This window comes from Bradyrhizobium sp. B124 (assembly GCF_038967635.1).
Taxonomy (GTDB): domain Bacteria; phylum Pseudomonadota; class Alphaproteobacteria; order Rhizobiales; family Xanthobacteraceae; genus Bradyrhizobium.
Genome location: NZ_CP152413.1, coordinates 6,573,078 through 6,626,860 on the forward strand (window position 1 = coordinate 6,573,078; position 53,783 = coordinate 6,626,860).

Here is a 53,783-nt window from a genome sequence, read left to right on the forward strand (position 1 = left end):
GCAAAATCGCCTTGACAGCGCCCGAAAGCAGTCCCAAGTCCTTATCCTAACTGGCCGTTCCCCGCCCGCCGGCGAGGGGTGATTCGGTCCCGAGATTGCCCCGAGACAGCCTGATGTCAGCGAAAAAACCCGATCTTAGAATCGTGCTTTGTTCCCCCCGCGGCTTTTGCGCCGGGGTGGTCCGCGCCATCGATACGGTCGAACGCGCGCTCACTATTTATGGTGCCCCGGTCTATGTCCGGCACGAAATCGTCCATAACAAGTATGTGGTCGACAGCCTGAAGACCAAAGGTGCCATTTTCGTCGAGGAATTGGCCGAAATCCCCGACGATACCAATGCGCCGGTGGTGTTTTCGGCCCATGGCGTTCCCAAGTCGGTTCCGGCCGAGGCCAAATCCCGCAATTTCTTCTCGCTGGACGCGACCTGCCCGCTGGTGACCAAGGTCCACCGCGAAGCGGCGATCCATTTCAAGCGCGGCCGCGAGATCCTCCTGATCGGGCACTCCCATCACCCCGAGGTGGTCGGCACCCTGGGCCAGCTCCCGGTCGGCGCCGTGACCCTGATCGAGACCGCCGAGGATGCAAAGACCTTCGTGCCGAAGGACCCCAACAACCTCGCTTTCGTGACCCAGACCACGCTGTCGATCGACGACACCGCGGAGATCGTGGCGTTGCTCAAGCAGCGCTTCCCGAACGTCAACGGTCCGCACAAGGAAGACATCTGCTACGCCACCACCAACCGCCAGCTGGCGGTCAAGAAGGTGGCGCCGGTTGTCGATGCCCTGATCGTGGTCGGCGCGCCGAACTCGTCGAACTCGCAGCGCCTGCGCGAGGTCGCCGAGCGCGAGGGCTGCCCCATTGCCGTGCTTGCACAACGTGCCAGCGACATCGACTGGAGCAGGTTCGAAGGCATCACGAGCCTCGGCATCACCGCGGGCGCCTCGGCGCCGGAAGTGATCGTCGAGGAGATCATGGGCGCCTTCGCCGAGCGCTTCGAGCTTCACGTGGAGACGGTCTCGGCCGCGGAAGAGAACGAGTTCTTCCCGCTGCCGCGTTCGCTGCGGCCCGACGCTGCCGCCGCGGAATAGACCATATGGCGGTCTACACCGACGTTGCCGCCGAAGACCTCGCGGAATTCCTCAAGAGCTACGACATCGGCGAATTGCTCTCCTACAAGGGCATCGCCGAGGGCGTCGAGAATTCGAACTTCCTGCTGCACACCAGCCAGGGCGCCTACATCCTCACGCTCTATGAGAAGCGCGTGGCGGAGGACGACCTGCCGTATTTCCTGTCGCTGATGGCGCATCTCGCTGCGCGCGGGGTGTCGTGCCCGCAGCCGGCGCGCAACCGCAAGGGCGAGGTCTATAGCCGGCTCGCCGGCCGGCCGGCAGCGGTCATCAACTTCCTCGAAGGCGTGTGGCCGCGGCGGCCGAACGTGGCTCATTGCTCCGGCGTCGGCGCGGCGCTGGCCAAGATGCATCTGGCCGGCCGCGACTTTCCGCTGGTCCGCAACAATCCGCTGTCGGTCTCCGGCTGGCGGCCGCTGTTCGATCTTGCCGCGGCGCGGGCCGACAGCGTGCAGCCGGGTCTGCACGACTTCATCGCGCGCGAGCTCGATCATCTCGAGGCTTCGTGGCCGGCGGGCCTTCCGGTCGGCGTGATCCATGCCGACCTGTTTCCCGACAACGTCTTCTTCCTCGGCGACAAGCTTTCGGGCCTGATCGACTTTCCGTTCGCCTGCAACGACATCCTGGCCTACGACGTCGCGATCTGCCTCAACGCCTGGTGCTTCGAGCCGGATCATTCCTTCAACGTCACCAAGGCGCGCGCGCTGCTCAATGCCTATAACCGCGAGCGGCAATTGTCGGCGGCGGAGGAGGCCGCGCTGCCGCTGCTCGCGCGTGGCGCCGCGCTCCGTTTCCTGCTGACGCGCCTGGTCGATTTCCTCAACGTGCCCGCGGGTGCGCTGGTGCAGCCGAAGGACCCGCTGGAATACGTCCGCAAGCTGCGCTTCCACCAGAACGTCGCTGCGATCAACGACTACGGCATCACGCCGGCGGGATGCGTGGCGTGAGCGACAAGCCGCATGTAATTGTCTTTACCGATGGTGCCTGCTCCGGAAACCCCGGACCGGGCGGCTGGGGCGCGATCCTCAGATTCGGCGACGTCGAGAAGGAATTGAAGGGCGGCGAGGCGCACACCACCAACAACCGCATGGAGCTGATGGCGGCGATCTCGGCACTGGAAGCCCTGAAGAAGCCCTGCGTGGTCGACCTCACCACCGACAGCCAGTACGTCCGCCAGGGCATCACCGGATGGATTCACGGCTGGAAGCGCAATGGCTGGCGCACGGCCGACAAGAAGCCGGTGAAGAATGTCGAGCTGTGGCAGCGCCTCGACGCCGCGCTGAAGCCGCACGAGGTGCGCTGGCACTGGATCAAGGGCCATGCCGGCCACGCCGAGAACGAACGCGCCGACGAGCTGGCGCGCGAAGGCGTGGCGATGGCAAGGTTGAAGGGGTAGGCGCACGGTCGCGCCGCGTATCGGCTGCGTAGGGTGGGTAACTGTAGGATGGGTAGAGCGCAGCGAAACCCATCATCTCGATACACGGCACGAAGGCGATGGGTTTCGCTGCGCTCTACCCATCCTACGGACCAGCGATCCCGTCTACCCCCATTCCCACAACTGTCATCGCCAGCGAAAGCGGGCGATCCAGTATTCCAGAGACATCGGTAATTGAAACGAGAGGCCGCGGCGTACTGGATCGCCCGGTCGAGCCGGGCGATGACAGCCAGTAGCTGCGTAGGATGGGTAGAGCGAAGCGAAACCCATCACTCGCCCCGCGCCGCACGAAGCCGATGGGTTTCGCTGCGCTCTACCCATCCTACGGACCAGCGATCCCGGCTACCCCCATTCCCACAACTGTCATCGCCCGCGAAAGCGGGTGATCCAGTATTCCAGAGACATCGGCAATTGAAACGTGAGGCCGCGGCGTACTGGATCGCCCGGTCGAGCCGGGCGATGATAGCCAGTTGCGGCGAAAGCGTCAGCTCAGAGCTGCCCGAGCAGCGTGTCGCCGCCGGAGACCTCGACCTTGCCCGGAGCCGGCTCCTTGTTGAGCTTCTTCACCACGCCGTCCTCGACCAGCATCGAGTAGCGGTGGGAGCGGATGCCGAGGCCGTTGCCGGAGGCGTCGAGCTCCATGCCGATCGCCTTGGCGAAGTCGGCATTGCCGTCGGCCAGGAAGACGGCTTCGTCGCGCTGGTCGGTGTCGCGCTTCCAGGCGTTCATCACGAAGGCGTCGTTGACCGAGACGATCGCGATGGTGTCGACGCCCTTGTTCTTCATGGCATAGGCGTTGAGGAAGATGCTCGGCAGATGCATCTTGTGGCAGGTGCCGGTGTAGGCGCCGGGCACCGCGAACAGGGCGACCTTCTTGCCCTTGAAAATGTCGTCGGTGGTTTTGACCTGCGGACCCTCGGCGGTCATTACGCGAAACTTGGCTTCCGGCAGCTTATCGCCAACATTGATCGTCATCGTTGTTCTCCCTCGGTGAAGCGGAATTGTCTTAAACCCGGCGGTTGGACCGCACAATACGGCCTGCTGCAGGAACGGCAATGCCGAAGCGCAGTCACCGTTCCGTCATCAGCCGGAAAACCCGCCGGCGTCGAGAAAGGCCTGCTCTTCCGCGGTGGTTTCCCGACCCAGCACCCGGTTACGGTGCGGGAAGCGGCCGAACCGGCGGATGATGTCGGCGTGATCCTCGGCATATTTCAGGTTGTCGGGATGGCAATCATATTGCCGGAACAGCGTCACGCAGCGCTGCTGGTCGTCGAGGTCCTCCGAATGCTCGAAAGGCAGGTAGAGGAATTCGCGCAGCACCGGGTCGGTCCGCGCATCGACGCCGCGGTCGATGGCGCGCCTTGCCACGTCGCGCGCCAGCGCGTCACTTGAAAAGGTGCTGGCGTCGCCTCGAAACAGGTTTCGCGGAAACTGGTCGAGCACGATGGTCAGCGCCAGCGCGCCCTCGTCGCTCGCCTCCCATGACGACAACTCGCCGGCAGCCGCCTTCTGCCAGGTGGCAAGGAAGCGGCTGCGGATTTCGGCATCGAAGGTGTCGTCGTGCGTGTACCAGTGGTCACGGCCGGCTTCTCGCCAGAACGCGATGACGTCGGCGGGCGTCGCGATGCGAGCGTCAGTCATGTCCGTCCAACGCCCGCTTGCTCGTCCTTACGCCGCGGCCTTCTTCTCGTCGCGCAGCTCGCGGCGCAGGATCTTGCCGACATTGGTCTTCGGCAGGTCGGCCCTGAACTCGATCTGCTTCGGCACTTTGTAGGCGGTGAGCTGGGTGGCGGCGAACTTGATGATGTCCTCGGCGGTGACGCTCGGGTCCTTCTTGACCACGAAGGCCTTCACCGCCTCGCCGGACTTCGCGTCGGGGACGCCGATCACGGCGCATTCGAGCACGCCCGGATGGCTCGCCAGCACTTCCTCGATCTCGTTCGGATAGACGTTGAAGCCCGACACCAGGATCATGTCCTTCTTGCGGTCGACGATCTTGGTATAGCCCTTCTCGTCCATCACGCCGATGTCGCCGGTGCGGAAATAGCCATCCGCCGTCATCACCTTGGCGGTCTCGTCAGGCCTGTTCCAGTACCCCGACATCACCTGCGGGCCCTTGGCGCAGATTTCGCCGGCTTCGCCGAGCGGCAGTTCATTGCCGTCGTCGTCGCGGATCGAGAGCCAGGTCGAGGGGACCGGAAGGCCGATCGTCCCGGAGAACTCTGTGATCGTCGCGGGATTGCATGTCAGGGTCGGCGAGGTTTCCGACAGCCCATAGCCTTCCGACAACGAGATTCCCGTGACTTTCAGCCATTTCTCCGCGACCGGCTTTTGCGTCGCCATGCCGCCGCCATTGGCGATCTTTAGCTTGGAGAAATCCAGTTTGTCGAAGCCTGGCGTGTTCAACAGGCCATTATAGAGCGTGTTGACTGCCGGAAAAAAGCTGACCTGATATTTCGCCAGCTCCTTGATGAAGCCGGCCATGTCGCGCGGATTGGGGATCAACAGATTGGTGCCGCCGGAGCGCACGCCCAGCAGGTAGCACGCGGTCAGGGCGAAGATGTGATAGAGCGGCAGCGCGCAGACGATCACCATCTGGTCGACGATCGGTGGCTTCTTCAGCGCCGGCTGCAGCCAGGCGTCATTCTGCAGCACGTTGGCGAGCACGTTCTGGTGGATCAGCGTGGCGCCCTTGGAAACGCCCGTGGTGCCGCCGGTGTATTGCAGGAAGGCGACGTCCTGGCGCGTCAGCACCGGCTTGTTGAGCTTCATGCCGCGGCCGGCCGACAGCGCCTCGTTGAAGCTGACCGCACCCGGGATCGACCAGGCCGGCACCATCTTCTTCACCCGGCGCACCACCAGGTTGACGATGACGCCCTTGAAGCCGAGCAGGTCGCCCATGCTGCCGACGATCACCTGCTTCACCGCGGTGTTAGGCAGCACCTTCTGCACGGTGGTGGCGAAGTTCTCCAGCACGATGATCGCTTCCGCGCCGGAATCCTTGAGCTGATGCTCGAGCTCGCGCGGGGTGTAGAGCGGATTGACGTTGACCACGGCATAGCCGGCACGCAGCACGGCGGCGGTCGCTATGGGATATTGCAGCACGTTCGGCATCATCAGCGCGACGCGTGCGCCCTTCTGCAGGCCCTTGCTCTGCAGGTAGGCGCCGAGGGCCGTCGACATCTCGTCGAGCTCGCGATAGGTGATCGCCTTGTCCATGCAAATGAACGCCTTGCGATCGGCGAACTTCTTGAAGCTCTCTTCCAGCAATTCGACCAGCGACGAATATTGCGTGACGTCGATATCGGCGGGCACGCCGGCCGGATAATGCTTGAGCCAGATGCGCTCCATAATGGCTATTCCCTCTCATATAAATTTGGCTGATGTCCCGGATTGCTTCCGGGTTTTCCGACCCTTGACCGTGTCTTGGCCGCGTTATTTCAGGCAGTATTGAGCGATGCCGCGGCCAATGGCAAGCCGCTGCGCGCTATCGACGCATTGGGAGATCGGAGGGGGTGGCGCTCTGCTAGCCTGCCGGCTTGGCGTCGGCCTTCGGCTTCTCGGCCTTGGGCTTCGCAGCAGGCTTTGCCGCCGCCGCCGGCTTGCCGGCAGGCTTTGCAGCGGCAGGCTTGTCCGCGGCGGGCTTCGCAGCTGCGGCATCCGGCTTGGCGTTGGCGTGACGCACCGGCTTGGCCGCCGGCCTGTTGTCCGACCTGGAGGCGCTCTTGCTGTCACCCTTGGCGTCATCAGCCGCATCGGACTTCTTGCCGGCGACACGGGTGTGCTTGCCCTTGGCGCGCTTGGCCGGCTGCAGCTTCTCGGTGTCGGCGTCGACCGCGGCGATCAATGCAGCGCCGGTCTTGGTCGGTCCCGTATAAACCACGACCGGTTCGGACGCCGCCGCCGGCTGCGCCAGCAGGTCGGCCGGTTTTGTCGGCATCGCGGCCTGCAGGCCCGAGGCGAAGAAGCTCACGCCGCTGTCGCCGTTGGTGCTCGCGCCGGCGCTGGCCACGGTGTCTTCTCCGTCCTCGTCGCTGGCGGGTCGCTTGTGCTTGGCGCCGCACATCTCCTCGCGCAGGTTCGGCGGGGTGGAATCGATCGGCACCAGATTGTCGACGGTGCCGAGCGAGGGCCGCAGCCACGCCAGCCCGTTATTGGCAAAGCCGCGATCCAAAAGCTGCGCGGCGCGGATCGCGCGCATGCGGCCCGAGGAGGCGCCGAGCACCACGGCGATCAGCCGCTTGCCGTCGCGCGTCGCCGACGCCACGAGATTGTAGCCGGAGGCGCAGATGAAGCCGGTCTTGAAGCCGTCGGCGCCGGGATAGCGGCCGATCAGCTTGTTGAAGTTCTGGGTGATGCGGCGGCCGAAGCGGATCGACGGGATGTGGACGAAATACTCGTATTCCGGCAGGTCGCGGATGATGGCGCGGGCGAGGATGGCCATGTCGCGCGCCGAGGTGATCTGGCCGTCGGCGGGCAGGCCGTTCGGGTTGACGTAGCTCGTTTGCGTCATGCCGAGCTTCTGCGCGGTCTGGTTCATTTCGCCGGCAAAGCCGTCGATCGAGCCGCCGATGCCCTCGGCCAACACCACGGCCATGTCGTTGGCCGACTTCACCAGCATCATCTTGAGCGCGTTGTCGACGGTGACCTGGGTGCCGGGCCGAAGCCCCATCTTCGAGGGCGACTGCGATGACGCGGTCGGCGACACCGTGAGCAGCGTGTCGAGCGACAACCGGCCATCCTTGACCGCCTTCAGCGCCACATAGGCGGTCATCAGCTTGCTGAGCGAGGCCGGATACCACGGCATCGTGGCGTTGTCGGCCTGCAGCACCTTCCCGGTATCGGCCTCGACGACCAGCAGCGCCTCGGCCTGCGCGATCTGCGGCGTTGCGATGGCGAGCATCGCGACGGCCAAAATCCATTTCAACGACGGGCGCAGCGGGCGAGGAAAATACACGACGGTTCCGGTCCTTTGAGACCCGCCTTCGAGAAGGAGGTCTTGCGATGTGACGTACGGGTTTCAAGCGTGTCCGGCGCCGCATTGCGGCGATGCAAACCTATACCGGCTTGCCAGCTGAGAACAGAGGCCGGCCAATTATATCGTGGACGAAATCGGCTGAATTTCGGCAGCCGCCTCAGTTGGAAAGGGGAGAATTATGGTGCCTCGATGCCGGCGCGCGCCTGGTCCTGGACCATGAACTGGGCCCGCGCGAGTTCGGCAAAACGCCCGCCTTTCGCCACCAGTTCATCGAAAGTTCCGCTTTCGATCACCCGTCCCTGGTCGAACAACAGGATGCGGGTGGCGTAGCGGATGGTCGAGAGACGATGCGCGATCACGAAGGTGGTGCGGCCCTTCATCACTTCGTCGAGAGCAGCATTCACCTTGGCTTCGGTGACGGCGTCGAGCGCGCTGGTTGCCTCGTCGAGGATCAGGATCGGCGGATCCTTGAGCAGCGCACGCGCAATCGATAGCCGCTGCCGCTCGCCGCCGGACAGCATGCGGCCACGCTCGCCGGCATGGGTGTCGAACTTCTTCTCGCTGCGCTCGATGAAATCCAGCGCCTGTGCGCGCGCCGCGGCGATGCGCAGCTCCTCATCGGTCGCATCGGGCTTGCCGACGCGCAGATTGTCGGCGAGCGAGCGGTTGAACAGCAGCGCCTCCTGGAACACCACGCCGATGTTCCGCCGCAGCGCGGTCAGCTTCAGAGCACGTATGTCCATACCGTCGATCTCGATGATGCCGGATTGCGGATCGAACGCCCGATGCAGCAGCGCGATCGCGGTGGATTTGCCGGCGCCGGTCGAGCCGACCAGCGCGATGGTCTGGCCGGGCAATGCGGTGAAGGTGAGGTCCTCGATCGCCGGCCGCTTGCCGTCATAGGAGAACGAGACGTCGTTGAACTCGACCAGCCCGGACAGCCGGCCGGGATCGACCGCGCCCGGACGGTCGCGCACCGCCGGCACCGCATCGAGCACGTCGAAGAATTCCTGCAGGCGCGGCGCTTCCATGAACACATTGTTGATGAAGCTGACCACCTGCTCGAGCTTCTGGATCAGCATGGTGGCGAACGAGACGAACATCACGATCTCGCCGACCGTGGTGAGGCCCTCGTTGTGGAGCGCGATGCCGACCGTGAAGATCGCAAGCACCGTGATGGTGGTCGAGGCGCGCGTGATCACGGTGACCAGCGCCCACCATGACAGCACCGGCATCTGCACTGCGAGCAGCTTGTCGGCGACGTAGCGCAGGCCCTGCACCTCGGAATCGATCCGCACGAAGCTCTGCACCAGCGCGACATTGCCGAGCGCGTCGGAGGCGCGCGCCGAAAGGTCGCTGTAATAGGCCTCGACCTCGCTCTGCATGCCGTAGGTCTTGCGCACCACCAGCGTGGTCAGCACGGTGAACACGACACAGAGCGCGAACAGCAGGATCGCCAGCCGCCAGTTGATGTAGAGCGCGAGCGGCAGCAGCACGATCAGCGATATGATGGCGGCGAAATGCTCGCGGAAGAAGCCGAGCCAGAGCCGCCACAGCGCATCGGTGCCGTTCAGCATCACCTTCATCAGCCGTCCGGAATGGGTGCCGGAGTGGAAGGTCAGCGGCAGCTGCAGGATGTGCTCGAAATAATCCGTCAGCACGGCCTGGCGCTGGCGGTGTGCGAGCCGGTCGGCCTGCAACGCGACGATCGCGCTGCAGCCGATCGTGAACAGGCCGAACGCCGCCCAGGCCGCGAGCAGCGGCCAAGCCGAGGAGGTCGCAAACAGCCCGGTGACCGGCCGGCCCGACAGCACGTCGACGATCTTGCCGAACAGCACCGGCTCGGCGAATTGCGCAGCGGCGAGCAGCATGTTGGCGGCGGCCAGGATCCAGCCGAGCCGCGCCTCCTTGCCGAGCAGTTCGAGGACGCGGGTATAGAGGCGGAGCATGGACATGCCGGCGGGACTCGTCAGCGGTGGGCGCCCGGTCAGGCGGGACGCAATTTAATCAGGGTTCGGGATGCAGGGCTAGCGGGCGATGACGCATCGCGCTCCGCGCTTTGCCGGGCATGACGACTGCGCAGAGGGCGACTTTCAATTCACCAGCCGGCCATCGATCGGCGGCAGGAATTGGTCGTCGAAGATGTCGGCAGCGTGCGGCCGCTTCTGGAATTTGAAGTCCTCCGCGAGCTGGTCGAGCGATCGCTCGAAGCGCTCCGCCTCGATGCCGCCGAGGCCGTCGCGCTTCACCTCCCCGGTCAGGATGTTGTCGCGGATGATGGCGCCCAGCCGCTCGAGCTCCAGGTCGCGCGAACCGCCATCCATCCGGCTCACCACCTCGCTCGCCGCGCGGGCCGGGTCCTTGACCGCGAGGTTGGTGCCGCCGATCACCGCGCGCACGAACCCTTTCACCGCGTCCGGCTTCGCCGCCGCAAGGCGCGGGCTGACGATCACGGCAAAGCCATAGGCTTCGCAGCCATAGTCGGCGAAGCGCAGCACCGCGAGATCGTCGGCGGGCACGCCGCGATCGCGCAGATTGATTGCCGAGAGATAGGAGAAGCCGGTTACGGCATCGATTTGGCCTGCGGAAAGCATCGGCTCGCGCACCGCCGCGCTGATCGTGCTCTGCTTCACGCTCGCGAGCTTGATGCCGTTCTGCTTGGCGACCGCGGGCCACAGCCGGATCGAAAGATCGCCCTCGGCGACGCCGAGGTTCTTGCCCTGGATGTCGGTCAGTGCCTTGATGCCCCGGCTCTTGCGGGCAATGATCGCATAAGGCGCCTGGTTGAACAGCACGAACACCGCCTTGACCGGGGCAGCACCTGGCTTGTCGCGAAAGCGGATCAGCGAGTTGATGTCGACGAGGGCGAAATCGCTTGAGCCGTCGGCGACGCGCGCGATGGCGTCCGCCGAGCTGGTGGCGACGTTGGTGCCGACCGCAAGGCCCTCGGCGCTGAACAGGCCGCCGGCCGACGCCATCACGAATGGGGCCGCGGCAGCATCAAGCGGACGGTCGAGCGTGAACTGGATGGTGAGCGGCTGCGGCGCATCGCCGGCTCGCAGCGGTGTGACGGCCGGCCACACGCCGCCCAAAAGGCCGATCATGCCGGCCAGTATCCAGCGGAGAACGGTGGTCCGACTTACCTGCATCATGACATCCGGGAGGCGAGACAAAGTGCCGCGCCGGCTGCGCCTGCTTCATGACATCGAATGCGCCAGGGCAGGGTGCAATTCAAGCATCAATTTCAAGCGTTATTTGCCGGCATCCTGCCCCAGGCAAGGTGAACGGCCGATGACTGCCTCGATTTCACCTCAGGTTGTTCAGCTTGCATTCGGTTTGGGGAACCTAATCTAGAGGCAGTGGTTAGCTCACCAGGGCCCGTCGGGCCGGCTTCCATAAAGGATGACTACAATGTTTGCGCGAAAGGGTGTTTTTTCGTCCATTGGCCGCGCAGCCACATTGGCAACGGTTGCCGCGGTGGCGTTGACGGTCGTTGAGCCGACGATGGCGTTCGCAGGCTCTGCTCCGGCGGGTAAGGCGGCCGCCGTGACCACATCGCACGGCACGACCAGCGCGACCGATATCAGCGCGCGCCGTCGCTACTATCGTGGCGGAGGCGGTGGTGCGGCCGCTGCGGCCGTGTTCGCCGGGATCGTCGGCACGGGTCTGGCGATCGCCGCAACCCAGAACCGTCGCGACTATTACGACTCCTATGGCTACGACAGCGGCCCGGGCTACTACGGTGGTCCCGCCTATTATGGTGGTGGCCCGGCCTATTACGGCGGCGGACCGTATTATGGTTATCACGGCTATTACGGGCACCGCTCGGCACTGCCCTATACGCCGTACTGACACCGTCGTCGGTTCTCAGAACTGTCACAAAGGATCGGATCCACCGGCTGCGAGGCCGGTGGATTTTTCGTCGTCGGCTCGCCCGTTAACACGCTGGCGACGCGTTTCGACTAGGCTCGTAGGATGAGTGATTCGATCGAGCGGCTTTACCAGGCGGTGATCGTGGCCAAGGATCTTGATCCGGCTACGTCGCGCACGGCACGGCTGTTCCAGCGCGGGCCGGCCAAGATGGCCAAGAAGCTCGCCGAGGAAGCGGTCGAGGTCGTGATCGACGCCGTCAGCGGCAAGCCGGACGCCGTCGTCCGCGAGAGCGCGGACCTGCTCTACAATCTCACCGTTCTGTGGGCATCGGCCGGCGTGAAGCCGGGGGATGTGTGGCGCGAGATGGAGCGGCGCGAGCGGCTGCTCGGGATCGCCGAGAAGCTGCCGAAGTCGCCAGTTAAGCTGCCCAAGACCGCGCCCGTTCCGGTGGTTCGGCGTCGAATTGTCGCGCTGGAGAACCGGCTGCGCAAACGGCAGTCGTAAATCAACCAAATTCGATCCATTCCCGGCATGGACAAATCCGCTCCATGATGGTTCATCGCGCCCATGTTGAAACGGATTTACGACTGGTGCGTCGCGGCGGCCGACAAGCCCTACGCACTCTGGATTCTCGCGGCCGTCGCCTTCGCCGAGAGCTCCTTCTTCCCGATCCCTCCTGACATCATGCTGTTGCCGATGTCGTTGGCGCGGCCGAAGCGGGCCTGGTGGTTCGCGGCCGTCTGCACCGTCGCGTCGGTCGCCGGCGGCGTGCTCGGCTACGCGATCGGCGCGCTGCTCTACGACTCGCTCGGACAATGGCTGATCCATCTCTATGGCCTCTCCGACAAGGTCGACGCGTTCCGCGCCTCCTATGCCGAATGGGGTGCCGTGATCATCCTCGTGAAGGGGCTGACGCCGATCCCCTACAAGCTCGTGACGATCACGTCGGGCTTTGCCGGCTACAACATCTGGCTGTTCATCCTGTGCTCGATCGTCGCACGCGGCGGCCGCTTCTTCTTTGTCGCGGTGCTGCTCAACCGCTATGGCGATGTCATCCGCGCCGAGCTCGAGAAGCGGCTCGGCCTGTGGGTCGCGATCGGCGCGATCGTGCTGGTGCTGGGCTTTGTTGTCGCATTCAAGCTGATCTGACCAAAGTTCTAGCTGTTCGCGTCTTTGCTCGCGGACAGCTTCGGACTACGGTCGCTGCGTTGGCTGATGGAATCGACGACCGGTGAACCTCGCGAGACTCAATCCCGCCAAGGCATGCGTTGCGATGGCGGGCCTTGCGCTGTCGATGGCGCTGGCTGCGACCGACAGCGCACGGGCGCAGACTGCGCCGCCCGCACTCGGCGTGCAATCGCCGGCGCAGCAGCCTGCTGAGTCTCCGCAGCAACAACAGATCGAGCTGCCGCCGGCGCCGGTCGAGCGCGAGAATCCCGGGCTGATCAACGAAATCGGAAAGCTGTTCGAGAAGTCGAAGTCGGCGCTGCCGTCGTTGAAGAGCCCCGGCGAGACCATCAACGATCTGTCGAACATCGCGCGCCCCTCGACGATGGTGACCGGGCGCGCGGCCTGCGTGGTGGCCTCGAACGGCGCGCCGGACTGCAAGATCGGCGCCGACCGGCTGTGCCAGAGCAAGGGGTTCAAGGAAGGCAAGAGCATCGATACCGACGCCTCCGAGAAATGCTCGCCGCTGGTCTATCTGCCGGGCCACAAGCGCGGGCCGAACGACTGCAAGACGGAGAATTTCGTGACACGGGCGGTCTGCCAATAAAGGTGGTCGAAACCGCATCTGGGATGCCAGATGTGCCCGAGAACACGGCGTCTGGATGAGGTTTTGTCATCCTTTTTGCAGCGCCGTAACGCAATACTTGACACTGGAAAGATTGCCTTGTTGGTATGACGGTCAGCATCGAGACCAACCAACTTGAGGATCCGCCGCCAATGTCCATGCCTGCTCTGTTCAAGGGCCGCCTGTCTCTTCCCGTGATCGGGGCACCGCTGTTCATCATCTCGGTTCCCGACCTCGTCATCGCCCAGTGCAAGGCTGGCGTGGTCGGCTCGTTTCCGTCGCTGAACGCGCGGCCGCCGGAACTGCTCGACGAATGGCTGTACCGGATCAAGGAAGAGCTTGCCGCCTACGACAAGGCGCATCCGGAACGGCCCTCAGCGCCGTTCGCGGTGAACCAGATCGTGCACAAGTCGAACAATCGGCTCGATCACGACATGGCGCTTTGCGAGAAGCACAAGGTGCCGATGATCATCTCCTCGCTCGGCGCGCGCGAGGAGCTGAACCAGGCCGTCCACGGCTGGGGCGGCATCGTGTTCCACGACGTGATCAACCAGAAGTTCGCGCACAAGGCGATCGAGAAGGGCGCCGACGGTCTGATCCTGGTTGCGGCCGGCGCCGGCGGTCATGCCGGCACGCTGTCGCCGTTCCCGTTCGTGTCGGAGACGCGGCAGTGGTTCGACGGGCCGATCGCGCTGTCGGGCACCATCGCCAATGGCCGCGCCATTCGCGCAGCGCGCATCATCGGCGCCGACTTCGCCTATATCGGCTCCGCCTTCATCGCGACCAAAGAGGCGAATGCGGTCGAGGGCTACAAGAGCATGATCACCAATTCGTCCGCCGAGGACATCGTCTACTCCAATCTGTTCACCGGCGTGCACGGCAATTACCTGAAGCCGTCGATCGTCGCCGCCGGCATGGATCCGGAAAACCTGCCGACCTCCGATCCCTCGAAGATGAGCTTCGGCACTGACTCGTCGGGCGAGCGCGCCAAGCCGAAGGCCTGGAAGGAGATCTGGGGCTCCGGCCAAGGCGTCGGCAGCATCTCCAAGGTGGTGCCCGCGGCCGAGCTGATCGCCCGCTTCAAGAAAGAGTATGACGAAGCGGTCGATCCGGCGCTTGCTTGATGGAGCCGATCTTTCGCGTTGACGGCGACCGCGTCGTCACCAGTCCGGATGCCGCGGGTCCATGGGACCCGCGGATGCAGCACGGTTCCGCGCCGGCGGCGCTGGTGGTGTGGGCCGCAGAAGCCATCCCCACGCCGGCGCCGATGCGGATCGCGCGGGTCACGATCGACCTGATGCGTCCGGTGCCGGTGGCGCCGCTGACGGTCTCGAGCGAGATCCTGCGCGACGGCCGCAAGATCCAGCTCTGCGGCGTCAGACTGCTCGCCGACGGCGTTCTCGTCGTCTCGGCCACCGTGCTCAAGATCAAGCAGCAGGCGGCCGAGCTGCCGCCGGATGTCGCGGCCCTTCCGGTCGATCTGTCGGGCCCCGACGAAAGCATCGTCGAGCCGGGTAACCTCGCGAATAGTCCGTTCGTGAAAAACATCTCGATGCGCGCCGCGCGTGGCCGCTTCGGCGTGCTGGGCCCGGGCGCGATCTGGTTCCGCGTCAACCAGCCGCTGATCGCAGGCGTCGCCGTTTCGCAGGCGATGCGTGCAGTAGTCGCCTCGGATTTCTCCAACGGCGTTTCGCCGGCACTCGATTTCAGCCAGTGGACCTTCATCAACGCCGATCTCACCGTGAGTCTGGCGCGCGAGCCGGTCGGCGACTGGGTCCTGCTCGACAGCGAGTCCTGGATCGGGCCTGACGGCGCAGGGCTTGCGATGTCGCGGCTCGCCGACCAGCGCGGCTATTTCGGCCGTACCGTCCAGAGCCTCGTGATCGAGCGGCGCTAGCGCCGGGCCGGTTTCAGCCGCCACAATGGAGAGAAGGGCAGCCCGCAGCGGCCGCCCCTGTGCAAAAATACCCCTGCGCGTCCGGAACGGTTGGCGGCACCAACGAGTTTTGGTCTCGTTAGGGGGTGTCATGACGCGCATCGATCTCGCCGCCGGTTTCCTGGCCAAGGCCGTCCGGCGGCCCCGTGCGTTGCGGGTGGCCGGTATCGGCGCTCCGGAGCGGCCCGGAGCCACGCGGTGAAGCCCGGCCCGTCCTCGGAACGCGCGGTCATCCTCGCCGCGAGCGAGCGGGACGCCGTCAAGACTGCCCACCTGATCAAGGAAGCCGGCTACTACGCCAACATCTGCGGCGACCTCGCCGAGTTCGAGCACCAGGTCGCAAGCGGGGCGGGCCTTGCCATTATTGCCGATGAGGCGATCAGGACCGCCGACCTTGTCGGCCTGACGCGCTGGCTGAACGAGCAGCCGTCATGGTCGGATTTTCCCATCGTGCTGATGAGCGAGAAGGGCGGGCCCGAGCGCAATCCCGAAGCGGCGCGGCTCGGCCGCGCGCTCGGCAATGTCACCTTCATCGAGCGGCCGTTCCATCCAACCACGCTGGTGAGCCTGGTCGCCGCGGCGGTGCGCGGCCGCCGCCGCCAGTACCAGACCCGCCAGATACTGGAAGACCTGACTGAGAGCGAAGACCTGTTGCAGACCGCGCTCGATGCCGGCCATCTCGGCGCGCTCGAACTTCATCTGCCGGATTTCGAGCTCGAGGCGTCGCCGACCTGCAAGACATTCTTCGGGCGCAAGCCTCGCGGCCCCTTCACCTATCAGGATCTGCTCGAAGCGGTGCATCCCGATGACCGCGCCCGCCGCAGCGAAATTGTCGAGCAAACGCTGCGCACCGGCGCGGATTACCGGATCGAGTATCGCAACATCTGGCCCGACGGCACCCAGCACTGGGTCGATGTCCGCGCCCGCGCGGTGCGCCGGCCCGACGGCAGCATCCGATCGCTGGTCGGGGTCTGCTCCGACATCACCGCGCGCAAGACCGCGGAGATCGAGCGCGAAGCGCTGCTGACACAGCTCGCCGCGGAGCGCACCGCGCTTGCCGAGCTCACCGCGACGCTGGAGCAGCGGGTCGAACAGCGCACCGCCGACCTGATGAAGGAGGTCGCCGCGCGCGAGAGGGCGCAGGAACAGCTCCGCCATGCGCAGAAGATGGAGGCGATCGGCCAGCTTACCGGCGGCGTCGCGCACGACTTCAACAATCTGCTGATGGCCGTGATGGGCAATCTCGATCTGCTGCGCAAGCGGATGCCGGAGGACCCGCGCCTGCGCCGGCTGGTCGATGGCGCGTTGCAGGGTGCCGAGCGCGGTGCCTCGCTGACGCAGCGGCTATTGGCATTCGCACGGCAGCAGGATCTGCGCGCGGTGCCGGTCGATCTCGGCGCGCTGGTGCGCGACATGAGTGAGTTACTCGAGCGCTCGCTCGGGCCGCGCATCACGCTGCGGCTCGACATCCCGGACGGACTGCCGGCGGCCTGCGTCGATACCAACCAGCTCGAGCTTGCGGTGCTCAACCTTGCGATCAATGCGCGCGATGCGATGCCGGATGGTGGCGTGATCGAAATCCGTCTCGCGGCCTGGCAGGCCAAAAACGATCCCGCGCTGCAGCCGGGCAGCTACCTGAAACTGTCGGTGGTCGACAGCGGCACCGGTATGTCGCCGGACGTGCTGAAGCGGGCGATCGAGCCGTTCTTCTCGTCAAAGCCGGTGGGCAAGGGGACCGGTCTCGGCCTGTCGATGGTGCACGGGCTCGCGGTGCAGCTCGGCGGCACGCTGCAGCTGTCGAGCGCGGTCGGCAAGGGCACCACGGCGGTGCTGGTGCTGCCGGTCGCGACAACAGCGCCGGCGGTCGAGAGCCCGGCGCCGGCGGCGCAGAAAATCAAGCGATCGGCGGTGATCCTGCTGGTCGACGACGATCCACTGATCGCGATGTCGACCATGGAGATGCTGGAGGACCTCGGCCATCGCGTGATCGGCGCCAGTTCCGGACCGCACGCGCTCGATATCCTCAGGAGCGACCAGGAGATCGACCTGATGATGACCGATCACGTGATGCCCGGCATGACCGGCCTCGAACTGGCCGCAGCCTCGCGCGAGGTGCGCCCGCATCTCGTCGTGCTGCTCGCCACCGGCTATGCCGAACTGCCCGACGGCACACAGGTCGACCTGCCGCGGCTGGCCAAGCCCTACCACCAGGATCAGCTGCGCGAGCGGCTCGATCAGCTGCTGGGGCAGGGGGCTGGGCAGCTCCCTCCCGTCGCAAGTCCCAGCGCTCTCTCCCCGTCACCCTGAGGAGCCGCGAAGCGGCGTCTCGAAGGGCGGCGGCCCGGTTGTTGCCGCGGTAGGCTGGACGCGCGCTGAAATATCGGGGCCGTGCATCCTTCGAGGCGCGCAATCGCGCGCATCTCAGGATGACGGGGAAGGATTGGTGTTCGCAGCTCTTTGTCTACGTCATTGCGAGCGAAGCGGAGCTATCCATGTCTCGTCTCGGGGAAGTTGGATTGCTTCGTCGCTGTCGTTCCTCGCAATGACGAATGCGGCGTGAACGTCACCCCACCATGCGGTCGCGGCCGGACCAGAAGCGCGCCTTCAGCACCTTCTTGTCGACCTTGCCGACGCCGGTCATCGGCAGCTCCTTGACGAACTGGATCTGCTTCGGTGCGTGCGCCGAGCCCTTCTTTGCCTTCACGAGGCTGATCAGCTCGTCGGCGTCGGGCACAGCGCCCTCGCGTGCCACCACGACGGCGGTGACGGCCTCGCCCCATTTGTCGTCGGGCACGCCGACCACCGCGACCATCGCGACGTCGGCGTGCTGCGACAAGACATCCTCGACTTCGCGTGGAAAGATGTTGAAGCCGCCGGAGACGATCATGTCCTTCTTGCGGTCGAGGATGAACATGTAGCCGCGCTCGTCCTTGCGGGCGATGTCGCCGGTGTGCAGCCAGCCGCTCTTCAGGGTCTCCGCCGTGATGTCGGGCCGCTTCCAGTATTCGGCCATCACATGCGTGGCGCGCACGCAGATCTCGCCGGCCTCGCCGGTCGCGACCTCCTGGTCGTCCTGATCGAGGATATTCACCTGGCAGGCGGTGATCGGGAAGCCGCAGGACAGGAACAGCTCCGGCGTCTTCGGGTCATGGTCCGCCTTGCGCAGCACCGAGACCGGGTAGCATTCGGTCTGGCCATAAAGCTGCGAGAACACCGGGCCGATCCGCTCGATGCCCTCGACCAGCCGGCTCGGAGACATCGCGGAGGCGCCGTAGAGCAACAGCTCGAGCGAGGAGAGGTCGGTTTTGGGCAGCGCTGGATGATCCAGCATCACATAGATCATGGTCGGCACGAACAGCGTGAAGTTGATCTTCTCGCGCTCGATGGTCTTGAACACGGCTTCCGGATCGAACCCCTTCAGCATGTGCACGGTGCCGCCGCGCATCAGCGTCGGCAGCACCTTGGTGCCGGCGACATGGCTGATCGGCGCCACCGTCAGGTAGCGCGGCGTCTCCGGAATCTCGAAGTCGGCGAGGATGGCGGCGGCGAAGCCGCCATATTCGCGGTGATAGCGCAGCGCGCCCTTGGATTTGCCGGTCGTGCCGCCGGTGTAGTTCAGGGTCGAGATGTCGTCCTCGCGGGCGAAGTTTTTCGCGGTCGCGCTGCCGGCATCCTCGACTACCTGCAACAGGTCGGCGCCGTAATCCGCCGGGCCGAGCGTGAACACGGTCTTCAGGCCGGCGGCCTTGGCGGCGAGCTCGCCGCCACGATCGCGAAACGTGATGCCGTCGACGATCAGCATCTCGGCCTCGGAGTCCTCGATCTGGAACAGCTGGTCGTCGAGCGAGCCGAGCGGGTGCAGCCAGGTGATCGCGAGCCGCGACAATTGCGCGGCGACGCCGGCGCACCAGCTGTCGGCGCGGTTGGCGGTGAGCAGCGCGACGCGGGTGCCCGGCGCAAAGCCGAGCCGCATGAACACGCTCTGCATCCGTCCGATCAAATCGGTCGCGCCCTGATAGCTGAGCGAGCCGCCCGGCCAGGCGAAGGCCGTGCGCGACGGGTAGCGCGCCAGCGCCCGCAAGGTCTGCTCGCACACTGCCGGAAATGCATAGAGCGGATTGCTCATCTCGTTGTCCCTCCTGCCTTTGTCTTTGGCTTCTCTCGTGCCAATGTTGGCGATAACGCTAACACAATGATGCAGGGAAGAAACAACTTGTCCGCTGATCCTCTCGCGCGTTTTCGCAATCGCCTTCGGTTGCCGCTGATCGCAGCGCCGATGTTTCTGGTGTCGGGCGTCGAGCTGGTGGTAGCTGCCTGCCGCAATGGCGTGATCGGCTCGTTTCCGACGGTGAATTGCCGTGAGACGGAACAGCTCGATGCGTGGCTCGGCGACATCGCGCGCCGCCTGCAGGCGCATGCCGACGCGAGCGGCACGGCGGCTGCGCCGATCTGCCCGAACCTGATCGTGCACCGCTCCAACACGCGGCTGGCGCAGGATCTCGCGGTGCTGCTGCGGCACAAGCCCGAGCTTGTGATCACCTCGGTCGGCTCGCCGGCGCCGGTGCTCGCACCTCTGCACGATGCCGGCGCAGCGGTGTTCGCCGACGTCGCCTCGATCCGTCATGCCGAGCGCGCGGTCGCGGCCGGCGCCGACGGGCTCGTGCTGCTCACGGCGGGCGCCGGCGGGCAGACCGGCTGGCTCAATCCGTTCGTGTTCGTCCGTGCGGTGCGTGCATTCTTCGACGGCCCGATCGTGCTGGCCGGCGGCATCAGCGACGGCCACGCGCTGCGCGCCGCGGAGGCGCTTGGCTGCGATCTCGCCTACATGGGTACCAAGTTCATCGCGACGCGCGAGAGCATGGCGGACGCGAGGTACAAGCAGATGCTGGTCGACTCTAGCGCTGATGACATCTTGCTCACGACGGCCTTCACGGGCCTGCAGACCAACATGCTGCGGCCCTCGATCGAGGCCGCCGGCCTCGATCCCGACGACCTGCCGGCGCGCGGCGCGATCGACATCGGCAAGGATATCGACATCGGCGCCCGCGAAAGCCGGCCGAAGCGCTGGCGCGACATCTGGAGCGGCGGTCATTCCACCTCAGGGGTGACCGGGGTGCTCGCGGTCGATGATCTCTTGGCCCAGACGCTCGCGGAGTACGAGGTGGCGAGCGCGCGGGTGCGGCTCGTCTGACCGATCAAGTCCCGCCTGTCCGCTTAACGCGGCATTAACCATGCCAGTCCCAACTATGCACCAGGGATGGTCCGCCAGCCGCGGCTGGCCGCCCGGCAGTTGTGGGAATGCGACATGGCTTTTGAGGCGCTCTTCGCCAGGGATTCGGCCAAGACCCCGGCATCGCTCGACGATCTCCGGACCCGCGTGTTCTACGCCCTGCAGCGGCATCCGCTGTGCCGTCAGGTCGAATTCGACATCGTCAGCACGCCGCGCACCCGCCGCACCAACTGGACGGTCAGCCTGCACTCGGTCCAGCCCGGTGCCCTCTGGACGGCACATGAGATCGTGGCCGACATCCAGGAAGCCTATGAGCTTGACGCCGCGGCCTGATTTTCGGGCCGTTTCGGGACGATTTCACCTATTTGGCGCTGTCACGGCACGGTAACGCCGCATTTCTCGCGCAGTTTGCGGCAACACCGGCCGGGAATGGAGTAGTTTTTGACCAGAGCCATCACCCTCGCCGCGCTGACCTGCTTCCTCCTCGCCGGCGCCGCGATAACAGCCATTTTGGGCCGTGACAGCCTGCCCGCGGCGCAGGCCGACATTGGTCCGGTCGCCAATCGCGCCAGCAAGCAGGACAAGCTTGCGGTCACGACGCTCGCGACGGCCGCCTTCGAGGCGCCACGGCCGGCCGAGCCTCCCGCCAGTCCGTCACCGCTCCTGCTGCGGGCGCAAGCCGCGATCCCGGGCGCGACCGATATTGTGCGCCAGGCCTATGCCTCCGCCGAGCCTGCCGATATCGGCCTGCCGAAGATCAATGACCCCGTCGATGCGGCCCAGCCGCAGATCGCCGAGCCCGCCGCACCGGCGCCGGCCGCCCCCGCCGCGCTGCCGAAGCCCAAGGCGGCCGCCAAGCCGGCGCCGCAGAAGACCTACGCCCTGCTCAGCGATGCGCAGATCGCCGGCATCAAGGATCGGCTCAAGCTGTCGTCATCGCAGGAGTATTACTGGCCGGCGGTCGAGACTGCGCTGCGCGCCGTCGCGCGCAAGATCCACGCCAAGCGCCAGGGCGATCCCGCATCGGGAACCATGCCGATCGATCCCGACTCCGAGGAAGTCCAGCAGCTGAAGTCGGCGGCGATGCCGCTGCTGTTCCAGCTCCGCGAGGATCAGAAGAACGAGGTCCGCTCGCTGGCGCGCCTGATCGGCCTCGAACGCGTCGCTTCGATGATCTGAGCGCAAGGGTCGGCCGCGCCGACCTGCTGTCGGCGTGTTCTAGTGGGCCTCCAGCGGACGCAGCTTGTCCACCTTGCCCTGGGTTTCGACCAGCAGTTGCTTCATGAAGTCCTTGTTGCGCTTGAGCCATGGCTCCAGCGTCTGCCGTACATCGCCCGGCGACTTCTTCTCGATGGCCTGCGCAAGCCGGGTCTGAAACGTCCCCCAATCCTTGAACATCTCCTTCAAGAGAGAATCGTCGGAGATGTTGATCGTCGACTTGATATCGCCGACGGTCTCGAGCTCGCGCATGTTGCCCTGTCGCAGGATCGAATCGAGGTTTTCCAGGCATTCGTGGTAGCGCTGCAGCAGATCGTCCCATCGCTTGGCGCTGAAATCATCGTCCAGGTTCTCGACCGCGTTGTACAGCGGCTCGAGAAACGACCATCGGAAGCGCCGCGCCAGTCGCAGCAGGATTGAGAGGAAGACGATGTCCTTCGGCATGTTCTGCGCGACCATCAGTCTTGGATCCTCGCTGAATGGCGGCATCGGCACGAAGATGATGACGACCGAGAACGGCGTGTTGTCGAGATATTCGAGCCGGGCGATGACCGGTTGATACAGCTTCAAATCGCGGAAGATCGGACTGAGGACCTGCTCGCGGTTTCGCCGGCTGGCAATGTCCACGTCGGAGAACGAGTTCGCGACGTAGCTCGTCAACTCGTCGAGCCAGGCGCCACTGTCATACCGGTTTTGTGCGCTGAGCAGGTCGTCCCAGTCGAGATCAGCCGCGTCGGGGCCGGACAGCAGCGTGGTGGTGGCGGGATCCGCCTCCAGCCTGGCATCCGTCAGGAATCCGCGCGCACGGTCTGACGGCGGCAATGCCTTCAGCGCATCGGCCTTCTGCCGGAACGACAATTCGTCGCTGAACACGATGCGAAGCCGCAGACGAAACAGCTCTTCCGGGCGGGTGATCTGCATGAACTGCGCGTGCAGGTCCTTCACCGCCTCGTTGAAGTCGCGGGCGTGATTGGCGTTCAGTTTCGGCCGCAGCGGCACGGCACCGAAGGTCGGCCGCACGAACAGATCTTCGAGAAACCGCCGGACCTCGTCCTCGCCGATCCCGTAAAACTCGTTCTCTGCCAGCATCGGAAACGAGGGTGTGCTATCGACCGAGAACCACAGCACCTTTGACATGAGCTTCAGCGCGCGTTTGTAGCCATCGAACTGGGCGATCTCGGACGCGCACCACGTCCAGTTGTGCTCGGCATTGGTGTGAATGAAGATCAGGCAGTCGGCCTTCGCCGTGTTGTCGATCATCCATTGCCGCCATTCCGTGCCTCCGGGAATTTCCTCGCACACGAAGCATTCCACCGAACGCTGACCGTCCAGGCTGCTGAGATATTCGAGCCGCGCCTTCAACAGGCGCGCGAGAAATCTGTCTTCGGCGCGATGGCTGATAAAGACCGAGAAATCATTTGGCATGGCAAAATCCGATCTGCATGAACTTGATGCGACGGCTGGCCGTGTCTCATCGGCCGAATGCCGCGGCTGCACGTCCTGCCGCGGACAGAATGATAGCTCGTCTCTGAAATCTGCGATCGCCGGGCGCGAAAAAGAAAAACCGCCAGCCAGTGATGTATCTCACTATACCTTAGGGTGTGCCATGTGCAAGATACCCAGGGAACCGGCTCGCGATGCTTGTCGTGCTCCGATGCGGACTGGCTAAAATTTTTCGAAACTCAGCTGATGTGTCGATTTGAATGCATCGCTTCATTTCATGGCCTGGCGCCGTTCGCGCCTGGACGCACGACCAATTGAGCCTTCGGCCGTGATCGGTCGGCCGTATCGAGATCAGCAAAAGTCATAGTCGGGGGGCAATTATGCCGAAGACCAAGCAGCAGCATCTTGATCGTGAAGCCGGACCGAAGCGGATACTGGCGCTCGACGGTGGCGGCATTCGCGGCGTTCTGACGCTCGAATATCTGGCCGTGATTGAGACGCAGTTGCGCGAGCGGTACAAGAACAACGACCTGCTGCTGTGCGACTATTTCGATCTGATCGGCGGTACCTCGACGGGATCGATCATCGCGGCCGGGCTCGCCTGCGGCATGACGGTGGACGCCCTGAAGAAGCTCTATCGCTCGATCGGCACGGACATCTTTCAGGAATCGTTCTGGCGGCGGGGGCTGCTGGCGCCGAAATTCAATTCCGACGCCTTGCAGCTCGCGCTCGATGCGCAGCTCGGCGCCGACACCGTGATCGGCGGCGATCGCATCCGCACCGGCTTGATGATCATGACCAAGCGGCTCGATACCGGCAGTCCCTGGCCGCTGCATAACAATCCGGACGCGGTCTTTGCCAAGCAGGACGGCGCGTTGCGGCTGACCCAAGCGGTGCGCGCCAGCACCGCGGCGCCAACCTATTTCAAACCGGAGGAGATCACGATCTCGGCGCGCGACGGTCACACGGTCAACGGCGCCTTCGTCGACGGCGGCGTCAGTCCGTTCAACGATCCGGCTCTGCAACTCCTGATGCTCGCGGCACTCCATGGCCACGGCTTTCGCTGGCATACCGGCAAGGACAAGCTGCTGCTGATCTCGGCGGGTACCGGCGTATTCAGGTCGACCTACCCGACGGAGCAGATCCTTCACATGCCGGCGGCGGAGCAGGGCGTGCGCTCGCTGCAATCGCTCATGGACGATTGCAGCCGGCACAATCACGGCATGCTGCAATGGCTGACCAATTGCCTGACGCCGTGGCCGATCGATCGCGCGGTGACGGATATGATAGCGGACAGCCAGAACGGGCCGCAACTCGCGACCTATGCGCGCTACAACGTGCTGCTGGAAGCGGCTTGGCTGAAGGAGAAGCTCCGCATCGATCGGACGCCGGACGCGCTTGCGAAGGTCGCCGCAATGGACGACCCGAAGAACATGGATGAACTCGCCGGGATCGGACAGCTCGCTGCGAAGGAGCAGGTCAGGCCGGAACATTTCCCACAGGCCTTCGATCTCACGTGATGCCGCGCGCAACGCGCGTCACGACACGCGGATCCCGGCTTCGACAAGGAATTTGGCTTCAGTTAAGTTCGTCACCTGGACACAATGATCCAATCATGAGTCGAGGTGCCGCGATGGCCACGGAACAAGACGCCAAGTCACCGAACACGGTGGTTCTCTTCAGCGGTCACATGATCGATGCGCCAGATCGAAAAACGCCACGCTTTCCACCGGACAAGGAGCCCGCGGCCGCCGCTGCGATTGCCGACGCACTTGCGAAGATCGGTGTCACCAAAGGTGATCTCGCCATTTGCGGCGGCGCCTGCGGCGGCGACCTGTTGTTTGCGGAAGCCGCCCTCGCGCAGGGCATGCGGCTTGAAATCTATATTCCATTCGACGAACCGACGTTCCTTGCCGGCTCGGTCGATTTCGCCGGCGGCAACTGGCGCGCGCGCTATTTCGCGGCGAAATCGAAGGCTACGCTACACGTCATGCCCGACGAACTGGGGCCGCTGCCGGCCGGCGAGAACGCCTACGAGCGCGACAATCAATGGATGCTGGAGCGGGCCGCCCGGTTTGGCGACAAGAAGCTCGCCTTTGTCTGCCTGTGGAACGGCGAAGGCGGCGATGGACCCGGCGGCGCCAAGCACCTGATGGATGAGGCGGGGCGCAAGACGACGTGGGTTTACTGGCTGGATACGAGAAAATTATGGGACTAGGAGATTTCGAAAATGCCGTCGTGTTTCATGATCATGCCTTACGGTCGCAAACCGACCCAGGCCGACCCCAAGTTTGGTCCGGCCGAGATCGATTTCAACGCGCTGTGGGATCGCGCCTACGTACCCGCCATCAAGGCACTCGGTTATCAGCCGGTGCGTGCCGACCAGGACACCAGCGCATTGATCGTCAGTGAAATGCTGGAACGGATCTACTTCGCCGATCTCGTCCTGGCCGACATGACAATTCCGAACGGCAATGTCTATTATGAGGTCGGTATCCGCCACGCGTCACAGAAGACAGGATGCGTGCTGCTTGCGGCCGACTGGTCCAAGCAATTGTTCGATGTGGTGCAAATGCGAACCGTCCGTTATCCGCTGCCCGAAGGCGAGATCACCGAAGCGACCGCCGCCGCCATGCAGGCCGCGATTAAGGAGCCCATCAAGGCGCTTGCTGACGGGATTTCGCCGATGCACCAGTCGATTCCGGGCTATCCGGACAAGGTTGATCCGCGCAAGGCGATGACGATGCGGAGCCAGCTCGCCGAGCAAGCCGCGTTTCAGACCAAGATACGCGCGGTGCGCGCGGCGCCCACGGATCAGCGCATGGCACGGGCCCAAGCGCTGATCGCGACCGAGGGAAATTCGCCCGCCACTTATGCAAAGGCGCTCGCTTTGTTGCTGATGCTGCGCGACTGCGTCAATGATGCCGCCGACTGGAACATCGTGCTGGATTTCATCGGCAAGCTTCCCGACCGCTTCTCCAACGAGCCTGAAGTGCAGGAGAATCGCGCATTTGCCGCGGCCCAGGCCGGCGACGACATCCAGGCCATTGCCGAGATCCAGACATTGATTGATTTCGCGGGACCGACGCCGGAGCGGCTCGGTTTGATGGGTGGCCGCCACAAACGCCTCGCCAGAGCCGCACCAGCCGGCTCTCCCGAACGCAAGCAGGAGCTAGAGAAAGCGATCGACTGCTATCAGCAGGGTATGGAGCTCGACCTTAACGCCTACTATTGCTCCAGCAATCTACCTCGACTCTATCGCACGCGGGGAAGCGCAGGCGATGAGGAGCGCGCGCAATCGGCACTGCGGCTGGTGATCGCCGCGTGCGAGCGGGCGAGGCGGATGCAGATCGCCGACGAATGGCTGCGCCCGACGCTGCTCGCCGCGGCCTTCGATCTCGGCGAGCCCGACAAGGCAGATGAACTTGCAGACGCCGTCATTGCCGAGGGCCCTGCCAGTTGGAAGGTGAATGCCGTGCTGGGAGATCTCGAAGACACCGTGGCGCATGTTGACGACGCCGCAAAGCGCGCACGGTTGTCCGCCATCATCGACAAGATCAAGACGGCTTAACCGCGCGCTTCTTGCATTCGGCGTCAGCCCAGCCGCATCGACAGCTCGACGTCTTCGCCGAACGGCACCGACAAATAGCCGCTCGCCGGCGAGCGCACCCGTGCCAGATAGTCGGGGCTGTGGTCGGCATTGTCGGCGACGACGAAGGCGCCCGGCTTCAGGCGGCCCTCCACGAGATCGAGGATGTCGGGGTAGAGCGCCTTGGCGCCGTCGAGCAGCACGAGGTCGATCGTATCGGGCAGATCGGCGCGCAATGTCTTGAGCGCATCGCCCTCGCGGATCTCGACCAGGTCGTCGAGGCCGCCGGCGGCGAGATTGTCCCGGGCGCGCGCCACCTTGGACGGCTCGAATTCGGATGTGATCAGCCGGCCGCCGCCATTGTCGCGCAGTGCGGCGGCGAGGTGCAGCGTCGAGATGCCGAACGAGGTACCGAACTCGACGATGTTCCGCGCCCGTGCGCCGCGCGCCAGCATGTAGAGCAGCGCACCGGTCTCGCGCGAGACCGCGAGCGGCACGTTGTTGAAGCGGCTGTAGAGCGTGCGGTAGTCGGTCCTGCTGCGCATCAGGCCCGCCTGCTCCTCGTCGGAAAGGTCGGCCACCGCGCGCCGGGTTTCTTCCCTCGCGGCGGAGGCTTGCGCGAACAGGCGGTCGAGCAGGCCCGCGAGCTCAGGTGAAATGAGGATGGTCATGTCGGTCTCCGGTCAAAAGCGGCGCATCCTTGCGCCCCGGCAGAAATACGAATAATTAGTCGCATTCGCTAATCGCATTCCCCAGGGCGTTCATGACCGGACGACGAAGCTCTTCAATTTCCTCGCGAAAGCAGCCGCAACAGGCCCGCTCGGCCGAGCTCGTCGCGGCGATCCTCGATGCTGCTGTTCAGGTTTTGACGAAGGAGGGCGCGCAGCGTTTCACCACAGCACGGGTGGCCGAGCGGGCCGGTGTCAGCGTCGGCTCGCTGTACCAGTATTTTCCGAACAAGGCGTCGATCCTGTTCCGGCTGCAGAGCGATGAGTGGCGACAGAACTCCAGCCTGCTGCGCAGCATTCTCGCCGATCGCACGCGGCCGCCATTGCAGCGGTTGCGTTCGCTGCTGCACGCCTTCATCCGCTCCGAATGCGAGGAAGCGGCGGTGCGCGTCGCGCTGAACGATGCCGCGCCGCTTTATCGTGATGCGCCCGAAGCCCGCGAGGCGCGCGCATCGGGCGAGCGCATCGTCGAGGTCTTCATGCGCGAGGCATTGCCGAAGGCATCCGACGCGGTCCGCGCGACGGCCGGCGATCTGATCACGACCACGATGAGCACAGTGGGCAAGGATTTTTCAGAAAGCCCGCGAAGCCAGGCCGAAATCGAGAGCTACGCCGATGCTATGGCCGATATGTTCTGCGCGTATCTGAAGAGTCTCGGAAAGCGCTGAACCGGGATGCTCATAAGTAACGCTTGGCAGCCAGCAGGAATCCGAGAACGCCGCCGGTCACAGCGAAAACCGTCACGGCATTGCAGATGCTGACATAAGCGGCCGACCAGCAGGAAACGGCCGTGGAAGCAGCTGCGACTTTCTTCGGTTTCTGAGGCAAGCCAATGCATTCCTGAAAAAAGGCGCCGCCACCAGGTCAACGCAGGTGACGGCGCCCGTCTGAGGGCTTCAGGGCGAAACCCCGCCTCAGCGTAAATCGCGATGATGAACGGTTCGTATATCGCGTCGAGGTTCCCTAAAACGAAGCGTAAGCGTTTCGGAACGCGATGGCGCCTGCCAATGAGCGCGGCCGCGTGCGCACGGCATGTCCATCGTTACCGCTCTGGACGATCCACTGGCCGTTCTCGTGGCCCACGATCTTGCCGACGTGGTGACGCCAGACGACGATCGCGCCGACCGAAGGGCCGCCTGCATTGCTGCCGTATCGCGCCCAGGAGCGCGCGAGATTGTATTGCGGGCCCGGGTCGCTGCCGACTTGGGTGCGCATGAACCACCCGCACCACGCAGCGGGGCGACCGGAATGGGCATGGTGTCGATGATGGTGATGACGGCCGCGAGCTTCAGCAGCAGATGAAGCGAAGGCCAAAAGCACGGCGACAGCCGCGAGAGTTTTACGCATTACAAAGTCCTCTTGTTGTTGGCAGACCATCCTGATTGTGAGAGGGGCGCAGCGATGATCTGCGATTTGGTTGCGAAGCGACCGCATCGGTCAGGCGACGCAAAACAGAGGCGGGGACATGGCCCGCACGGGCCTTTAAGAAACGGGCTATGGCCAAAATATGGCAGCCAAATCCCGTCTGGCGGCACAGACATGGCCGGCATGTTCTGCGCGTATCTGAAGAGCCTCACGAAGCGCTGATACGGGCAGAATTGCTCCGAGAGCATGTTCGTAGGTACCGCGTCGCGCGGAACCGGGTTAACAGAAGCGCCCGGCGGCAGACGGAGCTCCGCTTCGCTCAGAAGCCGCCGTCCGGACAGGAGGGCCAGTTCGCTGGCATGCAATCGTGAATCTTGAGCAGCGGCTGAACGAACTCAACATCGAGCTGCCGATGTCGGCGGCGGCCGGCGGCGCCTATGCGCCGGTCGTGATCCATGGCGACACGATCTATGTCAGCGGTCAGCTTCCGCGCGACGGCGACAAGGTGCATGTCGTCGGCCAGGTTGGCCGCGATGTCACACTGGAGGAAGCCAAGCGGGGTGCACGGCTGGCGCTGATCCGCGGATTGGCCGCGATCAAGGCGCATATGGGGTCGCTCGACAATGTCACGCAGATCCTGAAGCTCACCGTGTTCGTGCACAGCGCCGCGGATTTTAGCGGTCAGACGGCAGTCGCTGACGGCGCGTCGGAGCTGATCATGGAGCTGTTCGGTCCGGAACGGGGACTGCACACCAGGACGAGCGTTGGCGTCGCGCAGCTTCCGCGCAACGCATCGATCGAAGTCGAGTTGATCGCAGCGCTGGCGCGCTAGAGCATGATCCGGAAAAGTGCGAAGCGGTTTTCCGAAAAGATCATGCTCAAACGACAAGCTAAAGCGCGATGACGATTCAACTCAATCTCATCGCGCTTTAGGCCGAAGCGCGTCTTCATCTTCCCATGCCAATTTCGCGGAGCACCTCAGCCAAAAGCTGCACGCTTACGCGTCTGTGTGTTGACGGCTGCCGAGCTTCGGGACGACATTGATGCCAACAAGCAACGAGCTCGTAGGCATCTGGTCTAAGTTCCCGGAGAGGACACCATGTCGAAACGCAGCGAAAAGCGCCGCGCAGGCGCGCTCGACCCCGGCCGCCGAAATTTCCTGAAGGGTGCAACCGTCGCCGGTGCGGCGGCGCTGGCTGCCCCCGCCGCCGCCAATACCGCAATGTCAGGCATTGCCGAACAGCGTCCCAAGGAAGCGCTCAAGGCGGCGCTCCCCGGCCCGAGGCTCGCGGCTGCGGACGCGCTGCCGCCGCCGGCCGATCCGGTCAATCAGACCTCGAGCGGCGGCGACTTCATGGTCGACGTGCTCAAGACGCTCGACATCGATTACCTCGCGATGAACTGCGCCTCGAGCTTCCGCGGACTGCATGAGGCCATCATCAATCATGGCGGCAACAAGAAGCCCGAGATCATCACCTGTCCGCATGAAGAGATCGCGGTGCATATGGGCCAGGGCTACGCCAAGATCGAGGGCAAGCCGCTCGCCATGATCTGCCACGGCGTGGTCGGCCTGCAGCATGCATCGATGGCGATGTACAACGCGTGGTGCGACCGCGTCCCCGTCATCGTGATGGGCGGCAACATCATGGAAGCCGACAAGCGCGCACCGGGCGCCGAATGGCCGCATTCGGCAATCGACCCCGCGGCGCTGACCCGCGACTTCGTCAAGTGGGACGACCAGCCGGCCTCGCTGCAGCATTTCGCGGAATCGGCGTTGCGCGCCTACAAGATATCAACCACGCCGCCGATGGCGCCGGTGATGCTGTCGCTCGACCAGGAGCTGCAGGAAAACCCGATCGAGAATCGCGACCGCCTACGCATCCCGAAATTCACCCCGGCGCTGGCGCCGCAGGGCGACGATGCGGCGCTGGCCGAGCTCGCCAAAATGCTGGTCGCGGCGGACAATCCGGTGATCCTGTGCGACCGCATGGCGCGCACGCCCGCCGGCATGCCGCGCCTGGTGGAGCTTGCGGAAACCCTGCAATGCGCCGTGATCGATAATTTCGGGCGGATGAATTTTCCTTCGCGCCACCCGCTGAACCAGTCGTTCCGCCGCTCCATCCTGTCGCAGGCCGATCTGATCCTGGCGCTGGAGGTCAACGACATCTGGGGCTCGCTCAGCGATTTCCACGATCGCATCGTGCGTACCTCTGAGCCGCGCTACAAGAAGTCGGCCAAGATCGTCACGCTCGGCACCCGCGGCCTGTACATGAAGGCCAACTACCAGGACCTCGGCCGCTATCAGGAGGTCGATCTCGACATATCAGGTGATGCAGAAGCGAGCTTGCCGGCCCTGACCGAGCAGGTCAAACGCCGGATCGACGAGGGACGCAAGACGGCGTTCGACGCGCGCGGCAAGAAGCTCGCGGCCACCAAGCTCGCCACCGTCGAGCAGGCGAAGCTTGACGCAACGATCGGCTGGGACGCGAGCCCGATCACCACGGCGCGGCTGTGCGCCGAGCTCTACAGCCAGATCAAAGATGAGGACTGGTCGCTGGTCGGCACCTCGATCGGCCTGTCATGGCCGCATCGCTTGTGGAATTTCACCAAGCCCTATCAATGGAACGGCGGTTCCGGCGGCGGCGGTGTCGGGTACACTTTGCCGGCTTCGCTCGGGGCTGCGCTCGCCAACAAGCGGCACGGACGATTGACGGTTGCGATCGGCGGCGACGGCGACTTCATGTTCGTGCCGTCGACGCTCTGGACGGCCGCGCACCATCAGATCCCGATGCTCTACATCGTGCACAACAACCGCGCCTACCATCAGGAATACATGTATCTGCAAGCGATGGCCGCCCGCCACGGCCGCGGCATCACCAACGCCGATATCGGCACCACGATCAAGGATCCCTTCGTCGACTATGCGACCGTCGCCAAGGGGGTCGGCGTCTATGGCGAGGGACCGATCAGCGATCCGAATGCGCTGGCGCCGGCGCTGAAGCGCGCCATCGCCATGGTCAAGAGCGGCCAGCCGGCGCTGCTCGACGTCGTGATGGATCAGCGGTGAAGTGGAGATGGCGATGATGAATGGATCTGTGAAGCGTCTCGCCGCCGTCGCCGCGATCGCGGGGGCTTTCGCTACTGGCGACGTCGTTGCATCGCGCGCCGAGGACGCGCCGGCAGGCGATGCCGTCAATGGCAAGCGGCTTTATCTTGCCGACGGCTGCTTCGAATGCCACGGCCGCGCCGGGCAGGGCGGCCGTTTCAACTACCTGACGCCTGCGCTGGCGCAGATCGCGCTGCCGGTGGAGTCCTTCATCGCCTTCCTGCGCGAGGCGCCGAACGACATGCCGTCATTCTCCGCCGACGTGCTGTCTGACAAGGATGCCGCCGACATCCACGCCTATCTCAGCACGCTGCCGGGACCGAAGGCGGCCAAGGATATTCCGCCGATCCTGAACCAGTGAGGCAGTTCGCGAAGCGCTGGTCCGTTCCGCCGTCGCTCTCGCGCGCTTTCGCTTCGCCGGATGCGCTTCGCCCTTGCAGCCCACGCGTGGCGGTGCCACGCGATGCAGTACACGTTTGTCGATCACGCTTCGCGATTGGCTCTGCTCGATCGCGTTCGCCTTGCTTTGACGAGGTGATGCGAAACGGGCGGGGCGTTGGCCAACGCTCGTTTCAGATGGCGCAAGGCGACGCAGGCAGAGCGTTCGCCATTGCGCTGAACGTTCAGTAAAATGATCCACTAAACATCGGGCAGAGCCGAGCGCTGGGTGCTTTCCACTATCGGCGTTGGTGCACTGCAGCGATAATCTCGCGCTGGACAGCGCGGACGGCTTCTCCTGAGGTTCGTGAGAAACCCGCTTGACGGGTTCCTGAATTTAGTAATACGTTTAGTATTACAAAAACGATAAACATCCCGCATCGAGCTGATGCGTGGGAGGAGCCCCGCGATCCGGACCCCGATGCCCGGACGCGTTCAGTCTCGCTCTCCATCATCGCTCATCAACTCGGTTTTCGAAGTCTCGGCGTCAATCCGGCAGGGATGCGCCGGGCGAGTTAGGTGCTTCAACGATAGGGAGGAAATGGATATGCGAAGATTGGGATGGTTACGCAGTACGGTGGCGTCCGCGGTCGTTGCGGCCGCAGCACTTGGCGGTCTCGGCGGCGGGCAAGCCGCAGCCCAAGGCAAGCAGCTCACGCTGTGCTGGGCGGCATGGGACCCGGCCAACGCGCTGGTTGAACTGGGCAAGGACTTCACCAAGCAATCCGGCATCGAGATGAAGTACGAGTTCGTCCCCTGGACGAGCTACGCCGATCGCTTCCTCAACGAGCTCAACTCGCACGGCAAGCTCTGCGACCTGATCATCGGCGACAGCCAATGGATTGGCGGCGCCGCCGAGAACAAGTGGTACGTCAAGCTCAACGACTTCTTCGACAAAGAGAAGATCTCGATGGACGATTTCGTCCCGGCGACCGTCGTCGGCTACTCGCAGTGGCCGAAGAACACGCCGAACTACTGGGCGCTGCCGGCCATGGCCGATGCGGTGGGCTGGACCTACCGCAAGGACTGGTTCTCGCGGCCCGAGATTCAATCCGCGTTCAAGGCCAAGTACGGCCGCGATCTGGCGCCGCCGAAGACCTATGACGAGCTGAAGCAGATCGCCGAGTTCTTCCAGGGCCGCGAGATCGACGGCAAGAAGGTCTATGGCGCCTACATCTTCACCGAGCGCGGCTCGGAAGGCATCACGATGGGCGTGACCAACGTGCTCTACAATTACGGCTTCGCCTACGACAATCCGAAGAAGGCGTATCAGATGCAGGGCATCGTCAATTCCGCCGACGCGGCCAAGGGGCTCGAGTTCTACAAGGAGCTCTACAAATGCTGCACGGCGCCGGGCATGACCAACGCCTACATGCAGGAAGGACTCGATGCCTTCAAGTCGGGCCAGGTCGCAATGCAGATGAACTGGTTCGCCTTCTTCCCCGGTCTCTACAAGGACCCGAATGTCGGCGGCGACAAGATCGGCTTCTTCGTCAACCCGGCAGGTCCCAAGGGGCACTTCACGCAGCTCGGCGGACAGGGCATCTCGGTGGTGGCAACCTCCGACCACAAGGACGACGCGCTCGCCTACATCAAATGGTTCGCGCAGCCCGCCGTGCAGCAGAAGTGGTGGCAGATCGGCGGCTACTCGGCGCTCAAGGCGGTGGTCGATGCGCCCGACTTCCCGAAGAGCGCGGCGTTCGCGCCGCAATTCCTGGAGTCGATGGGTATCGTGAAGGACTTCTGGGCCGAGCCGTCCTACGCGCAGCTGCTGCTCGACATGCAGAAGCGGGTGCATGACTACGTCGTCGCCGACAAGGGCACGTCACAGCAGGCGCTCGATCTCCTGGTCAAGGACTGGACCAAGGTGTTCAAGGAGCAAGGCAAGGAAGTCGCCTCGCAATAGCACCCGCCTGCACTTCACCTGAACAGGATTCCCCGAGGGCCGCCTCGGGGAATCCGAACCGGCCCAGGCCAGCTGATGGACACGATGACGACGATCCTCCAACCCGATCATGCTACTATCCCAGGCGTGAGCAAGCCTGTAAAATCCCGCGCCGCCCGGCGCGTCCGCGGCCTGTCGGACCGGGCTATTGCCTGGCTGTTCGTCGCGCCGACGATTGCGCTGCTGCTCGCGATCAACATCTTTCCGCTGATCTGGATGATCCGGCTGTCCTTCACCAACCTCAACCTCAGCATGTCCTATCTGCCGCTGCGGTTCGTTGGCCTCGACAATTTCAGGGACATCCTCACCGACGAGGACGTCTGGTTCCGGCTGCAGACCACGGCGCAGTTCGTGATCTCGTCGGTGGCGTTGCAGGTGGTCATAGGCTTCGGCCTCGCGCTTTTGATCAACCGTCAGTTTCGCGGCCACAGCTTCTGGACCACGATCATCCTGCTGCCGATGATGCTGTCGCCGGCGGTGGTCGGCAATTTCTGGACGCTGCTGCTGCAGCCGCAGATCGGGCCGTTCAATTACCTGATCAGCCTGTTCACTGGCGTGCCGCCGAGCTCGTTCAGCATGACCGGGCAGGTGTCGCTGGCACCGTGGACCATCGTGCTGGTCGATACCTGGATGTGGGCGCCCTACGTGATGCTGATCTGCCTCGCCGGGCTGCGCTCGATCCCCGACTACATCTATGAGGCCGCGGAAGTCGATCGCGCCTCGGCATGGCGGCAGTTCTGGTCGATCACGCTGCCAATGACGGTGCCGTTCCTGATGCTCGCGGTGCTGTTCCGCGCGATCGAGAACTTCAAGATGTTCGACATGGTCAACCTCCTGACCTCGGGCGGGCCGGGCTCGACCACCGAGCTGGTGTCGATCTCGCTGAAGCGCGCAGCGTTCGAGAAGTGGCGCACCGGCTATTCCTCGGCGCTCGCCATCATCCTGTTCGTGACCGTGTTCGGCGCAGCCAACATCTACGTCAAGACGCTCAATAAGGTGAAGCAACGATGACCGCTGCCGCCACCAAATCCACCGCGCATTCCATCGTCGAGGCCTCGCCGCGCACCAAGGCGTTCGCCGGCGGCTTCGTCATCCTGTATGCCGTGATCACGATCCTGCCGCTGCTGTGGATCGTCGCCACCGCGTTCAAGTCGCAGAGCGACGCCATCGCCTATCCGCCCAAGGTGATCTTCGAGCCGACCCTCGAAGGCTATGTGAACCTGTTCACGGTGCGGACGCGCCAGACGCCGGATTTCATCGCCAAGCTGCCGCCGCCGGAGACCTGGTACGACAAACTGGTACGCAAGCGGGACATGGTGATCGCCGGACCGTCCAAGGTCGTGCCGCGCTTCGTCAACTCGCTGATCATCGGCTTCGGCTCGACCTTCCTCGCGGTTTTCCTCGGCACGCTCGCGGCCTACGCGTTCTCGCGCTTCCGCATTCCGCTGGCGGACGATCTGCTGTTCTTCATCCTCTCCACGCGCATGATGCCGCCGGTCGCGGTGGCGATCCCGATCTATCTGATGTACCGGCAACTCAATCTGACCGACACGCGGCTCGGCATGATCCTGCTCTACACCGCGGTGAACGTCTCGCTCGCGGTCTGGCTGCTCAAGGGTTTCATCGACGAGATCCCGCGCGAGTATGAGGAGGCGGCGCTGGTCGACGGCTATACCCGGCTGCAGGCGCTGCGCAAGGTGGTGCTGCCGCAGGCCGTCACGGGAATTGCGGCGACCGCGATCTTCTGCCTGATCTTCTCCTGGAACGAGTACGCCTTCGCGGTGCTGCTCACCAGCGGCGAGGCGCAAACCATGCCGCCTTTCATCCCCTTCATCATCGGCGAGGGCGGACAGGATTGGCCGGCGGTTGCCGCCGCGACCACGCTGTTCGTCGTGCCGATCGTCATGTTCACCGTGCTGTTGCGCAAGCATCTGCTGCGCGGCATCACCTTCGGAGCGGTGCGCAAATGAACGGGTCTGCGGTTGCCAAGAATAGCGCAACTCGGGGTGGCGTAGGTCGCTGGTTCCGTCGCGGGCCGTGGGAAACGGTCGCGATGACCCTGATCGGAGGCGGCATCGTCATGCTGGTGCAGCCCTGGTCGATCGATCTCTACAGCTACTCGTTCGTGACGATCCTGGCCGGCACCGTCGGCTTCGTCATCGTCAGCCACTTTCCGGAATAGCGCCATGGCACAGATCCGCATCGAAAACCTCCGCAAGTCGTTCGATCAGTTCACCGCGGTGGAAGGCTCGACCTTCACGATCGACGATGGCACGTTCTTCGCGATGCTCGGGCCCTCCGGCTGCGGCAAGACCACCACCTTGCGCATGATTGCCGGCCTCGAGCTGCCGACCGAAGGCAAGATCCTGCTCGATGGCGAGGACGTCACGTTCCACCGTGCGGCCGCACGCGATATCGCCTTCGTGTTTCAGCTGTTTGCGCTCTATCCGCACATGAATGTCGGAGAGAACATCGGCTTCCCTCTGAAGTGCCAGGGCATGGGCCGCCGCGAGATCCGCGAGCGGGTGCAGGAGACCGCACGGATGTTGCGGATCGAGCATCTGCTGTCGAGCAAGACCTCGAAGCTCTCGGGCGGCGACCGGCAGCGCGTCGCGCTCGGGCGTGCCATGGTGCGGCGTCCGAAGGCGTTCCTGATGGACGAGCCGCTGGGTGCGCTCGACGCCGAGTTTCGTCATCTAATGTGCGGCGAGCTGCGCGACCTGCACGATCGCATCAAGGCGACCACAGTCTATGTCACCCACGACCAGCTCGAGGCGATGTCGATGGCCGACCAGATCGCCGTCATGAACAAGGGCTGTGTCGAGCAGATCGGTACGCCGCAGGAGGTCTACGACCGGCCCGCGAGCATGTTCGTCGCCGATTTCATCGGCTCGCCGCCGATGAACTTCCTGCGCTTCGAGGGCGGCTTGCGATCCGGCGATCGCGCGGTCAGCTTCCACGACACCAGGCTTGCGGTGCCAGAAATTCGCGAGGACCGCGCCAGCGCGCCGCTGGCGCTCGGCGTCCGTCCGGAGCATATCCGCTTCGCCGACGCGGGCGCCGTTCGCGGCGAGGTGTTCGGCGCGGAATATCTCGGCACCACCCAGATCGTCACCGTCGACACGGCATATGGCCGGGTCGCGGCGCGGCTGCCTTCAAGTGCATCGGTGCAGATCGGCGAGGCCATCGGTCTCGAATTCAATGCCGAGCGGCTGGCGCTGTTCGACATCGGCAGCGGCCGTGCGATCCGGACCGCGAGCGCGGAGGGTGTGCGCCATGGCTGACGTCACCCTGCGCAACGTCAATAAGCGCTTCGGCGCGATCGAAGCCGTCCGGGATCTTTCGCTGACGGTGAACGACGGCGAATTCCTGGTCCTGCTCGGACCGAGCGGCGCCGGCAAGACCACGACGCTGCGGCTGATCACCGGACTGGAGAGCCCTGATACGGGCTCCGTCATGATCGACGGCCGCGACGTGACGCATGATCCGCCCGGCTCGCGGGACATCGCCTTCGTGTTCCAGCAATATTCGCTGTATCCGCATCTCACGGTCTACGACAATCTGGCGTTTCCGCTGCGCTCTCCCGCGCGGCGGGTCGCGGAGCCGATCATCCGCAAGCGCGTCGAACAGACCGCGGAGCTGCTGCATATCGCAAGCAAGCTGAACAACCGCGCCACCCGCCTCTCCGGTGGCGAGATGCAGCGCGTGGCGATCGGCCGGGCCCTGGTCCGCGATCCCTCGATCTATCTGATGGACGAGCCGCTGTCCTCGCTAGACGCAAAACTCCGTGCTGAGCTTCGCCTCGAACTCAAGCGGATCCAGATCGAGCTCGGCGCGACCATCCTCTACGTCACCCACGATCAGGTCGAGGCGATGACGATGGCCTCGCGGATCGGCGTGATCAGGGACGGCCAGTTGCTTCAGCTCGGCACGCCCCGGGAGATCTACGAGAGCCCGTCCAGCAGCTACGTCGCCTCGCGGCTCGGTACGCCTCAGATCAACTTCCTGCCGGCTCGCCTGCTCTCCGATGTCGCGGTGCCGGCCGGAACCGAGACGGTCGGCATTCGCACCGAGCATCTTCAGCTCGCCGCGCGCAATGGCGGGCAGATGGTCGGCCGGGTGCATCGGGTCGAGCACCTCGGCGAGCAGAATCATGTTCATCTGGACTATAAGGGCGAAACGCTGGTGACGCTGGCGGATCCGCATCAGCCGCTGCAGGCCGGCCAGGAGGTCGACTTGCATCTGGTGCATCCGTTGTGTTTCGACCGCGCGGGGCAGCGCATTGCCGTGGCGGGTCATTAGAGGGGCGAGAGGATCGAGGAGATGTCGGTGCCATCAGAGACATTCAAGTCGTTGGTCAAGGCGGCCGCAGAGCAGGTCATCGCCAGTGCGCCAGAGCTGACGAGCCTGGATCAGGCGATCGGCGACGGCGACCACGGGACAAACATGAAGCGTGGTTGCGAAGCCGTGCTCGGCAAGCTCGATGCGATCTCGGCGCAGCCGCTCGACGAAGCGCTGAAGATGATCGGCAAGACCCTGGTGATGACCGTCGGCGGCGCCTCCGGGCCGCTCTATGGCAGCTTCTTTCTTGCCGCCGGCGAGGCGCTGTCGCACGACAAGCACCTGCCCGAGGATCTCGCCGATGTGTTCGGCAGCGCCGTGAACGCAGTGAGCGCGCGTGGCCGCTCGCAGGTCGGCGAGAAGACGATGCTGGATGTGCTGGTTCCCGTGCTCGAGACGTTGAAGACGGCGGCCGGCCAGCCGGATCTGATCGCGCGAGTGCGCACCACCGCGACCGAGGCGGTCGAACGGACGGCGCCGATGCAGGCCACCAAGGGACGCGCCTCGTTCCTCGGCGCGCGCAGCGTCGGGCATGTCGATCCCGGCGCACGGTCGAGCTGCGTGCTGGTGCAGGCGGTGTGCGCGGGCCTGGAGGCACGGGCATGACCGACACCGTGGGAATCGTGATCGTCTCGCACTCCAGCGACATCGCCAAGGGAACCGCCGACATGGTGCGGCAGATGGTCGGCAGTGAGGTCAAGGTGGCGTTCTGCGGCGGCAATCCCGACGGCGGATTGGGCACCAGCGTGCCGCTGATCATCGACGCTATCAATGACGCCTGGTCTCCGAAGGGTGTCGCGGTGCTGGTCGATCTCGGCGGCGCCGAGACCAACAGCGAAATGGCGGTGGAGATGCTGGAGCCTGCGCGGCGCGATCTCGTTGTCGTCTGCAACGCACCGATCGTCGAAGGCGCCGTGATGGCGGCGACCGAGGCGGCGGGCGGCAGCTCGCTGGCCCAGGTCAAGGCCGTGGCCGAGGAACTCTCTGCCGATTGAGATGTCGGCGAAGCGATGATGGATGATGAGTATGCTTGATAAAGCGGACGGACAGATCTTCACCGGCAATGTGCGGCTGGTGCATGCGGTGGGCATGCACGCGCGCCCGGCAGTCAAGCTGACCAAGCTCGCCAAGAAATTCCAGGCGCAGATCTCGGTGCGGGTCGCGGGTGCACCCGAGTGGATCAATGCCAAGAGCGTGGCCAAGATCATGGCGATGCGCGCCGCGCACGGCAGCACGATCGAGATCAAGGCATCCGGCAGCGACGCCGAGGCCGCCGTCGCGGCCCTGGTCGACCTGGTTGCCAGCGATTTTCCGGATGGAGCGGGCTAGCATGCAGGGCGGCGCTGCAGGATCGGCTTACCGCGGCAGGACCGCCTCGATCGGCTTTGCCCACGGTCCGCTGGTCCGCGTCGATGCGGGCGCGGGCGGCGAGCGGGTGGCCGGCACGCTGGTCGAGGAGGCGCTCGCCTTGCGCAAGGCGATCGATCTCGCAAGCGGGCAGATCGCTGATCTTGCCGCCAGCGCCGGCGGCGAAGCCGCGCAGATCCTCGAATTCCAGGTCGCGTTGCTCGAGGATGAGGATCTGATCGAGGCGATCTTCGCGTCGATCGGCGAGGGGCGTCCGGCCGACGTCGCATGGCGCTCGACGCTCGACGAGCAGATCGCGGAGTACAATTCGGCGGCGGATGAGTATCTGCAGGCCCGTTCGTCGGACCTTGCGGACCTGCGCGACCGCGTGGTCCACATCCTGCGCGGCGACGAAGGCGAGCCGCTGAAGATCCCGAGCGGAGGCGTCGTCTGTGCCGATGACCTGCCGCCGTCGCGCTTCCTGGAGATCGACTGGTCCGGCGGCGGCGGCCTGGCGCTGCTGCACGGCAGTCCGACCAGCCACGTCGCGATGCTGGCGCGTGCGCGCGGCATCCCGATGGTCGTGCAACTCGGCGCCATCCCAAATGCCGGCGCCACGGCGCTGCTCGATGGCGAAGGCGCGACGCTGGAGCTCGATCCCAGCGCCGAGCAGGTGCGCATCTTCGAGAAGCGGCGCGAGAGCCATCGCAAGAGCAGGGCATCCGCGCGCGCGATCCTGCGGCGACCGACGGCCTCGTGGCGCGGCGAACACATCAAGCTCCTGATCAATATCCAGCGGGTCGACGACCTCGATGATGCGGATGCGCAATATGCCGACGGCATCGGCCTGATGCGGACGGAATTCCTGCTCGCCGGGCGAAGCGACCTGCCGGATGAGGAGACGCAATTCCAGGCTTATGACGCGGTTTTGCGCTGGGCCGGAGCGCGGCCGGTCACGATCCGCACGTTCGATGCCGGCGGCGACAAGCCGGTGCCTGGCTTTACATTCGATGGCGAAGCCAATCCGTTCCTCGGCGTGCGCGGCTTGCGGCTCTGCCTGGCCCGGCCGGAGATTTTTGCCGTCCAGCTCCGCGCGCTGGCCCGCGCTGCGGTGCGCGGCAATCTCAAGGTCATGTTCCCGATGGTGACGTCGGCGGACGAGCTCGAGGTGGGACGGAAGCTGTTCGCCGGCATCGTGCAGCGCTTGCAGGCGGACGGCATTGCCGCGATGCTCCCGGAGCTCGGAATCATGGTCGAGGTTCCGGCGGCGGCCCTGGCGGTCTCGAGCTTCAAGGCGTCGTTCTTCTCGATCGGCTCGAACGATCTCGCGCAATATGTGCTGGCCTGCGATCGTTCCAACGGAGCTCTCGCCCCCCTGATGGACCCCTTGCATCCCGCAGTGCTCGAACTGATCGCGCGGACCGCGGAGCACGGCCGCCGCGCCGGCATCGGCGTCAGCCTGTGCGGCGACATGGCGGGCGATCCGCGCTGTCTTCCCGCGCTTCTGAATTGCGGCCTGCGCGAATTGTCCGTGAACGCATCGGCACTGGCGCAGATCAAGCAGACCATCGACCGGCTGAGCAGCGGAGGCAGCGTTGGCTGACACGGCGGCCGATGAAGCGCCCGAAGCCGGCGCGGTCGCGGCCTACAAGCGCATCTTCAAGGAGGTGCTGGAGAGCCGCCCGTCCGGCATGCGGCTGCGCCTCGCCCATGCCATGGGCAAGAACCGCAGCTTCGTCAGCCAGATCAGTAACCCGGCCTATCCGGTGCCGATCCCGGTGCAACATCTCAACACGATCTTCGATGTCTGCCACTTTCCGCCGCAGGCGAAGACCGCCTTCTTGCGCGCCTATGCGCGTGCGCATCCGCGCCGCGTCGGCCGGCTGAGCGAAGGCTCGCACGAGCGGACGCTGACATTGCATCTGCCGGATCTCGGCAGCGCCAAGCGCAATGCCGAGCTCGACGCGCTGCTGCAGGAATTCACGCGGCGCCTGATCGGTATCATGCGGGAAAAATAGGCGAAAACGCCAACCAAAGCGTTTTCGAGCGAAGTGGCTACCGGTTCGCGTGAAGAAAACGCGTCAAAACAACAACCTGGAGCTTCGTTCCGATTGATCGGAACGAAGCTTTGGACGAAGCGGGGAGGAGACCATGAAGAAGTTCATCAATGCCGTCGACAATGTGCTCGGCGAAAGCCTCGACGGCTTTGCCGCTGCGCATGCCGATCTGGTCGTGCTGGGCGCCGAGCGCAAATTCGTGCGTCGCCGCGAGTTGAACGGCAAGAAGGTCGCGCTGGTCTCGGGCGGCGGCAGCGGGCATGAGCCGCTGCATGCCGGTTTCGTCGGCTACGGCATGCTCGATGCGGCCTGTCCCGGACAGGTGTTCACCTCGCCAACGCCGGACCAGATCGTCGAAGCCGCGCATGCAGTCGCGGGCGATGCCGGCGTGCTGTTCATCGTCAAGAACTATGCGGGCGACCGCATGAACTTCGAGATGGCGGCCGAGATCGCCGAAGGCCGCACCGCCACCATCGTGACCGACGACGATGTCGCGGTGGAGAAATCGACCTACAGCATCGGCCGCCGCGGCGTCGCCGGCACATTGATCGTCGAGAAGATCGTCGGCGCCGCCGCCGAGAAGGGCGCCGATCTCAAGACCTGCGTGGCGCTCGGCGAGCGTGTCAACGCGCGGACGCGTTCGATGGGCGTGGCGCTGACCAGCTGCACGGTCCCGGCCGCGGGCACGCCGACCTTCACGCTCGGCGAGGACGAGATGGAGATGGGCGTCGGCATCCACGGCGAGCCGGGCCGTCGCCGCGTCAAGCTCGCGGAGGCCGACGCGATCGCATCGGAAATGACGACCGCCATTGCGGACGATCTCGCAGCGCCCGCCGGCTCCGAGGCGCTGCTGCTGGTCAACGGCTTCGGCGGCACACCAACGATCGAGCTCTATCTGATGTACAACGCCGCGCGCCGCATGCTCGAGCAGCGCGGCTTGCGCATCGCGCGCTCGCTGGTGGGCAGCTACGTCACCTCGCTGGATATGGCCGGCTGCTCGCTGACCGTGAGCCTGCTCGATGCCGAGACGTCGGCGCTGTGGGACGCCCCGGTGCGCACGACCGCATTGAAATGGTGATCGCCGCTGCTGTCGGCCGCAGGTATGTCGGCGCAGCTCAAAAGGACTGATATTGGAATCCGCGGGCCCATACCCGAAATGAGGCCGTCCGTCTTCGCTCTCGCGTCGCTCGAGCTTCGCCGGACACGCTTCGCCCTTGCAGTCTTGGCGCGGCTGCGCCACGCGAAGCCCGCAAGGGCGAAGCGTGGTGCCCCTGGCCGGAATCGAACCAGCACTCCTTGCGGAACTCGATTTTGAGTCGAGCGCGTCTACCAGTTCCGCCACAGGGGCATTCGCGGTGGTCCAGACCGAGACGGGCCCAGGGTCGCGAAGCGCGGCGGACTATAGCGGGCGGCCCGTCACGGTCAACCCGCGCGGATGTGATTGTCCCGCGCCTCGACAGCGGTATTTTCACGCGATACGACCCGGGCTGAGCATGGAGCAGGGGCCATGACCCTGCCGAACGATGCTCGCAGGAGGACTGCCGTGACGCTCGCTACCGCCCATCCGTCGGATGCTTCCGCCAGCGGCAATCCGGCGCTGACCTCGGCCCTGGCGATTGCCGTGATCGCGGCGGCGACGCTGGCCGGCGCCTGGTTCTTCCAGCTGGTGCTGGAGATCATGCCCTGTCCGCTCTGCCTCGAGCAGCGCTATGCCTATTACCTCGCGGTCCCGCTCGGCGCCGTGGTGGCGCTCGCGGCCGCCCGTGGCGCGGCGCGTCCGGTGCTGATCGCGGGCCTTGTGATCCTCGGCCTCGCCGCGCTCGCCAATGCCGGGCTCGGCGCCTATCACGCCGGGGTCGAATGGGGGTTTTGGCAGGGACCGACCGACTGCACCGGCCCGATGGTGGATTTCGGCAAGGCCGGCTCGCTGCTGGATCAGCTCGACAAGGTGAAGGTGGTCCGCTGCGACGAGGTGCAGTGGCGCTTCCTCGGCATCTCGCTTGCCGGCTACAACGTGCTGATCTCGCTGCTGATGGCCGCGGTCGCCGGCTGGGGCGTGGCGAAGGCAGCCAAGGTCTGACTGAGTGGGCTGATTTACAGGCCTTGTCTCAATCGATCTATTTCTTCTTCCCCGGCGTGAAGCTCGGCTGTCCGCCCTTCAGGCTGGGAGCCGCGGCGATCACCTTGATCTTCTCCTTCTTGGGCTTCTTGACCTCGCGGTTGCCGTGTCGCTCGCCTTTGGACATGTCGGTCTCCCTCTGTTTATCGAGATCATCGACTCGGTCAGAGCCTGCTTCCGGAGCAGTCCCGAACGTCGACGTGGATTTGCTTTGCCGGAAGTGATGGTGATCGACCGTAGGCCGATCGCACCCGAATAGCGAGCGCCAAAGCGGTTTGCGGCGCCCTGCGGCAACAACGCCCAGCATGCTGTGAGGAGCGGTCTTTGCCCCTCGTTCGGCGAGAAAGCCAGGAACACCAGGAAAACCAATAAGAAAGCATTGGCTATTGCCGCCGAAGCGGCGCATGCTGCCAACGGGGCCGCGCACCGGCGCAAGGCGTTTCGCAAAAGGCTGGCCCATGACCATGCGCTCCCGACGTGAAGTCGTCACCTTCCAGCATCCATTCCGGATCAGAGGCATCGATCGTGAATTGCCCGCAGGCGCCTATGAGGTCATTACCGACGAAGAGGCGATCGAAGGGCTCTCGTTCGCGGTGTTCCGCCGTGTCGCCACGATGATCATCGTCCCGGCACAAGGCTCGCGCGGATTGACGACGGAGATGGTGTCGATCGGCTCGGTCGATCTGGCGGACGCCCAGCGTATCGACGCGAGCGCATCCAATGGCTGACGAACCGCTCGACCTCGATCGCCGTCGCGGTATGGCAGCCCAGAAAGCCACCGATATCCGCCGTGCGCTGGCGGAAATCGAGACCCATGCGAGGGATCTGCGCGAACGGCAGGTCTCGCTCGAAACCGGACTGCTGGCGGTACCCGCGACGTCGTGGCCGGAGGTGGCCGCCAAGGCGCGCTACGTTCTGAACCTGTACGCCGCGAGCCTGCCGCCGGAGGATACAAGGCATCGCGATCTGGTCACGGCAATTCTCGAGGACTTTGTCCGGCTCACCGAGCCGCGATGAACCAGAACCACTTCGCGGCTTTGAAGGAGCTGGTCACATGACGCTTACCCAGGGTCGCTTCATCAGCTACGAATACGACCGGATGGTCGTGCTGTTTTCGATGCATGACGACGAGAAGGAGATCCATTGCGCGATCTCGACCTCCGCCATGGATGAATTGGAAGGCGGGGCGCTCGGGCGCGCGGGCCACCGCGAGACTCAATTCATGCGGCTGCGCGAGCGCATCGAGGCCTGCGCCGATGGCAAGTACCAGGCGAAGGAGTTCGAGGGGGCGCCGCCCCGGATCATCCTGCGCAGCATCGATTTCCGGAAGCCAAGGTAGAGGATTCCCTGTGCGAAGGTCCTGACGCGCGTGTCAGGTGTTACAAGGTGGAGGCTATCCCGCCGTCACCGTTCCGATCATGCGCGACAGACGAGCTCATGCTGATCATCGTGCACCGCGTCCCCGTCGAGTTGTTGCTGTTGGCCAATGAGACGTTGTTGCGCCTCAAGAGCCGACGCAATCTCGTCGCCACGCTGATGAGCGAGCAGCGCCCGAGATATACCATCTCCGAAATCCATGGTGCGAGCAGCCGGCTGACCGCGCTATGGCGCGCAGTGGCCAGAGAGCGGCTCGAGGAATGGAGCGAAGCACAGCCCGATTCGGTCTATGCCCGGATCACCGGGCCGTTGTGGCACGCTGCAGCCGTCGCGAAACTGCAAATGGACCGGGACGAGGAGCTATGGTTCGATCCCGGCGAACTGACAGCGTTGGCGCGATCGTTTCGCGATCAGCCGGAGCAGTCGACGGCCGAGGCATGATCGGGATTGGAACTGCAGGGTAGGTAGAGCCAACGGGTCCGCGCAAAGCGCGGCCCGATGACAGGCTCAGCGAAACCCACCACGCTGCCACGGTTAAGGTCCGTCCGCCTCTCAATCCGTCATGCTGAGGAGGCCGCGCTTGCGGCCGTCTCGAAGCATGCACGGCCCACCAGCCGGGCCGTTCATCCTTCGAGGCTCGCCCCGCTCGCACCTCCAGCGAAAAAGGCGAAGCCTTTGCGCGGGGGTGACGGAATTAGCAGGTGAGCCTTGGCCTAATCGTCGACGTCGTCCTGCGGCCGTCCGAACAGATGGATGATGCCCGGCGTCGAGATGGTGACGAACAGGAAGCGCGACAGATGATGCGCGCCGACGAAGATCGGGTCGATGTGCAGCGTCAGCGCCAGCGCCAGCATCGCGTCCATCGCGCCGGGCGCGAAGGCGACCACGACGTCGGCAAGCCGCACATGGGTGGTGAAGCCGATCACCGCGACGAACACGGCGGAGATTGCGATCGCGATCGCGAATGAGCCGAGCCCGGCATTGACGTGGCTCAGCAGGGTCGAGGTCTTCATCCGCGCAAACCGGGTGCCGATCAGCGCGCCGATGCCAACCAGCGCGATGTTGCGCAGCCAGGGCGGCAGGCCGCCATCGACCAGGCCTGAGCCGTGCAGCAGGCTGGAGGCGAGCATCGCGCCGAACATCCAGCTGGCGGGGAATTTGATCCAGCGCAGCAGCAGCGAGACGCCGATCGATCCGGCGACCAGGGCGAGGAGGCCGAACGGCGAGGCGACCGTCGTCGGCAATGGCGGCGGCGCCGCGTGAGTCACGCCGGTCAGCGCCAGCACCAGCGGCAGGGCCGCGGTCAGGATGATGACGCGCATGGTCTGCACCACGGCGATCGCCGCGACGTCGGCGCCCTTTTCCGCGGCGAGGATCGTGATCTGCGAGAGCGCGCCCGGGCTGCCGGCGAGGAAGGCCGAGGTCTGGTCCCAACCATGGATGCGCTGCAGATAGACGCTCGAGCCGAAGGTCGAGCAGAACGTCGCCAGCGCCAGCAGGGCGATGGTGAGCGGATAGGAGCTCATATGCTGCAGCAATTGCTGCGACATCAGCGAGCCCAGCGAGATGCCGAGCAGCAGCAGCACCGATTGCGTCAGCACCGGCGGCACCGCGAGCGGCCGTCCAGCCAATGCTGCGATCGCGACCGCGCACATCGCACCCGAGATCAGACCGCCCGGCAATCCCGCCCATAAAAACAGCAGGCCGCCGCCGGCGCCGATGACGAGAGTCTCGAGCCCGTTCAGAACTATGCTGCGGTCGGGAATGGCGGTCGCCATCGAAGCGCGGATCAGGGTCACGCCGCCTTATGGCAAATTCGCAACCACGCGACAATTGCATCTCGCGATTGCAGCATTGCGCCCCGGCTCGCCCGACGCACAGGTTTTCACCCTCCCCGGCGGGGAGGGTGAAGGATGTCAGATACGTCTACGCGTTACTTCGCGGCCGGCGCGGCGGCAGCACCGCCCGCCTTCTTGCACTCGGAGCGGAATTTCTTGCGCTCCTTGCCGTGCAGGCCCTTGGCGTCGGCCTCCTTCGAGCATTCCAGCGACTCGGCGGTGCGCGGCTTGGCTTCCTTGGCCATCTTGCCGTCGGCCTTCGGAGCGGCCTCCTTGGCGGCGGGGGCGGCGGTTTGCGCGAAAGCTCCGCCCATCAGCAGCAGGGAGGCAAGGGCGGTTGCGGTCGCGAGCGCGGAAATCTTCTTCATGGGGCACCTCGTGAGAGAAGGAGCCGAAACGTTGCGCGGCGATCATGAACCGTGGATGAATATGCGGTGGTCCAGCCGCCACAATATTTTAGCGGCCAAGGGCGTCCGCACGTTGTCGCAAGTCGGGGTTGCGCTAGGATAATGGTCTTACGCCAATGCCCCCCAGGGGAAACCCCACGGGAAACCAGGGATGACGGGAGACCAGGGATGACCATTCAGACCAGATTGTTGTGTGTGATTGCGGTGTCGGGCTTTGCAGCCTTTGCGGCGAGCGCGCCGGCGCAGGCCCTGACCGCGCAGGAATGCAGCGCCAAGTACCAGGCGGCCAAGACGGCCGGCACCCTCAACGGCCAGAAGTGGAATGATTTCCGCAAGGCGCAATGCGCCGCCGACGCGACCCCGGCCGCGGCGCCCGCCGCTCCGCCGCCCGCTGCCGCCGCGCCTGCTCCGGCCGCGCCGAAGGAAGCCAAGCGGGAGGCCGCTCCCGCCGCGGCACCGGCCGCACCGGCAGGGCCCGCCGTGTTTCCGAACGCGGTCGATCCCAAATACGCCAAGGAGTCCGAAGGCAAGCAGCGCATGCACACCTGCGTTGACCAGTACAATGCCAACAAGACCACGGGCGGCAATGGCGGCCTGAAGTGGATCCAGAAGGGCGGCGGCTATTACAGCGAGTGCAACAAGCGCCTGAAGGGCGCCTGAGCCGGCTGAAGCGAGTTTGACGGGCGGTCGGCGTAAGCCGGCCGCTTTTCTTTCGGCTGAAGCGCTACGGGCTTTCCGCGAGCAACTTGTCCGCCGATTGCGCCAGCAGTTGCGCGCGCTTGCGCGGGCCGCGTTCGAGAAACAAGAGGCTCTGGCCGAAGATGAAGCAGTAGAACAGGAACGCCTGCGCATCGGCTTCCTCGGCCGGTAGCCCGGTGGCGCGATAGAGCTGGCCGACATTCTTCAGCCGCGCGGCATCGACGCTCGCGGCGGCGGTGGCCGCGGCTTCGTCGGTGCGCGCCCATTGCCGGATCGCGAGCTCCACCGCCATCGCCTCGGTGTTCATGCGCTCCGAATAGAGCGTGATGATCGCCTTCAGCCGCTCACGCGCGCTGGCGCCGTCGAGCGCGGTCTGCTTCTCGATCGCGGCGATGCGGCCGTCGCGCCAGCGCGTCAGCATCGCCTCGAGCAGCGCGGCGCGATCCCTGAAGCGGCGGTAGAAGCCGCCCTTGGTGACGCCCAGATTCTTCGCCAGCACCTCGACCCGCACGCCGTCGACGCCGGTATGCGCGAGTTCGGCAAAGCCGGCCGCGACCCAGACGTCGCCCTTGCTTTCAGTCATGTGATCTCCGCGGAGCGGTCCCGATACGGTGCCGTATTGCTAGCCCGCTTCGTGCCTGATACGCTACCGTATCGGAACGCAAAGGAGGGAAGCATGGAGGGCGAGGCGACCTATCGCGGCACGGTCTATCCCTGGCATTGTGACCACATCGGCCACATGAACGTCATGTGGTATGTCGGCAAGTTCGACGAGGCGAGCTGGAATATGTTCGCGCGGCTCGGGCTGACGCCGAGCTATCTGCGCGAGTCCGGCCGCGGCATGGCCGCCGTGCAGCAGAACATCTCCTACCAGCGCGAACTGCTTGCCGGCGACCTCGTCGAGGTCAAGAGCCGGCTGGTCGAGTTCCGCGACAAGTCGGTCCGCATCCTGCATGAGATGCGCAACGCGGAGACCGGCGACATCGCCGCGACCTGCGAGATCGCGGCCGTGCATATCGATCGCGCCGCGCGCAAATCGGCGCCGTTCGCGCCGGCGATCCGCTACGCCGCGATGCCGCACCTCGTGCCGTCAGAACCCGTGACTGCGTGACCGCCATGCCCCGCTTTGAGCCGAAGAATCCCGACTTCCGCGCGGTTGCCACCGCCACATTCGCGCGCCAGCGCGCAATGCAGACGCTTGGTATCTCGATCGCACGTATGGAGCCGGGCGAGGTCGATCTCGCGATGCCCTATGCGCCGGAGTTCTGCCAGCAGAACGGATTCGTGCATGCCGGAATCATCACCGCGGGGCTCGACAATGCCTGCGGGATCGCCGCCTTCACGCTGATGCCCGAAGGCTCCGACATCCTCACGGTGGAGTTCAAGACCAATCTGCTGGCGCCGGCCCGCGGCGAGCGGTTCGTGTTCCGCGGCGTCGTGGTCAAGCCAGGCCGCACGCTGACCGTCTGCGATGGCCGCGCTTATGCGGTGCAGGACGGCATCGAGATGCTGGTCGCGACTATGAGCGGCACGCTGATGGCGCTGGCGCGGCGGGCGTCGCCAACGACGAGCGGAGCTTTATCCCCGTCACCCTGAGGTGCGAGCGGAGCGAGCCTCGAAGGGTCGACGGCCCACGCTCTCGCCAGCGGAGAAGCAATGCGCGGAAACATCTGGGCCGTGCATCCTTCGAGGCGCGCAAGCGCGCGCACCTCAGGATGACGGGCCTGTGAAGTCGGCGTGCCTAGTATCTGCGCATCCTCCTGAGATCGCCGCATTGACAACCTTTCCCCACACCGACCTGATACGCGGATGCTTCGCTTGAGCGCCTTGTCATGATCGCCAGCCTCAGCCTGATCCTGCTCTGTCAGTTGGTCGGCGAGGTTGCCGTGCGGGCGCTGGCCGTGCCGGTGCCGGGCCCGGTGGTCGGGCTGGTGCTGCTGCTGTTGCTCCTGCTGGCGCGAGACCGCTTTCCGGTGCTCGCGCGCGGGCCGCTCGGCAATGACGGGGTGGAGAGCGCAAGCCGTGGCATGCTCGCTAATCTCTCGCTGCTGTTCATTCCGGCAGGCGTCGGTGTGGTGCAGAAGCTCGACCTGCTTGCCGAGCATGGCATCGCGATCCTGGTGATCCTTGCGGTTTCGGTCATCGTCACGCTGCTGGCGACGGTCGCGACCTTCGTCGCGGCGACCAGTATGTTTGCGCGCGAGGAGGAGAACCCGTGAGCGACAATCCGTTTTCGCTCTGGGTCTATCTCTCGCAGTCGCCGCTGCTCTGGCTGACGGTGACGCTATTGACCTATGCCGCGACCGATGCGGTGTCGTTGAAGACAAGGCGTCATCCGCTCGCCAATCCCGTGCTGCATTCGCTGTGGATCATCGGCGCGTTCCTGCTGCTGACCGGGACCTCCTACACCACCTATTTTGCCGGGGCGCAGTTCGTGCACTTCCTGCTCGGGCCGGCGACGGTGGCACTCGCGGTGCCGCTCTACGAGAACCGCAGGCGGGTCGCGGCCGCGGTCCTGCCGATGCTGGTCGCGCTCGCGGTCGGCTCGCTCACCGCGATCGTCTCGGTGGTGCTGCTGGCGCGGGCCTTCGGCCTGCCGCGTGACATCATCCTGTCGCTGGCGCCCAAATCAGTCACGGCCGGGGTCGCGATGGGCATCAGCGAGTCCCTGCATGCCGATCCCTCGCTGACGGCGGTCTCCGTGATCCTCACCGGCATCATGGGGGCGATCATCGTCACGCCCTTGATGAACTTTACCGGCGTCACCGACTTCCGTGGCCGCGGCTTTGCCGCGGGCATCGCCGCCCATGGCATCGGCACCGCGCGCGCCTTCCAGGTCGACGAGGTCGCCGGCGTCTTTGCCGGGATCGCGATGAGCCTGAACGCGCTGGTCACCTCGCTGCTGGTGCCGCTGGCCGTGACATATCTGCTGCGCTGACATTCGGCTGCAGGGCAGTTTTGTGCTATTGCTATGGCACCACGCAGCAAATCCTTCTAGGGTTGCGGCCTCAAACGCGAGTCTGTTCCCCTTGATCTTCTCCGTAACTCAGAGCGTGCTTGGGCTGGCATCCGGCATGCTGGTCGGTTTTTCGCTGGGCCTGGTCGGCGGCGGCGGGTCGATCCTTGCCGTGCCGCTGATGGTCTATGTGGTCGGGGTGCCCCAGCCGCATGTCGCGATCGGTACCTCGGCGATTGCGGTCGCCGCCAACGCCGCGATCAACCTCTCCAACCACGCCCGCGGCGGCACCGTGATCTGGTCCTGCGCACTGGTGTTCGCGCTGTCAGGCATGTTCGGCGCTTTCGGCGGCTCGATCCTCGGCAAGATGCTGGACGGGCAGAAGCTGCTGGCGCTGTTCTCGATCGTGATGCTGGTGATCGCGGGCCTGATGCTGAAGACCCGCGCGCGGGTCGGGCTGACCGACGTCAAGATCTCGATGGCCAACACGCCCGCGATCGTAGGTCTCGGGCTTGTGACGGGAACCATGTCCGGCTTCTTCGGCATCGGCGGTGGCTTCCTGATCGTGCCGGCCTTGATGCTGGCGACCGGGATGCCGATCATGAACGCGGTCAGTTCGTCGCTGGTGGCGGTTACCGCCTTCGGCGTGACCACGGCCTTGAGCTATGCGTGGTCCGGGCTGGTGTCGTGGGGCCTGGCGGGGCTATTCGTCGCCGGCGGCATCGCGGGTGGCCTGCTGGGCACACGGAGCGCCCGGCACCTGTCGGAACGGCGCGGCGCCCTCAATATCGTGTTTGCGACTGTGATTATCGTCGTGGCGATCTATATGCTGCTGCGTAACATCAATGTGTCCTGAACGTAGAAGGGCGAGGAGCCCTTCCGGAAACGAGCTATGAACCATCTGACGAAATCACCCCTCGACAACGCAGGCGCCACCCGCCGCGGCGCGCTCGGCTTCATCAGTGCCGGCATTGCGCTGCTGGCCGCCAGAGGCGCGCGCGCCGAGGACGACAATGTCCTGACCGAGGAACAGGTGCTGCGCGATCCGGATATTCCGGTGATTGGCAATCCCAAGGGCGACATCACGATCGTCGAATGGTTCGACTACAACTGCCCGTATTGCCGCAAGCTCGCGCCGGAGCTCCGCCAGGTGGTGCAGGACGACGGCAAGGTTCGCCTGGTGCTGAAGGATTGGCCGATCCTCGGGCCGGTGTCGAAGGTCGCGGCGCAGATGGCGCTGGCGGCGAAGTACCAGGACAAGTTCGAAGCCGCGCATGAGGCGATGATTTCGGTCAATTCGCGCATTACCGAGCCACGCATTGCCGAGCTGCTGTCGGGCGCCGGCCTCGACATGGACCGCTTGAAGAAGGATCTCGACGCCAACGCCAAGGCGATCGACGCAGTTTTGGCGCGCAACAACGAGCAGGCGCAGGCATTCGGCTTCAACGGCACGCCGTCATTCATCGTCGGCAAGTATCGCGTGCCGGGCGTGCTCAGCATCGATCAGTTCGAGCAGGTGATCGCGGACGCCCGCAAGGCCAACATGGGCCGGAAGACCGAGCAGAACTAAACCCCCTGGCGTTCACTCACGCGGAGCCCTTGCGCTTGGCATAAGCGCGCCGCGCGCGCTCGCGATTGCCGCACACTTCGCTCGAGCACCATCTGCGAGTCCGGTTCGGGCTCTCGTCGACAAAGAACCAGCCGCAGCCGTCAGCCTCGCAGCATCCGATGCGGCTCGCGTCGTCGGACGCCAGCAGGGCCGTCAGCGACCACAGCACCGGCCACAACGGCTCCGTCACGTCGGTCCCCGCCAGCGCATGGCGATAGCCTCGATCCTGCCGCACAAGGTCGGGCTGCCGGGGAGCCGCCGACAGCATCCGATTGACGAGACGGAGGTCCACGCTGCGGCCACCGCGGAGCGCGTCGGAAATCGCCCAGATGTCGCGACGCAAATCATGCGCCTTCTGCATCGCGGCCATGGCGACGCTGCTCGCCGAATGCGCTTTCAGCTTCCTGATTGCCGCGAGCGGCAAGGTCCCGCGGCGTTCGCTCCAGGACAATAGCGCAGGGTAATCCGGGATCAGCTCCTGTGGATCGTTCGACGTCCGCCAGTCGAGCGTGTTCGCGAAGTCGAGGCAGACCCGTCCGCCGAAGAACTGTGTCGCTGCCCGCGCGGGATCCCTTGACATCACGGCCTCTCACCAAGTTTAATCTAACGGTCATGACCATTACAAGCGCCCAGCCGTCTCGACGCCTCCCAACGATGACGGCCGCCGGATTCAGGCGGGGCCTGGTTGCGGCCTTGCCGTTCCTGCTCAGCAACGGCGCCGCCGGCCTCGTGATGGGACTGACCTACAAGGGGCTTGGGCTGGGGGCGCCGCACGCGATTCTGTTCAGCCTGCTCGTCTACTCCGCCACCGCCCAGGCGATCACGCTGAG

Annotated in this window: 60 protein-coding genes and 1 tRNA gene (1 of these 61 only partly in view); 45 read left to right on the forward strand and 16 right to left on the reverse strand. The window is 64.9% G+C overall.

The annotated features are described in order from the left end of the window. The first annotated feature begins 113 nt into the window (after positions 1-113). Genes ispH through rnhA form a run of 3 tightly spaced genes read left to right on the forward strand, consistent with a single transcriptional unit; the run spans position 114 to position 2,523 of the window. The gene (gene ispH, locus AAFG13_RS31230) at positions 114-1,088 is read left to right on the forward strand and encodes a 4-hydroxy-3-methylbut-2-enyl diphosphate reductase (RefSeq protein ID WP_092118785.1); all 975 of its coding nucleotides are present in this window, start codon (positions 114-116) and stop codon (positions 1,086-1,088) included. Positions 1,089-1,093: 5 nt separating this feature from the next. Next, positions 1,094-2,074 (forward strand): homoserine kinase, encoded by a 981-nt coding sequence (locus AAFG13_RS31235; protein ID WP_342709184.1) that lies wholly within the window; start codon positions 1,094-1,096, stop codon positions 2,072-2,074. Further along, positions 2,062-2,523, forward strand: a complete 462-nt coding sequence (gene rnhA / locus AAFG13_RS31240; protein ID WP_171947839.1) for a ribonuclease HI — start codon at positions 2,062-2,064, stop codon at positions 2,521-2,523. The genes AAFG13_RS31235 and rnhA overlap by 13 nt, the downstream gene beginning before the upstream one ends. Positions 2,524-3,051: 528 nt before the next feature. Here rnhA and AAFG13_RS31245 read toward each other — a convergent pair. The 6 genes from AAFG13_RS31245 to AAFG13_RS31270 form a co-directional block, all read right to left on the reverse strand. Beyond that, the gene (locus tag AAFG13_RS31245) at positions 3,052-3,537 is read right to left on the reverse strand and encodes a peroxiredoxin (protein ID WP_050419364.1); all 486 of its coding nucleotides are present in this window, start codon (positions 3,535-3,537) and stop codon (positions 3,052-3,054) included. Between the two features lie 108 nt (positions 3,538-3,645). Then, a complete protein-coding gene (locus AAFG13_RS31250) occupies positions 3,646-4,203 on the reverse strand; it encodes a DUF924 family protein (protein WP_342709185.1) in 558 nt (185 codons plus the stop codon). 27 nt (positions 4,204-4,230) lie between these two features. Beyond that, on the reverse strand, positions 4,231-5,913 hold the full coding sequence (locus AAFG13_RS31255) for a long-chain fatty acid--CoA ligase (protein WP_212314118.1): 1,683 nt from the start codon (positions 5,911-5,913) through the stop codon (positions 4,231-4,233). Positions 5,914-6,088: 175 nt separating this feature from the next. After that, positions 6,089-7,519: a D-alanyl-D-alanine carboxypeptidase family protein gene (locus AAFG13_RS31260; protein WP_342709186.1), complete on the reverse strand. Its 1,431-nt coding sequence runs from the start codon at positions 7,517-7,519 to the stop codon at positions 6,089-6,091. A gap of 197 nt (positions 7,520-7,716) precedes the next feature. Continuing rightward, positions 7,717-9,495, reverse strand: a complete 1,779-nt coding sequence (locus tag AAFG13_RS31265) for a glucan ABC transporter ATP-binding protein/ permease (protein WP_212314116.1) — start codon at positions 9,493-9,495, stop codon at positions 7,717-7,719. 138 nt (positions 9,496-9,633) lie between these two features. After that, positions 9,634-10,644 (reverse strand): ABC transporter substrate-binding protein, encoded by a 1,011-nt coding sequence (locus tag AAFG13_RS31270; protein WP_342709187.1) that lies wholly within the window; start codon positions 10,642-10,644, stop codon positions 9,634-9,636. A 307-nt stretch (positions 10,645-10,951) separates the two neighbouring features. On the opposite strand from AAFG13_RS31270, the gene AAFG13_RS31275 reads away from it, so the two are divergent. The 7 genes from AAFG13_RS31275 (at position 10,952) to AAFG13_RS31305 (ending at position 17,448) form a co-directional block, all read left to right on the forward strand. After that, positions 10,952-11,392, forward strand: a complete 441-nt coding sequence (locus AAFG13_RS31275; RefSeq protein ID WP_342709188.1) for a hypothetical protein — start codon at positions 10,952-10,954, stop codon at positions 11,390-11,392. 123 nt (positions 11,393-11,515) lie between these two features. Then, positions 11,516-11,917, forward strand: a complete 402-nt coding sequence (gene hisE / locus AAFG13_RS31280) for a phosphoribosyl-ATP diphosphatase (RefSeq protein WP_173643796.1) — start codon at positions 11,516-11,518, stop codon at positions 11,915-11,917. A gap of 63 nt (positions 11,918-11,980) precedes the next feature. Continuing rightward, positions 11,981-12,562 (forward strand): YqaA family protein, encoded by a 582-nt coding sequence (locus AAFG13_RS31285; protein ID WP_212314108.1) that lies wholly within the window; start codon positions 11,981-11,983, stop codon positions 12,560-12,562. Positions 12,563-12,686: 124 nt separating this feature from the next. After that, positions 12,687-13,187 (forward strand): hypothetical protein, encoded by a 501-nt coding sequence (locus AAFG13_RS31290; protein ID WP_212314356.1) that lies wholly within the window; start codon positions 12,687-12,689, stop codon positions 13,185-13,187. 170 nt (positions 13,188-13,357) lie between these two features. After that, positions 13,358-14,329, forward strand: a complete 972-nt coding sequence (locus tag AAFG13_RS31295; RefSeq protein ID WP_342709189.1) for a nitronate monooxygenase family protein — start codon at positions 13,358-13,360, stop codon at positions 14,327-14,329. Further along, positions 14,329-15,102, forward strand: a complete 774-nt coding sequence (locus AAFG13_RS31300; RefSeq protein ID WP_342709190.1) for a thioesterase family protein — start codon at positions 14,329-14,331, stop codon at positions 15,100-15,102. Before AAFG13_RS31295 ends, AAFG13_RS31300 begins: the two co-directional genes overlap by 1 nt. Before the next feature lie 237 nt (positions 15,103-15,339). Continuing rightward, positions 15,340-17,448, forward strand: a complete 2,109-nt coding sequence (locus tag AAFG13_RS31305; protein ID WP_342709191.1) for an ATP-binding protein — start codon at positions 15,340-15,342, stop codon at positions 17,446-17,448. A 256-nt stretch (positions 17,449-17,704) separates the two neighbouring features. Here AAFG13_RS31305 and AAFG13_RS31310 read toward each other — a convergent pair whose 3' ends face one another. Continuing rightward, complete coding sequence (locus AAFG13_RS31310; RefSeq protein WP_342709192.1) at positions 17,705-19,267, reverse strand: AMP-binding protein; 1,563 nt, start codon at positions 19,265-19,267, stop codon at positions 17,705-17,707. An 87-nt stretch (positions 19,268-19,354) separates the two neighbouring features. On the opposite strand from AAFG13_RS31310, the gene AAFG13_RS31315 reads away from it, so the two are divergent. The 3 genes from AAFG13_RS31315 to AAFG13_RS31325 all read left to right on the forward strand — a co-directional run bounded on the left by AAFG13_RS31315 (position 19,355) and on the right by AAFG13_RS31325 (position 21,550). After that, on the forward strand, positions 19,355-20,332 hold the full coding sequence (locus AAFG13_RS31315) for a nitronate monooxygenase (protein WP_342709193.1): 978 nt from the start codon (positions 19,355-19,357) through the stop codon (positions 20,330-20,332). A gap of 114 nt (positions 20,333-20,446) precedes the next feature. Further along, positions 20,447-20,704: a hypothetical protein gene (locus AAFG13_RS31320; RefSeq protein ID WP_212314100.1), complete on the forward strand. Its 258-nt coding sequence runs from the start codon at positions 20,447-20,449 to the stop codon at positions 20,702-20,704. Positions 20,705-20,812: 108 nt separating this feature from the next. Further along, positions 20,813-21,550: a hypothetical protein gene (locus AAFG13_RS31325; protein ID WP_212314099.1), complete on the forward strand. Its 738-nt coding sequence runs from the start codon at positions 20,813-20,815 to the stop codon at positions 21,548-21,550. Positions 21,551-21,589: 39 nt separating this feature from the next. Here AAFG13_RS31325 and AAFG13_RS31330 read toward each other — a convergent pair whose 3' ends face one another. Further along, complete coding sequence (locus AAFG13_RS31330) at positions 21,590-23,014, reverse strand: toll/interleukin-1 receptor domain-containing protein (protein ID WP_342709194.1); 1,425 nt, start codon at positions 23,012-23,014, stop codon at positions 21,590-21,592. A gap of 398 nt (positions 23,015-23,412) precedes the next feature. Here AAFG13_RS31330 and AAFG13_RS31335 point away from each other — a divergent pair, with 398 nt between their 5' ends. The 3 genes from AAFG13_RS31335 to AAFG13_RS31345 are packed head-to-tail and all read left to right on the forward strand — an operon-like array spanning position 23,413 to position 26,603. After that, a complete protein-coding gene (locus AAFG13_RS31335; RefSeq protein ID WP_342709195.1) occupies positions 23,413-24,552 on the forward strand; it encodes a patatin-like phospholipase family protein in 1,140 nt (379 codons plus the stop codon). Then, positions 24,552-25,250 carry a hypothetical protein gene (locus AAFG13_RS31340; protein WP_249131925.1) on the forward strand — a complete coding sequence of 233 codons (699 nt, stop codon included), beginning with the start codon at positions 24,552-24,554 and terminating at the stop codon, positions 25,248-25,250. Before AAFG13_RS31335 ends, AAFG13_RS31340 begins: the two co-directional genes overlap by 1 nt. A 27-nt stretch (positions 25,251-25,277) precedes the next feature. After that, positions 25,278-26,603: a TRAFs-binding domain-containing protein gene (locus tag AAFG13_RS31345; RefSeq protein WP_342709196.1), complete on the forward strand. Its 1,326-nt coding sequence runs from the start codon at positions 25,278-25,280 to the stop codon at positions 26,601-26,603. 23 nt (positions 26,604-26,626) lie between these two features. On the opposite strand, the gene AAFG13_RS31350 is transcribed toward AAFG13_RS31345, so the two are convergent. Then, positions 26,627-27,292 (reverse strand): O-methyltransferase, encoded by a 666-nt coding sequence (locus AAFG13_RS31350; protein ID WP_342709197.1) that lies wholly within the window; start codon positions 27,290-27,292, stop codon positions 26,627-26,629. Between the two features lie 92 nt (positions 27,293-27,384). Here AAFG13_RS31350 and AAFG13_RS31355 point away from each other — a divergent pair, with 92 nt between their 5' ends. Further along, positions 27,385-28,017, forward strand: a complete 633-nt coding sequence (locus AAFG13_RS31355) for a TetR family transcriptional regulator (protein ID WP_342709198.1) — start codon at positions 27,385-27,387, stop codon at positions 28,015-28,017. Between the two features lie 295 nt (positions 28,018-28,312). Here AAFG13_RS31355 and AAFG13_RS31360 read toward each other — a convergent pair whose 3' ends face one another. Beyond that, positions 28,313-28,564 carry a hypothetical protein gene (locus tag AAFG13_RS31360; protein ID WP_097673702.1) on the reverse strand — a complete coding sequence of 84 codons (252 nt, stop codon included), beginning with the start codon at positions 28,562-28,564 and terminating at the stop codon, positions 28,313-28,315. Positions 28,565-29,081: 517 nt separating this feature from the next. Between AAFG13_RS31360 and AAFG13_RS31365 the strand changes: the two genes are divergently transcribed. The 15 genes from AAFG13_RS31365 to dhaK all read left to right on the forward strand — a co-directional run bounded on the left by AAFG13_RS31365 (position 29,082) and on the right by dhaK (position 43,026). Next, positions 29,082-29,546 (forward strand): RidA family protein, encoded by a 465-nt coding sequence (locus AAFG13_RS31365; protein WP_212314091.1) that lies wholly within the window; start codon positions 29,082-29,084, stop codon positions 29,544-29,546. Between the two features lie 267 nt (positions 29,547-29,813). After that, positions 29,814-31,781: a thiamine pyrophosphate-dependent enzyme gene (locus AAFG13_RS31370; RefSeq protein WP_342709199.1), complete on the forward strand. Its 1,968-nt coding sequence runs from the start codon at positions 29,814-29,816 to the stop codon at positions 31,779-31,781. Positions 31,782-31,794: 13 nt separating this feature from the next. Next, positions 31,795-32,181 (forward strand): cytochrome c, encoded by a 387-nt coding sequence (locus AAFG13_RS31375; RefSeq protein ID WP_342709200.1) that lies wholly within the window; start codon positions 31,795-31,797, stop codon positions 32,179-32,181. A 624-nt stretch (positions 32,182-32,805) separates the two neighbouring features. Next, positions 32,806-34,164: an extracellular solute-binding protein gene (locus AAFG13_RS31380; RefSeq protein WP_092118707.1), complete on the forward strand. Its 1,359-nt coding sequence runs from the start codon at positions 32,806-32,808 to the stop codon at positions 34,162-34,164. Between the two features lie 75 nt (positions 34,165-34,239). After that, complete coding sequence (locus tag AAFG13_RS31385; RefSeq protein ID WP_342709201.1) at positions 34,240-35,214, forward strand: sugar ABC transporter permease; 975 nt, start codon at positions 34,240-34,242, stop codon at positions 35,212-35,214. Continuing rightward, positions 35,211-36,173 carry a carbohydrate ABC transporter permease gene (locus AAFG13_RS31390; RefSeq protein ID WP_342709202.1) on the forward strand — a complete coding sequence of 321 codons (963 nt, stop codon included), beginning with the start codon at positions 35,211-35,213 and terminating at the stop codon, positions 36,171-36,173. Before AAFG13_RS31385 ends, AAFG13_RS31390 begins: the two co-directional genes overlap by 4 nt. Next, positions 36,170-36,385 carry a hypothetical protein gene (locus AAFG13_RS31395; protein WP_212314080.1) on the forward strand — a complete coding sequence of 72 codons (216 nt, stop codon included), beginning with the start codon at positions 36,170-36,172 and terminating at the stop codon, positions 36,383-36,385. Before AAFG13_RS31390 ends, AAFG13_RS31395 begins: the two co-directional genes overlap by 4 nt. Before the next feature lie 4 nt (positions 36,386-36,389). Further along, positions 36,390-37,487 (forward strand): ABC transporter ATP-binding protein, encoded by a 1,098-nt coding sequence (locus tag AAFG13_RS31400; protein ID WP_342709203.1) that lies wholly within the window; start codon positions 36,390-36,392, stop codon positions 37,485-37,487. Beyond that, complete coding sequence (locus AAFG13_RS31405) at positions 37,480-38,505, forward strand: ABC transporter ATP-binding protein (protein ID WP_212314076.1); 1,026 nt, start codon at positions 37,480-37,482, stop codon at positions 38,503-38,505. Before AAFG13_RS31400 ends, AAFG13_RS31405 begins: the two co-directional genes overlap by 8 nt. Before the next feature lie 21 nt (positions 38,506-38,526). Further along, positions 38,527-39,150 (forward strand): dihydroxyacetone kinase subunit DhaL, encoded by a 624-nt coding sequence (gene dhaL / locus AAFG13_RS31410; protein WP_092118690.1) that lies wholly within the window; start codon positions 38,527-38,529, stop codon positions 39,148-39,150. After that, a complete protein-coding gene (dhaM, locus tag AAFG13_RS31415; RefSeq protein WP_092118687.1) occupies positions 39,147-39,539 on the forward strand; it encodes a dihydroxyacetone kinase phosphoryl donor subunit DhaM in 393 nt (130 codons plus the stop codon). Before dhaL ends, dhaM begins: the two co-directional genes overlap by 4 nt. A gap of 22 nt (positions 39,540-39,561) precedes the next feature. Then, a complete protein-coding gene (locus AAFG13_RS31420) occupies positions 39,562-39,873 on the forward strand; it encodes an HPr family phosphocarrier protein (protein ID WP_171947833.1) in 312 nt (103 codons plus the stop codon). 1 nt (position 39,874) lies between these two features. Next, positions 39,875-41,494 carry a phosphoenolpyruvate--protein phosphotransferase gene (gene ptsP / locus AAFG13_RS31425; RefSeq protein WP_342709205.1) on the forward strand — a complete coding sequence of 540 codons (1,620 nt, stop codon included), beginning with the start codon at positions 39,875-39,877 and terminating at the stop codon, positions 41,492-41,494. After that, entirely contained in the window at positions 41,487-41,909 is a 423-nt protein-coding gene (locus AAFG13_RS31430) for a hypothetical protein (RefSeq protein ID WP_050405512.1), read from the forward strand. The genes ptsP and AAFG13_RS31430 overlap by 8 nt, the downstream gene beginning before the upstream one ends. A gap of 133 nt (positions 41,910-42,042) precedes the next feature. Further along, on the forward strand, positions 42,043-43,026 hold the full coding sequence (dhaK, locus tag AAFG13_RS31435) for a dihydroxyacetone kinase subunit DhaK (protein WP_342709207.1): 984 nt from the start codon (positions 42,043-42,045) through the stop codon (positions 43,024-43,026). 185 nt (positions 43,027-43,211) lie between these two features. On the opposite strand, the gene AAFG13_RS31440 is transcribed toward dhaK, so the two are convergent. Continuing rightward, positions 43,212-43,296, reverse strand: a tRNA-Leu gene (locus AAFG13_RS31440). Positions 43,297-43,455: 159 nt separating this feature from the next. Between AAFG13_RS31440 and AAFG13_RS31445 the strand changes: the two genes are divergently transcribed. Then, entirely contained in the window at positions 43,456-44,028 is a 573-nt protein-coding gene (locus AAFG13_RS31445; RefSeq protein ID WP_342709209.1) for a disulfide bond formation protein B, read from the forward strand. 37 nt (positions 44,029-44,065) lie between these two features. Here the strand turns inward: AAFG13_RS31445 and AAFG13_RS31450 are convergent, their stop codons facing one another. Next, the gene (locus AAFG13_RS31450) at positions 44,066-44,527 is read right to left on the reverse strand and encodes a hypothetical protein (protein ID WP_342709210.1); all 462 of its coding nucleotides are present in this window, start codon (positions 44,525-44,527) and stop codon (positions 44,066-44,068) included. On the opposite strand from AAFG13_RS31450, the gene AAFG13_RS31455 reads away from it, so the two are divergent. The 4 genes from AAFG13_RS31455 to AAFG13_RS31470 all read left to right on the forward strand — a co-directional run bounded on the left by AAFG13_RS31455 (position 44,526) and on the right by AAFG13_RS31470 (position 45,885). Next, positions 44,526-44,795 carry a hypothetical protein gene (locus tag AAFG13_RS31455; protein WP_212314072.1) on the forward strand — a complete coding sequence of 90 codons (270 nt, stop codon included), beginning with the start codon at positions 44,526-44,528 and terminating at the stop codon, positions 44,793-44,795. The genes AAFG13_RS31450 and AAFG13_RS31455 overlap by 2 nt on opposite strands. Beyond that, positions 44,788-45,084: a hypothetical protein gene (locus AAFG13_RS31460; protein ID WP_212314071.1), complete on the forward strand. Its 297-nt coding sequence runs from the start codon at positions 44,788-44,790 to the stop codon at positions 45,082-45,084. The genes AAFG13_RS31455 and AAFG13_RS31460 overlap by 8 nt, the downstream gene beginning before the upstream one ends. Before the next feature lie 37 nt (positions 45,085-45,121). Then, positions 45,122-45,406, forward strand: a complete 285-nt coding sequence (locus tag AAFG13_RS31465) for a DUF1488 family protein (protein ID WP_092123564.1) — start codon at positions 45,122-45,124, stop codon at positions 45,404-45,406. Between the two features lie 98 nt (positions 45,407-45,504). Continuing rightward, entirely contained in the window at positions 45,505-45,885 is a 381-nt protein-coding gene (locus AAFG13_RS31470) for a hypothetical protein (RefSeq protein ID WP_212314070.1), read from the forward strand. Positions 45,886-46,157: 272 nt separating this feature from the next. Here AAFG13_RS31470 and AAFG13_RS31475 read toward each other — a convergent pair whose 3' ends face one another. Both AAFG13_RS31475 and AAFG13_RS31480 read right to left on the reverse strand, forming a co-directional pair. Further along, positions 46,158-47,222, reverse strand: coding sequence for an AbrB family transcriptional regulator (locus AAFG13_RS31475; protein ID WP_212314353.1), 1,065 nt, complete (start codon positions 47,220-47,222; stop codon positions 46,158-46,160). A gap of 155 nt (positions 47,223-47,377) precedes the next feature. Then, positions 47,378-47,650, reverse strand: coding sequence for a PsiF family protein (locus AAFG13_RS31480; RefSeq protein ID WP_212314068.1), 273 nt, complete (start codon positions 47,648-47,650; stop codon positions 47,378-47,380). A 207-nt stretch (positions 47,651-47,857) separates the two neighbouring features. Between AAFG13_RS31480 and AAFG13_RS31485 the strand changes: the two genes are divergently transcribed. Then, a complete protein-coding gene (locus AAFG13_RS31485; RefSeq protein WP_342709211.1) occupies positions 47,858-48,349 on the forward strand; it encodes a hypothetical protein in 492 nt (163 codons plus the stop codon). Between the two features lie 64 nt (positions 48,350-48,413). On the opposite strand, the gene AAFG13_RS31490 is transcribed toward AAFG13_RS31485, so the two are convergent. After that, positions 48,414-48,971 carry a TetR/AcrR family transcriptional regulator gene (locus AAFG13_RS31490; RefSeq protein WP_342709212.1) on the reverse strand — a complete coding sequence of 186 codons (558 nt, stop codon included), beginning with the start codon at positions 48,969-48,971 and terminating at the stop codon, positions 48,414-48,416. 93 nt (positions 48,972-49,064) lie between these two features. Here AAFG13_RS31490 and AAFG13_RS31495 point away from each other — a divergent pair, with 93 nt between their 5' ends. From AAFG13_RS31495 to AAFG13_RS31520, 6 genes are all read left to right on the forward strand, one after another. Further along, positions 49,065-49,499, forward strand: coding sequence for an acyl-CoA thioesterase (locus AAFG13_RS31495; protein WP_176533636.1), 435 nt, complete (start codon positions 49,065-49,067; stop codon positions 49,497-49,499). Between the two features lie 5 nt (positions 49,500-49,504). Beyond that, complete coding sequence (locus AAFG13_RS31500) at positions 49,505-49,984, forward strand: PaaI family thioesterase (protein ID WP_342709213.1); 480 nt, start codon at positions 49,505-49,507, stop codon at positions 49,982-49,984. Between the two features lie 236 nt (positions 49,985-50,220). Next, positions 50,221-50,607 carry a CidA/LrgA family protein gene (locus tag AAFG13_RS31505; RefSeq protein WP_212314060.1) on the forward strand — a complete coding sequence of 129 codons (387 nt, stop codon included), beginning with the start codon at positions 50,221-50,223 and terminating at the stop codon, positions 50,605-50,607. Beyond that, complete coding sequence (locus AAFG13_RS31510; protein ID WP_342709214.1) at positions 50,604-51,326, forward strand: LrgB family protein; 723 nt, start codon at positions 50,604-50,606, stop codon at positions 51,324-51,326. The genes AAFG13_RS31505 and AAFG13_RS31510 overlap by 4 nt, the downstream gene beginning before the upstream one ends. 94 nt (positions 51,327-51,420) lie before the next feature. Next, positions 51,421-52,200, forward strand: a complete 780-nt coding sequence (locus AAFG13_RS31515) for a sulfite exporter TauE/SafE family protein (protein ID WP_342713434.1) — start codon at positions 51,421-51,423, stop codon at positions 52,198-52,200. A gap of 36 nt (positions 52,201-52,236) precedes the next feature. Further along, a complete protein-coding gene (locus AAFG13_RS31520) occupies positions 52,237-52,914 on the forward strand; it encodes a DsbA family protein (RefSeq protein WP_342709215.1) in 678 nt (225 codons plus the stop codon). Positions 52,915-52,930: 16 nt separating this feature from the next. On the opposite strand, the gene AAFG13_RS31525 is transcribed toward AAFG13_RS31520, so the two are convergent. Further along, entirely contained in the window at positions 52,931-53,533 is a 603-nt protein-coding gene (locus tag AAFG13_RS31525) for an ABATE domain-containing protein (RefSeq protein WP_342709216.1), read from the reverse strand. A gap of 113 nt (positions 53,534-53,646) precedes the next feature. On the opposite strand from AAFG13_RS31525, the gene AAFG13_RS31530 reads away from it, so the two are divergent. Beyond that, positions 53,647-53,783: the start of an AzlC family ABC transporter permease gene (locus AAFG13_RS31530; RefSeq protein ID WP_342709217.1), read on the forward strand. The gene runs 502 nt beyond the window's last position; the window shows 137 of its 639 coding nt (coding positions 1-137); its start codon is at positions 53,647-53,649; its stop codon lies beyond the right edge, outside the window.

What these genes read in the sequence shown, in the direction of transcription:
- AAFG13_RS31380 (WP_092118707.1), top strand. Translation starts at nt 32,806, where the DNA reads ATGCGAAGATTGGGATGGTTACGCAGTACGGTGGCGTCCGCGGTCGTT.
- hisE (WP_173643796.1), top strand. Translation starts at nt 11,516, where the DNA reads ATGAGTGATTCGATCGAGCGGCTTTACCAGGCGGTGATCGTGGCCAAG.
- AAFG13_RS31235 (WP_342709184.1), top strand. Translation starts at nt 1,094, where the DNA reads ATGGCGGTCTACACCGACGTTGCCGCCGAAGACCTCGCGGAATTCCTC.
- AAFG13_RS31290 (WP_212314356.1), top strand. Translation starts at nt 12,687, where the DNA reads ATGGCGGGCCTTGCGCTGTCGATGGCGCTGGCTGCGACCGACAGCGCA.
- AAFG13_RS31495 (WP_176533636.1), top strand. Translation starts at nt 49,065, where the DNA reads ATGGAGGGCGAGGCGACCTATCGCGGCACGGTCTATCCCTGGCATTGT.
- AAFG13_RS31355 (WP_342709198.1), top strand. Translation starts at nt 27,385, where the DNA reads ATGACCGGACGACGAAGCTCTTCAATTTCCTCGCGAAAGCAGCCGCAA.
- AAFG13_RS31460 (WP_212314071.1), top strand. Translation starts at nt 44,788, where the DNA reads ATGGCTGACGAACCGCTCGACCTCGATCGCCGTCGCGGTATGGCAGCC.
- AAFG13_RS31275 (WP_342709188.1), top strand. Translation starts at nt 10,952, where the DNA reads ATGTTTGCGCGAAAGGGTGTTTTTTCGTCCATTGGCCGCGCAGCCACA.
- dhaK (WP_342709207.1), top strand. Translation starts at nt 42,043, where the DNA reads ATGAAGAAGTTCATCAATGCCGTCGACAATGTGCTCGGCGAAAGCCTC.
- AAFG13_RS31345 (WP_342709196.1), top strand. Translation starts at nt 25,278, where the DNA reads ATGATCATGCCTTACGGTCGCAAACCGACCCAGGCCGACCCCAAGTTT.
- AAFG13_RS31490 (WP_342709212.1), bottom strand. Translation starts at nt 48,971, where the DNA reads ATGACTGAAAGCAAGGGCGACGTCTGGGTCGCGGCCGGCTTTGCCGAA.
- AAFG13_RS31475 (WP_212314353.1), bottom strand. Translation starts at nt 47,222, where the DNA reads ATGGCGACCGCCATTCCCGACCGCAGCATAGTTCTGAACGGGCTCGAG.
- ispH (WP_092118785.1), top strand. Translation starts at nt 114, where the DNA reads ATGTCAGCGAAAAAACCCGATCTTAGAATCGTGCTTTGTTCCCCCCGC.
- rnhA (WP_171947839.1), top strand. Translation starts at nt 2,062, where the DNA reads ATGCGTGGCGTGAGCGACAAGCCGCATGTAATTGTCTTTACCGATGGT.
- AAFG13_RS31390 (WP_342709202.1), top strand. Translation starts at nt 35,211, where the DNA reads ATGACCGCTGCCGCCACCAAATCCACCGCGCATTCCATCGTCGAGGCC.
- AAFG13_RS31505 (WP_212314060.1), top strand. Translation starts at nt 50,221, where the DNA reads ATGATCGCCAGCCTCAGCCTGATCCTGCTCTGTCAGTTGGTCGGCGAG.
- AAFG13_RS31370 (WP_342709199.1), top strand. Translation starts at nt 29,814, where the DNA reads ATGTCGAAACGCAGCGAAAAGCGCCGCGCAGGCGCGCTCGACCCCGGC.
- AAFG13_RS31395 (WP_212314080.1), top strand. Translation starts at nt 36,170, where the DNA reads ATGAACGGGTCTGCGGTTGCCAAGAATAGCGCAACTCGGGGTGGCGTA.
- AAFG13_RS31310 (WP_342709192.1), bottom strand. Translation starts at nt 19,267, where the DNA reads ATGAGCAATCCGCTCTATGCATTTCCGGCAGTGTGCGAGCAGACCTTG.
- AAFG13_RS31400 (WP_342709203.1), top strand. Translation starts at nt 36,390, where the DNA reads ATGGCACAGATCCGCATCGAAAACCTCCGCAAGTCGTTCGATCAGTTC.
- AAFG13_RS31405 (WP_212314076.1), top strand. Translation starts at nt 37,480, where the DNA reads ATGGCTGACGTCACCCTGCGCAACGTCAATAAGCGCTTCGGCGCGATC.
- AAFG13_RS31335 (WP_342709195.1), top strand. Translation starts at nt 23,413, where the DNA reads ATGCCGAAGACCAAGCAGCAGCATCTTGATCGTGAAGCCGGACCGAAG.
- AAFG13_RS31465 (WP_092123564.1), top strand. Translation starts at nt 45,122, where the DNA reads ATGACGCTTACCCAGGGTCGCTTCATCAGCTACGAATACGACCGGATG.
- AAFG13_RS31375 (WP_342709200.1), top strand. Translation starts at nt 31,795, where the DNA reads ATGATGAATGGATCTGTGAAGCGTCTCGCCGCCGTCGCCGCGATCGCG.
- AAFG13_RS31350 (WP_342709197.1), bottom strand. Translation starts at nt 27,292, where the DNA reads ATGACCATCCTCATTTCACCTGAGCTCGCGGGCCTGCTCGACCGCCTG.
- AAFG13_RS31360 (WP_097673702.1), bottom strand. Translation starts at nt 28,564, where the DNA reads ATGCGCACCCAAGTCGGCAGCGACCCGGGCCCGCAATACAATCTCGCG.
- AAFG13_RS31480 (WP_212314068.1), bottom strand. Translation starts at nt 47,650, where the DNA reads ATGAAGAAGATTTCCGCGCTCGCGACCGCAACCGCCCTTGCCTCCCTG.
- dhaM (WP_092118687.1), top strand. Translation starts at nt 39,147, where the DNA reads ATGACCGACACCGTGGGAATCGTGATCGTCTCGCACTCCAGCGACATC.
- AAFG13_RS31295 (WP_342709189.1), top strand. Translation starts at nt 13,358, where the DNA reads ATGTCCATGCCTGCTCTGTTCAAGGGCCGCCTGTCTCTTCCCGTGATC.
- AAFG13_RS31300 (WP_342709190.1), top strand. Translation starts at nt 14,329, where the DNA reads ATGGAGCCGATCTTTCGCGTTGACGGCGACCGCGTCGTCACCAGTCCG.
- AAFG13_RS31320 (WP_212314100.1), top strand. Translation starts at nt 20,447, where the DNA reads ATGGCTTTTGAGGCGCTCTTCGCCAGGGATTCGGCCAAGACCCCGGCA.
- AAFG13_RS31340 (WP_249131925.1), top strand. Translation starts at nt 24,552, where the DNA reads ATGCCGCGCGCAACGCGCGTCACGACACGCGGATCCCGGCTTCGACAA.
- AAFG13_RS31450 (WP_342709210.1), bottom strand. Translation starts at nt 44,527, where the DNA reads ATGGGCCAGCCTTTTGCGAAACGCCTTGCGCCGGTGCGCGGCCCCGTT.
- AAFG13_RS31330 (WP_342709194.1), bottom strand. Translation starts at nt 23,014, where the DNA reads ATGCCAAATGATTTCTCGGTCTTTATCAGCCATCGCGCCGAAGACAGA.
- AAFG13_RS31285 (WP_212314108.1), top strand. Translation starts at nt 11,981, where the DNA reads ATGTTGAAACGGATTTACGACTGGTGCGTCGCGGCGGCCGACAAGCCC.
- dhaL (WP_092118690.1), top strand. Translation starts at nt 38,527, where the DNA reads ATGTCGGTGCCATCAGAGACATTCAAGTCGTTGGTCAAGGCGGCCGCA.
- AAFG13_RS31525 (WP_342709216.1), bottom strand. Translation starts at nt 53,533, where the DNA reads ATGTCAAGGGATCCCGCGCGGGCAGCGACACAGTTCTTCGGCGGACGG.
- AAFG13_RS31250 (WP_342709185.1), bottom strand. Translation starts at nt 4,203, where the DNA reads ATGACTGACGCTCGCATCGCGACGCCCGCCGACGTCATCGCGTTCTGG.
- AAFG13_RS31485 (WP_342709211.1), top strand. Translation starts at nt 47,858, where the DNA reads ATGACCATTCAGACCAGATTGTTGTGTGTGATTGCGGTGTCGGGCTTT.
- AAFG13_RS31245 (WP_050419364.1), bottom strand. Translation starts at nt 3,537, where the DNA reads ATGACGATCAATGTTGGCGATAAGCTGCCGGAAGCCAAGTTTCGCGTA.
- AAFG13_RS31255 (WP_212314118.1), bottom strand. Translation starts at nt 5,913, where the DNA reads ATGGAGCGCATCTGGCTCAAGCATTATCCGGCCGGCGTGCCCGCCGAT.
- AAFG13_RS31455 (WP_212314072.1), top strand. Translation starts at nt 44,526, where the DNA reads ATGACCATGCGCTCCCGACGTGAAGTCGTCACCTTCCAGCATCCATTC.
- AAFG13_RS31270 (WP_342709187.1), bottom strand. Translation starts at nt 10,644, where the DNA reads ATGATCGGCCTTTTGGGCGGCGTGTGGCCGGCCGTCACACCGCTGCGA.
- AAFG13_RS31420 (WP_171947833.1), top strand. Translation starts at nt 39,562, where the DNA reads ATGATGAGTATGCTTGATAAAGCGGACGGACAGATCTTCACCGGCAAT.
- AAFG13_RS31500 (WP_342709213.1), top strand. Translation starts at nt 49,505, where the DNA reads ATGCCCCGCTTTGAGCCGAAGAATCCCGACTTCCGCGCGGTTGCCACC.
- AAFG13_RS31265 (WP_212314116.1), bottom strand. Translation starts at nt 9,495, where the DNA reads ATGTCCATGCTCCGCCTCTATACCCGCGTCCTCGAACTGCTCGGCAAG.
- AAFG13_RS31470 (WP_212314070.1), top strand. Translation starts at nt 45,505, where the DNA reads ATGCTGATCATCGTGCACCGCGTCCCCGTCGAGTTGTTGCTGTTGGCC.
- AAFG13_RS31385 (WP_342709201.1), top strand. Translation starts at nt 34,240, where the DNA reads ATGGACACGATGACGACGATCCTCCAACCCGATCATGCTACTATCCCA.
- ptsP (WP_342709205.1), top strand. Translation starts at nt 39,875, where the DNA reads ATGCAGGGCGGCGCTGCAGGATCGGCTTACCGCGGCAGGACCGCCTCG.
- AAFG13_RS31445 (WP_342709209.1), top strand. Translation starts at nt 43,456, where the DNA reads ATGACCCTGCCGAACGATGCTCGCAGGAGGACTGCCGTGACGCTCGCT.
- AAFG13_RS31520 (WP_342709215.1), top strand. Translation starts at nt 52,237, where the DNA reads ATGAACCATCTGACGAAATCACCCCTCGACAACGCAGGCGCCACCCGC.